The sequence below is a fragment of the Faecalimicrobium dakarense genome, from assembly GCF_000499525.1.
Lineage (GTDB): Bacteria > Bacillota > Clostridia > Peptostreptococcales > Peptostreptococcaceae > Faecalimicrobium > Faecalimicrobium dakarense.
In genome coordinates this window covers 1-55,334 of record NZ_HG529418.1, presented here as the reverse complement: position 1 = coordinate 55,334, position 55,334 = coordinate 1, and the positions used below count along the sequence as shown (strand labels likewise).

General features: G+C 28.8%; 57 protein-coding genes, 5 tRNA genes and 1 pseudogene. 49 read left to right on the top strand and 14 right to left on the bottom strand.

The window, feature by feature from the left end:
* Positions 1-82: 82 nt before the first annotated feature.
* The 11 genes from BN899_RS16035 to dnaA all read right to left on the bottom strand — a co-directional run bounded on the left by BN899_RS16035 (position 83) and on the right by dnaA (position 10,678).
* On the bottom strand, positions 83-859 hold the full coding sequence (locus BN899_RS16035) for a SigB/SigF/SigG family RNA polymerase sigma factor (protein WP_042277529.1): 777 nt from the start codon (positions 857-859) through the stop codon (positions 83-85).
* The gene (locus BN899_RS16030; protein ID WP_042277538.1) at positions 859-1,245 is read right to left on the bottom strand and encodes an ATP-binding protein; all 387 of its coding nucleotides are present in this window, start codon (positions 1,243-1,245) and stop codon (positions 859-861) included. Before BN899_RS16030 ends, BN899_RS16035 begins: the two co-directional genes overlap by 1 nt.
* Before the next feature lie 24 nt (positions 1,246-1,269).
* Positions 1,270-1,587, bottom strand: a complete 318-nt coding sequence (locus tag BN899_RS16025) for an STAS domain-containing protein (protein ID WP_042277526.1) — start codon at positions 1,585-1,587, stop codon at positions 1,270-1,272.
* Between the two features lie 23 nt (positions 1,588-1,610).
* Positions 1,611-1,868, bottom strand: coding sequence for a hypothetical protein (locus tag BN899_RS16020; RefSeq protein WP_042277524.1), 258 nt, complete (start codon positions 1,866-1,868; stop codon positions 1,611-1,613).
* On the bottom strand, positions 1,868-2,152 hold the full coding sequence (locus BN899_RS16015; RefSeq protein WP_042277522.1) for a YtxH domain-containing protein: 285 nt from the start codon (positions 2,150-2,152) through the stop codon (positions 1,868-1,870). The genes BN899_RS16020 and BN899_RS16015 overlap by 1 nt, the downstream gene beginning before the upstream one ends.
* Before the next feature lie 65 nt (positions 2,153-2,217).
* Positions 2,218-4,644: a DNA gyrase subunit A gene (gyrA, locus tag BN899_RS16010; protein WP_042277521.1), complete on the bottom strand. Its 2,427-nt coding sequence runs from the start codon at positions 4,642-4,644 to the stop codon at positions 2,218-2,220.
* A gap of 17 nt (positions 4,645-4,661) precedes the next feature.
* Positions 4,662-6,563: a DNA topoisomerase (ATP-hydrolyzing) subunit B gene (gyrB, locus tag BN899_RS16005; protein ID WP_042277518.1), complete on the bottom strand. Its 1,902-nt coding sequence runs from the start codon at positions 6,561-6,563 to the stop codon at positions 4,662-4,664.
* The gene (gene recF, locus BN899_RS16000) at positions 6,564-7,679 is read right to left on the bottom strand and encodes a DNA replication/repair protein RecF (protein WP_042277516.1); all 1,116 of its coding nucleotides are present in this window, start codon (positions 7,677-7,679) and stop codon (positions 6,564-6,566) included.
* 15 nt (positions 7,680-7,694) lie between these two features.
* Positions 7,695-7,901 carry a S4 domain-containing protein YaaA gene (gene yaaA / locus BN899_RS15995; RefSeq protein WP_042277514.1) on the bottom strand — a complete coding sequence of 69 codons (207 nt, stop codon included), beginning with the start codon at positions 7,899-7,901 and terminating at the stop codon, positions 7,695-7,697.
* A gap of 108 nt (positions 7,902-8,009) precedes the next feature.
* Positions 8,010-9,116: a DNA polymerase III subunit beta gene (gene dnaN, locus BN899_RS15990; RefSeq protein WP_042277512.1), complete on the bottom strand. Its 1,107-nt coding sequence runs from the start codon at positions 9,114-9,116 to the stop codon at positions 8,010-8,012.
* A 242-nt stretch (positions 9,117-9,358) separates the two neighbouring features.
* On the bottom strand, positions 9,359-10,678 hold the full coding sequence (gene dnaA / locus BN899_RS15985; protein ID WP_042277510.1) for a chromosomal replication initiator protein DnaA: 1,320 nt from the start codon (positions 10,676-10,678) through the stop codon (positions 9,359-9,361).
* Between the two features lie 667 nt (positions 10,679-11,345).
* Between dnaA and rpmH the strand changes: the two genes are divergently transcribed.
* From rpmH to BN899_RS15825, 32 genes are all read left to right on the top strand, one after another.
* On the top strand, positions 11,346-11,480 hold the full coding sequence (gene rpmH, locus BN899_RS15980) for a 50S ribosomal protein L34 (RefSeq protein WP_042277507.1): 135 nt from the start codon (positions 11,346-11,348) through the stop codon (positions 11,478-11,480).
* A gap of 77 nt (positions 11,481-11,557) precedes the next feature.
* Positions 11,558-11,911 carry a ribonuclease P protein component gene (rnpA, locus tag BN899_RS15975; protein ID WP_042277504.1) on the top strand — a complete coding sequence of 118 codons (354 nt, stop codon included), beginning with the start codon at positions 11,558-11,560 and terminating at the stop codon, positions 11,909-11,911.
* Between the two features lie 35 nt (positions 11,912-11,946).
* The gene (gene yidD, locus BN899_RS15970; protein ID WP_330362587.1) at positions 11,947-12,189 is read left to right on the top strand and encodes a membrane protein insertion efficiency factor YidD; all 243 of its coding nucleotides are present in this window, start codon (positions 11,947-11,949) and stop codon (positions 12,187-12,189) included.
* 31 nt (positions 12,190-12,220) lie between these two features.
* On the top strand, positions 12,221-12,922 hold the full coding sequence (locus BN899_RS15965) for a YidC/Oxa1 family membrane protein insertase (protein ID WP_042277498.1): 702 nt from the start codon (positions 12,221-12,223) through the stop codon (positions 12,920-12,922).
* Positions 12,894-13,520: an RNA-binding cell elongation regulator Jag/EloR gene (jag, locus tag BN899_RS15960; protein ID WP_042277497.1), complete on the top strand. Its 627-nt coding sequence runs from the start codon at positions 12,894-12,896 to the stop codon at positions 13,518-13,520. The genes BN899_RS15965 and jag overlap by 29 nt, the downstream gene beginning before the upstream one ends.
* Positions 13,521-13,647: 127 nt before the next feature.
* Positions 13,648-15,027 carry a tRNA uridine-5-carboxymethylaminomethyl(34) synthesis GTPase MnmE gene (gene mnmE, locus BN899_RS15955; protein WP_042277494.1) on the top strand — a complete coding sequence of 460 codons (1,380 nt, stop codon included), beginning with the start codon at positions 13,648-13,650 and terminating at the stop codon, positions 15,025-15,027.
* Positions 15,028-15,087: 60 nt separating this feature from the next.
* Positions 15,088-16,986, top strand: a complete 1,899-nt coding sequence (mnmG, locus tag BN899_RS15950; RefSeq protein WP_042277492.1) for a tRNA uridine-5-carboxymethylaminomethyl(34) synthesis enzyme MnmG — start codon at positions 15,088-15,090, stop codon at positions 16,984-16,986.
* Entirely contained in the window at positions 16,976-17,695 is a 720-nt protein-coding gene (gene rsmG / locus BN899_RS15945) for a 16S rRNA (guanine(527)-N(7))-methyltransferase RsmG (protein WP_042277490.1), read from the top strand. The genes mnmG and rsmG overlap by 11 nt, the downstream gene beginning before the upstream one ends.
* Positions 17,696-17,881: 186 nt before the next feature.
* Entirely contained in the window at positions 17,882-18,667 is a 786-nt protein-coding gene (gene noc, locus BN899_RS15940) for a nucleoid occlusion protein (protein WP_042277485.1), read from the top strand.
* 54 nt (positions 18,668-18,721) lie between these two features.
* Positions 18,722-19,495 (top strand): ParA family protein, encoded by a 774-nt coding sequence (locus tag BN899_RS15935; RefSeq protein ID WP_042277482.1) that lies wholly within the window; start codon positions 18,722-18,724, stop codon positions 19,493-19,495.
* A 1-nt stretch (position 19,496) separates the two neighbouring features.
* Positions 19,497-20,372: a ParB/RepB/Spo0J family partition protein gene (locus BN899_RS15930; RefSeq protein ID WP_042277479.1), complete on the top strand. Its 876-nt coding sequence runs from the start codon at positions 19,497-19,499 to the stop codon at positions 20,370-20,372.
* Between the two features lie 16 nt (positions 20,373-20,388).
* Positions 20,389-21,531: an aminotransferase class V-fold PLP-dependent enzyme gene (locus BN899_RS15925; RefSeq protein ID WP_042277477.1), complete on the top strand. Its 1,143-nt coding sequence runs from the start codon at positions 20,389-20,391 to the stop codon at positions 21,529-21,531.
* Between the two features lie 191 nt (positions 21,532-21,722).
* On the top strand, positions 21,723-23,015 hold the full coding sequence (locus BN899_RS15920) for a helix-turn-helix domain-containing protein (RefSeq protein ID WP_042277476.1): 1,293 nt from the start codon (positions 21,723-21,725) through the stop codon (positions 23,013-23,015).
* 152 nt (positions 23,016-23,167) lie between these two features.
* Entirely contained in the window at positions 23,168-23,758 is a 591-nt protein-coding gene (yedF, locus tag BN899_RS15915) for a sulfurtransferase-like selenium metabolism protein YedF (RefSeq protein ID WP_042277474.1), read from the top strand.
* Positions 23,759-23,850: 92 nt separating this feature from the next.
* Positions 23,851-24,114 carry a DUF3343 domain-containing protein gene (locus BN899_RS15910; protein ID WP_042277472.1) on the top strand — a complete coding sequence of 88 codons (264 nt, stop codon included), beginning with the start codon at positions 23,851-23,853 and terminating at the stop codon, positions 24,112-24,114.
* Positions 24,115-24,129: 15 nt separating this feature from the next.
* Positions 24,130-24,312, top strand: coding sequence for a DUF951 domain-containing protein (locus BN899_RS15905; RefSeq protein ID WP_042277469.1), 183 nt, complete (start codon positions 24,130-24,132; stop codon positions 24,310-24,312).
* A gap of 89 nt (positions 24,313-24,401) precedes the next feature.
* A complete protein-coding gene (locus BN899_RS15900; RefSeq protein ID WP_042277467.1) occupies positions 24,402-25,604 on the top strand; it encodes an aminotransferase-like domain-containing protein in 1,203 nt (400 codons plus the stop codon).
* Positions 25,605-26,006: 402 nt separating this feature from the next.
* Positions 26,007-26,285: a 30S ribosomal protein S6 gene (gene rpsF, locus BN899_RS15895; protein WP_042277465.1), complete on the top strand. Its 279-nt coding sequence runs from the start codon at positions 26,007-26,009 to the stop codon at positions 26,283-26,285.
* 34 nt (positions 26,286-26,319) lie between these two features.
* Positions 26,320-26,766 (top strand): single-stranded DNA-binding protein, encoded by a 447-nt coding sequence (locus BN899_RS15890; RefSeq protein ID WP_042277462.1) that lies wholly within the window; start codon positions 26,320-26,322, stop codon positions 26,764-26,766.
* 19 nt (positions 26,767-26,785) lie between these two features.
* Positions 26,786-27,013: a 30S ribosomal protein S18 gene (rpsR, locus tag BN899_RS15885; protein ID WP_042277459.1), complete on the top strand. Its 228-nt coding sequence runs from the start codon at positions 26,786-26,788 to the stop codon at positions 27,011-27,013.
* A gap of 95 nt (positions 27,014-27,108) precedes the next feature.
* Entirely contained in the window at positions 27,109-27,429 is a 321-nt protein-coding gene (locus tag BN899_RS15880; RefSeq protein ID WP_081712297.1) for a MazG-like family protein, read from the top strand.
* Positions 27,430-27,436: 7 nt separating this feature from the next.
* Positions 27,437-28,393, top strand: coding sequence for a YybS family protein (locus BN899_RS15875; RefSeq protein ID WP_042277456.1), 957 nt, complete (start codon positions 27,437-27,439; stop codon positions 28,391-28,393).
* A gap of 10 nt (positions 28,394-28,403) precedes the next feature.
* Positions 28,404-30,398, top strand: a complete 1,995-nt coding sequence (locus tag BN899_RS15870; protein WP_042277453.1) for a DHH family phosphoesterase — start codon at positions 28,404-28,406, stop codon at positions 30,396-30,398.
* Entirely contained in the window at positions 30,399-30,848 is a 450-nt protein-coding gene (rplI, locus tag BN899_RS15865) for a 50S ribosomal protein L9 (protein ID WP_042277451.1), read from the top strand.
* A 24-nt stretch (positions 30,849-30,872) separates the two neighbouring features.
* On the top strand, positions 30,873-32,201 hold the full coding sequence (gene dnaB / locus BN899_RS15860) for a replicative DNA helicase (protein ID WP_042277450.1): 1,329 nt from the start codon (positions 30,873-30,875) through the stop codon (positions 32,199-32,201).
* Positions 32,202-32,417: 216 nt separating this feature from the next.
* On the top strand, positions 32,418-32,726 hold the full coding sequence (locus BN899_RS15855) for a hypothetical protein (RefSeq protein WP_147568589.1): 309 nt from the start codon (positions 32,418-32,420) through the stop codon (positions 32,724-32,726).
* Between the two features lie 78 nt (positions 32,727-32,804).
* Positions 32,805-34,094, top strand: a complete 1,290-nt coding sequence (locus BN899_RS15850; RefSeq protein ID WP_042277448.1) for an adenylosuccinate synthase — start codon at positions 32,805-32,807, stop codon at positions 34,092-34,094.
* A 334-nt stretch (positions 34,095-34,428) separates the two neighbouring features.
* Positions 34,429-34,504 (top strand) — tRNA-Lys (locus BN899_RS15845).
* Between the two features lie 5 nt (positions 34,505-34,509).
* Positions 34,510-34,584 (top strand) — tRNA-Glu (locus BN899_RS15840).
* Between the two features lie 7 nt (positions 34,585-34,591).
* Positions 34,592-34,667, top strand: a tRNA-Val gene (locus BN899_RS15835).
* Between the two features lie 14 nt (positions 34,668-34,681).
* Positions 34,682-34,758, top strand: a tRNA-Asp gene (locus BN899_RS15830).
* A 12-nt stretch (positions 34,759-34,770) separates the two neighbouring features.
* Positions 34,771-34,845, top strand: a tRNA-Thr gene (locus BN899_RS15825).
* 21 nt (positions 34,846-34,866) lie between these two features.
* Here BN899_RS15825 and BN899_RS15820 read toward each other — a convergent pair.
* Both BN899_RS15820 and BN899_RS15815 read right to left on the bottom strand, forming a co-directional pair.
* The gene (locus BN899_RS15820) at positions 34,867-35,952 is read right to left on the bottom strand and encodes an ATP-binding protein (protein WP_071162455.1); all 1,086 of its coding nucleotides are present in this window, start codon (positions 35,950-35,952) and stop codon (positions 34,867-34,869) included.
* Positions 35,953-35,960: 8 nt separating this feature from the next.
* On the bottom strand, positions 35,961-37,028 hold the full coding sequence (locus tag BN899_RS15815; RefSeq protein ID WP_042277446.1) for a DnaD domain protein: 1,068 nt from the start codon (positions 37,026-37,028) through the stop codon (positions 35,961-35,963).
* A gap of 146 nt (positions 37,029-37,174) precedes the next feature.
* Here BN899_RS15815 and BN899_RS15810 point away from each other — a divergent pair, with 146 nt between their 5' ends.
* The 11 genes and pseudogenes from BN899_RS15810 to BN899_RS15760 all read left to right on the top strand — a co-directional run bounded on the left by BN899_RS15810 (position 37,175) and on the right by BN899_RS15760 (position 49,453).
* Positions 37,175-38,644 (top strand): M1 family metallopeptidase, encoded by a 1,470-nt coding sequence (locus BN899_RS15810; RefSeq protein WP_042277444.1) that lies wholly within the window; start codon positions 37,175-37,177, stop codon positions 38,642-38,644.
* A gap of 87 nt (positions 38,645-38,731) precedes the next feature.
* Positions 38,732-39,526 (top strand): MBL fold metallo-hydrolase, encoded by a 795-nt coding sequence (locus BN899_RS15805; protein ID WP_042277441.1) that lies wholly within the window; start codon positions 38,732-38,734, stop codon positions 39,524-39,526.
* A gap of 38 nt (positions 39,527-39,564) precedes the next feature.
* Positions 39,565-40,043, top strand: a pseudogene (rlmH, locus tag BN899_RS20865) (23S rRNA (pseudouridine(1915)-N(3))-methyltransferase RlmH).
* A 435-nt stretch (positions 40,044-40,478) separates the two neighbouring features.
* On the top strand, positions 40,479-41,651 hold the full coding sequence (locus BN899_RS15795; RefSeq protein ID WP_042277439.1) for an MFS transporter: 1,173 nt from the start codon (positions 40,479-40,481) through the stop codon (positions 41,649-41,651).
* Positions 41,652-41,914: 263 nt separating this feature from the next.
* On the top strand, positions 41,915-42,358 hold the full coding sequence (locus BN899_RS15790; RefSeq protein WP_042277437.1) for a MarR family winged helix-turn-helix transcriptional regulator: 444 nt from the start codon (positions 41,915-41,917) through the stop codon (positions 42,356-42,358).
* Between the two features lie 375 nt (positions 42,359-42,733).
* Positions 42,734-43,513, top strand: a complete 780-nt coding sequence (locus BN899_RS15785) for a helix-turn-helix domain-containing protein (RefSeq protein WP_042277436.1) — start codon at positions 42,734-42,736, stop codon at positions 43,511-43,513.
* A gap of 314 nt (positions 43,514-43,827) precedes the next feature.
* Positions 43,828-44,973, top strand: coding sequence for a 5-bromo-4-chloroindolyl phosphate hydrolysis family protein (locus BN899_RS15780; RefSeq protein ID WP_042277434.1), 1,146 nt, complete (start codon positions 43,828-43,830; stop codon positions 44,971-44,973).
* 27 nt (positions 44,974-45,000) lie between these two features.
* Positions 45,001-46,149 carry a toxic anion resistance protein gene (locus BN899_RS15775; protein WP_042277432.1) on the top strand — a complete coding sequence of 383 codons (1,149 nt, stop codon included), beginning with the start codon at positions 45,001-45,003 and terminating at the stop codon, positions 46,147-46,149.
* Positions 46,150-46,535: 386 nt separating this feature from the next.
* Positions 46,536-47,450, top strand: coding sequence for a DUF2935 domain-containing protein (locus tag BN899_RS15770; protein WP_042277430.1), 915 nt, complete (start codon positions 46,536-46,538; stop codon positions 47,448-47,450).
* A gap of 672 nt (positions 47,451-48,122) precedes the next feature.
* Positions 48,123-48,650: a putative immunity protein gene (locus BN899_RS15765; protein ID WP_042277428.1), complete on the top strand. Its 528-nt coding sequence runs from the start codon at positions 48,123-48,125 to the stop codon at positions 48,648-48,650.
* A 542-nt stretch (positions 48,651-49,192) separates the two neighbouring features.
* Positions 49,193-49,453 (top strand): hypothetical protein, encoded by a 261-nt coding sequence (locus tag BN899_RS15760; protein ID WP_330362582.1) that lies wholly within the window; start codon positions 49,193-49,195, stop codon positions 49,451-49,453.
* Positions 49,454-49,531: 78 nt separating this feature from the next.
* Here BN899_RS15760 and BN899_RS15755 read toward each other — a convergent pair whose 3' ends face one another.
* Positions 49,532-50,236, bottom strand: a complete 705-nt coding sequence (locus tag BN899_RS15755) for a DUF421 domain-containing protein (RefSeq protein ID WP_042277424.1) — start codon at positions 50,234-50,236, stop codon at positions 49,532-49,534.
* A 190-nt stretch (positions 50,237-50,426) separates the two neighbouring features.
* Between BN899_RS15755 and BN899_RS15750 the strand changes: the two genes are divergently transcribed.
* From BN899_RS15750 to BN899_RS15725, 6 genes are all read left to right on the top strand, one after another.
* Positions 50,427-51,083 (top strand): TetR/AcrR family transcriptional regulator, encoded by a 657-nt coding sequence (locus tag BN899_RS15750; protein WP_042277421.1) that lies wholly within the window; start codon positions 50,427-50,429, stop codon positions 51,081-51,083.
* Between the two features lie 139 nt (positions 51,084-51,222).
* Positions 51,223-52,497, top strand: coding sequence for an MFS transporter (locus tag BN899_RS15745; RefSeq protein WP_042277417.1), 1,275 nt, complete (start codon positions 51,223-51,225; stop codon positions 52,495-52,497).
* A complete protein-coding gene (locus BN899_RS15740) occupies positions 52,484-52,831 on the top strand; it encodes a hypothetical protein (protein ID WP_042277415.1) in 348 nt (115 codons plus the stop codon). Before BN899_RS15745 ends, BN899_RS15740 begins: the two co-directional genes overlap by 14 nt.
* A gap of 371 nt (positions 52,832-53,202) precedes the next feature.
* A complete protein-coding gene (locus BN899_RS15735; protein ID WP_042277414.1) occupies positions 53,203-53,547 on the top strand; it encodes a phage holin family protein in 345 nt (114 codons plus the stop codon).
* Between the two features lie 186 nt (positions 53,548-53,733).
* Positions 53,734-54,789 (top strand): ABC transporter substrate-binding protein, encoded by a 1,056-nt coding sequence (locus BN899_RS15730; RefSeq protein WP_042277412.1) that lies wholly within the window; start codon positions 53,734-53,736, stop codon positions 54,787-54,789.
* A 132-nt stretch (positions 54,790-54,921) separates the two neighbouring features.
* Positions 54,922-55,329, top strand: coding sequence for a bacteriohemerythrin (locus BN899_RS15725; protein WP_042277406.1), 408 nt, complete (start codon positions 54,922-54,924; stop codon positions 55,327-55,329).
* Positions 55,330-55,334 lie beyond the last annotated feature (5 nt).

Genomic DNA, 55,334 nt, shown 5'->3' with positions numbered 1-55,334 from the left:
ATTTTTATTTTGCCCTTTTCTTAAGGACAAGTAATAATATACTATATATTAAACAGTAGGTCAATACTTTTTTTAAAGTTTTTTAAATATTTTTTTCATATTCTTTTCTAAGCTTCTCTATTATCTTTCTTTCTAGCCTAGAAACAGTCATTTGAGATATTTCTAATTCTTTCGCTATTATTGACTGAGTTTTATCTAAGAAGAATCTATCTTTAAATATTTTAGTTTCTAATTCATTTAAATTCTCCATAAATTTATTTACAAAGTCTTTTTGCTCTATATTAGAGAAACTACTTTCTTCCTGACCTATCTTATCTATAAGAGTTATATCTTTATCTTCAGAATCATCATTACTTGATGAATCTAAAGATATAGGTTGGTATCCGTATGAGGCCTCCATAGCTTCTAATACATCTTCTTCACTACATCCAATATAGTTAGCGATATCCTTAACTTTAGGGTGTTTCTTATTTTGTTGTTCTAAAACAACTTTAGCTTCACTTATTTTCTTGCTTAACTCTTGTACACGTCTAGGTACTCTTAATGTCCATACTTTGTCTCTAAAGTATTTTTTTATTTCGCCTATTATAGTTGGCGTTGCAAAGCTAGAAAATTCATATCCTTTTTCTATATCATACCTATCTATAGCATATATTAGTGCCAATGAAGCAACCTGATATATATCTTCAAACTCAACACCTTTATTTATATACTTTTTCGCTAGCAAGTTTACTAAATATAGATGCCTTTCGATAAGAATGTTTCTAAGTTCTTTGTTGTTCTTATCTTTACTATATATCTTAAATAGCTCTTTCGTATCCATATTTAGGTAATCTGTAGCACTAGCTACATTTTTCATTAAATATCAACTCCTAAATATTTAGTCATCTTTACTATTGTACCTTGATTTTCTTTTGACTCTATACTTACATCATCCATTAATGTTTGTATTATAAATAGTCCTAATCCATTTTCTTTTGGATTTTCTAAATCAGGTTGAACTGAATTTTCTACATCGTAACCCTTACCATTGTCTTGAATTTCTATAGTAAGCCCATTTTCTAATCTACTAAATGTTATATTGAACACATCATCATTACTGTGCTTAATTGCATTAGTACAAGCTTCTGACACAGCTACCTTCATATCTTCTATATCATCTATTGAAAAACCTATTTTGTTAGCTATTCCTGAAGTAGTTAATCTTATAATACCTACATATTCAGGATTTGCAGTTATTTCCATTTTTATAGTTTCACAAGTCAAAGCTTATCCCTCCACTTTAAATATTTTATCTAGACCTGTTATCGTAAAAATCTTTTTAACATTACTTTTAGGATTAATTATATATATTTCTTTATCATTAGTTCTTAATTTCTTAAGTACACCTATCATTACTCCTAATCCAGTTGAATCTATGTATTCTAAACTAGAAAGGTTGATTTTCATATCTACCACTTCTTGTTCCACTAGCCCGTGTAAGTATTCTTTTAACTTATCTGCTGTAGATACATCTAGTTCACCTTCTAAATTTATATCCCAAAAACTATTTTGTGAATCTAATTTTGAATTTATATTTATCGACATTGATAAACCTCCTTAGCATCTAATTATCTTTTCATAAATTTAAATACTTTTGTTATACTCGTAACTTTACTTGCCATATCAACTATATCTTCTGTATTTTTCGCTATTGATGCTACATTTTCTATAGTATCATTTATATATCTTTCATTATAATCTACTATTCTACATGCTTTTTCAACAATTTGTGTTGCAGTTTGTAATAATTTGCTTAAATATATAGCTACTATTAATGCTGATACTCCTATTAAAACAGCCCCTATCTGCCATCCCATTGCATCCATTAATTATCTTCTCCCTCATCCTCAAAAGTTCTACTTATCACTATTTCATCTTCAGATATTTGTATATCATCTTCAGTAATACTTTCATCGATTAAAGTATTTATCTTTTCTTTTACACCATCAAAAGTTTCTTGTAGAACATCTTTTGGATTATCTTTTACTTCTTCAAATTTTTCTTTAGCTTCTCTTCTTAATTCAGAACCTTTTTTAGGAGCAAAGAATAAGCCTGCTATAAATCCTAAAAAGGCACCTAATAATAGATATTTTCCTTTTTTATTACTCATAATACATTCTCCTCTTATTTAAAATTTTTATGTATTAGATTATGCAAAAAGAATAGGATAATATCCTATTCTTCCTCCATATTTATTTTAGCAATAGAAACTACATTAACCTCGTCGTTAGTTTTCATTAACTTAACTCCGCTTGTCACTCTTCCGAATAATGAGATTTCATTTACTCTTAATCTGATAAGTACTCCATCTGAGTTTATTATCATCATCTCGTCATCTTCATTTACCATTTCTGCTCCAACAAGTTTCCCTGTTTTCTCAGCTATATTATATGTCTTTATACCTTTTCCAGCTCTTATTTGCGTTCTGTACTCAGCTATGTCTGTTCTTTTTCCAAATCCATTTTCACTAACTACTAATAAATCTGTACCTTCATCAGATAGGTTCATTGATACCACTTTATCATCTTTAGATAAGCTTACACCTTTTACTCCCATGGCAGTTCTACCCATATGTCTTATGTCATTTTCGTCAAATCTTATAGACATTCCATTTTTAGTAACTAAAAGTACATCTTTATTTCCATCTGTAATCTTAACATCTATAAGCTCATCATCTTCTCTTAATCCTATAGCTATAAGACCAGATTTATTTATATTTTTAAATTCTTCACGTTTAGTTTTCTTAACTATACCATTTCTAGTAGCTAATAGTAAGTATTGATTTGTATCATTTTCATCTATTGCTATTAACGTTGCTATCTTTTCATTAGGTCCTAATTGAAGTAAGTTTACAATAGCAGTACCTTTAGCTTGTCTCTTTCCTTCAGGAATTTCATAAGCATTTAATCTAAATACTCTACCCTTATTAGTAAAGAATAGTAATCTACTGTGAGTAGTCGTACTTACAAGATGTCTTACAAAGTCCTCTTCCCTAGTAGTAAGAGCTGCGATTCCTCTTCCACCTCTGTTTTGACTCTTATAAGTATCTGCTGGAACTCTCTTGATATACCCAAAGTGAGTAAGCGTTATAGCTATTTCTTCATCACTTATAAGGTCTCTCATATCTATTTCGCCCTCAGCATGTGTTATTTCAGTTCTTCTCTCATCGGCATAATTTTCTCTGATTATCATCATTTCTTCTTTTATTACGTTAAGAAGTAATCTTTCATTAGCTAATATTTCTTTTAATCCATTTATTTTCTTTATTAATTCTTCATATTCAGCTTCAATCTTATCTCTTTCAAGTCCAGTTAATCTTTGAAGTCTCATATCAAGTATTGCTTGTGCTTGAATTTCAGATAATTTAAATTGTTCTATTAATCCAGCTTTAGCTTCCTGTCCAGTTTTTGAACTTCTTATTAGCTTAATAACTGCATCTATATTATCAAGAGCTATTTTTAATCCTTCTAGTATATGAGCTCTTGCTTCTGCTTTATTTAATTCAAACTTAGTACGTCTAGTAACTACATCTTTTTGATGTTGTACATAATGATATAATATTTGCTTAAGATTTAATACCTTTGGTTGTCCATTTACTAATGCAAGCATTATTATACTAAATGTATCTTCCATTTGAGAGTGCTTATAAAGATTATTTAATACTATATTAGCATTTGCATCTCTCTTAAGCTCTATAACTATTCTCATACCATTTCTGTTACTTTCATCTCTAAGATCAGAAATACCCTCTAGTTTTTTCTCTTTAACTAAATCCGCTATTTTTTCAACTAATTTAGCTTTATTAACTTGATACGGTATTTCAGTTACAACTATTTGTTGTTTTCCTTTAGCTAATTCTTCTATATAAGCTCTAGCTCTAACCTTAACTTTACCTCTACCAGTTCTATAAGCTTCAGAGATATTTTCTTTTCCCATTATTATTGCTGATGTTGGGAAGTCTGGACCTTTTACAAATTGTATTAAGTCATCCACTGTAGCTTCTTCATTATCTATTAAATGAATTGTTGCATCTATAACTTCACCTAAGTTATGAGGTGGTATTGATGTTGCCATACCTACTGCTATACCATTAGATCCATTTACTAAAAGGTTTGGATATCTAGCAGGAAGTACTGAAGGTTCTTTTAAAGATTCATCAAAGTTTGGAGTAAAATCAACTGTCTCTTTATCTATATCTCTTAATAACTCTAAAGATAACTTACTCATTCTAGCCTCTGTATAACGCATTGCGGCTGGTGAATCACCATCTACAGAACCGAAGTTTCCGTGTCCATCAACTAAAAGTCCTCTAGTTGAGAAATCTTGAGCCATTCTAACCATTGCTAGATAAACTGCACTATCTCCATGTGGATGGTACTTACCTAGTACGTCCCCAACAATACGGGCAGATTTTCTGTATGGTTTATCTGGTGTTAAATTTAATTCACTCATTGAATATAATATTCTTCTATGAACCGGTTTTAGCCCATCTCTTACATCAGGAAGAGCTCTACCTGCTATAACACTCATAGAATAATCAATATATGATTTTTTCATTTCTTCCGCTATTTCAATAGGGAGTATTCTATTATTTTCTTCCATGTATATTCATCCCCTTTCTATATATCTAAGTTTCTAACAAACTTTGCATTTTCTTCTATAAATTCTCTTCTAGGAGCTACTTTATCTCCCATAAGCATAGAGAATACTTCATCTGCCATAGCTGCATCATCTATAGATACTTGAAGTAATGTTCTTGTTTCTGGATTCATAGTAGTTTCCCATAACTGCTCTGCATTCATCTCTCCAAGACCTTTGTATCTTTGAAGCTCTATACCAGTTCTTCCAATTTGCTCTAATAATTGTTCTAATTGAGCATCAGAATAAACATAATGTTCTTTCTTTTGTTTTTTTACTTTGTATAATGGTGGTTGGGCTATATACACATATCCATTATCTATAAGAGGTCTCATGTATCTAAAGAATAATGTTAATATTAATGTTCTTATATGAGCACCATCGACATCGGCATCGGTCATTATAACAATTTTATGATATCTAGCTTTTTCTAAATCAAAATCATTACCAACTCCACATCCAAATGCAGTTATCATATTTTTTATTTCATCAGAAGATAATATTTTATCTAATCTAGACTTCTCAACGTTTAATATTTTCCCTTTTAGTGGAAGTATTGCTTGTGCATGTCTATCTCTTCCTTGTTTAGCAGAACCACCGGCAGAATCCCCTTCGACTAAGAATATTTCACTCTTAACAGGATCCTTTTCAGCACAGTCAGCTAATTTCCCTGGCAATGATGTGCTTTCTAATACACTTTTTCTTCTTGTTAATTCTCTTGCTCTTTTTGCAGCTTCTCTTGCTCTTTGTGCTCTAAGACCTTTATCTACTATGATTCTAGCAGTTGTAGGGTTTTCTTCTAAGAAAGATCCTAATTCTTCTACAGTTACGCTATCTACTATACCTCTCATTACTGTATTACCTAATTTAGTTTTCGTTTGACCTTCGAATTGAGGTTCTGAAAGCTTAACTGATACTACTGCAGTAAGACCTTCTCTTATATCTTCACCTACTAAATTTGGATCACTATCTTTTAAAAGCTTATTTCTCTTAGCATAATCATTTACTGTTTTTGTAAGAGCGGCTCTAAATCCAGCTAAGTGAGTACCACCTTCGTGTGTATTTATATTATTAGCAAAAGAATATATGTTCTCTGAATAGCCGTCAGTATACTGCATTGCTAACTCTACAACGCAATCTTTCACTTTTTTATCTATATAAACTATCTCATCATGAATTCCAGTTCTAGATTTATTTAAAAATTTAACGTATTCAACTAGTCCTCCATTATAATGGAATTCTTTTTTCTTTTCTTGATCTTCTCTTTTGTCTTCAAATACTATTTTTATACCTTTATTTAAGAAAGATAATTCTCTAAGTCTATGCTCTAAAGTTTCGTATTTAAACTCAACCTCATCAAATATAGTTGCATCAGGCATAAAGCTTATTATAGTTCCTGTATTCTTAGCTTCTCCTACTATCTCAAGGTTATTTGTAGGTATACCTTTTTTATAAGATTGTCTATATATGTTTCCATCTCTATGAACTTCTGCTACTAACCAATCTGATAATGCATTAACTACAGAAACCCCAACTCCGTGAAGTCCACCAGATACCTTGTATCCTCCTCCACCAAATTTTCCTCCTGCATGAAGTACCGTTAAAACAGTTTCTAGTGTTGATTTTCCTGTTTGTGGATGTACTTCTACAGGAATACCTCTACCATCATCTGCACACGATATACTGCCATCTTTATTTATTGATACATATATTTCAGAACAATAACCTTGTAATGCTTCATCTATAGCATTGTCTACGACTTCATAAACTAAATGGTGTAAACCTCTAGGACCTGTTGAACCTATATACATACCAGGTCTTTTTCTAACGGCCTCTAACCCTTCTAGTACTTGAATCTGACTTGCACCGTATTCTTGTTTCATTTAGATTCCTCCATTCTCTATACTAATAACGCTTCCTTGCTTGATATTGAAAATAGTAGTATTAGCTTTATCAAATATATTTTTATGTGAAACTTCGGCAGTAGTTATAAACATTTGAACTACACTTAAGTTATCTACCAATAGTTTTTGCCTTGTTTCATCTAATTCACTAAATACATCATCTAAAATTAATATTGGATATTCTCCAACTTCATTATTGATTAATTCTATCTCTGATAGCTTTAAAGAAATTGAAGCAGTCCTTTGCTGACCTTGGGATCCATATAATCTTACATCTAAATCATTTATAAAAATGTTTAAATCATCTTTGTGTAATCCATATTTAGTTGTGCGTGTTTCCATATCATGTTCTCTATTAGATGAAAGTTTGTCTAAAAATTTATTATATACACTAGCTACTGTATCTTCATCATTTATGTTAATTTGATTTTTATATGTAATTGATAATTCTTCAATTCCATCAGTCAACTTATCATGCATATTTTTAGATATAATAGCTATCTTTTTTATAAAATCTCGTCTTAATATATAAATATAACTACCATATTGAACTAAACTCTCGTCATAAACATCCAGCAAAGCCTTGTCTATATACTTACTTTTTAATAACTGATTTCTTTGAAATAAAATTTTATTATAACTAGTAAGGTAATTATAATACTTCGGCATAATCTGACTAATTTCCTTGTCAATAAATAATCTTCGTTCTTTCGGTCCCTCTTTTACAAGTCTTAAATCTTCAGGTGAAAATATCACAACGTTGATGTTTCCAAGTAATTCATGGATTTTTTGAATATGAATTTTATTTACTTTAATACCTTTTTTATTTTTTCCAATAGCAACCTCTATTAAACCATTTGTATGCTGAGTTGAAAAATTTCCCCCAACATATAAATTTTCACTATTAAATTTTATAATCTCCTTGTCCTTACTAGTCCTGAATGATTTTCCAAATGCTAACATATATATAGATTCGACTATATTAGTTTTTCCTTGACCATTTCTTCCCACAAGAAGATTTACTTTTTTATTAAATTCTAAATGTAAATTATCGTAGTTTCTGTAATTAACTAATTGTAAGCTATTTAGTCGCATAAAAGGCACTCCTTTTTACACTACTTTGATTTTATTGCCTTCAACCTCTACTATATCTTGAGATCTTAGTTTTTTTCCTCTTCTAGTTTCTACTTCACCATTTACTGTAACTAAGCCTTCTTGAATTAAATACTTAGCATGTCCACCAGTTGATGCAATATCAGCTAACTTAAGAAATTGGTCTAACTTTATATATTCTGAATCTATAGCTATTTCAATCATCATTAGTTCCTCCTAATCTAAAATCTAGCACAATGTGCTAAAAGTATATTATATCACAAAATTACTTACAAAAACCCAACTTTTATTTAGTTGGGTTTGATGTCTGTACTATATATTTGATGATATTCTTACCGGAAGCAATAAATAAGTATATTTAATTTCGTCCGCAGGTTTTATTATACAAGGATTTACATTAGTCGTGAATTCTATGAATATTTCTTCACTATCTATATTTTTTAATCCCTCTATAAAATATCTAGAGTTAAAAGCTATATCTAAATAATCTCCTTCTAATTCTAAAGAAACTTCTTCATACACGTTACCTCTATCTGTATTAGAAGTTATTGCCATAGATTTATCTCTTATTGATAATTTTATTAAGTTATTCTTCTCTGATTGAGATAATAACGATGCTCTCTCAATACTATTTAAAAGTTCTTTTGTATTTAACTTAACTTTTGAATTATGTTCTCTTGGAAGTAATTTTTTATAATCAATAAAATCACCTTCAAGAAGTCTTGTTATTATTTTTGTGTCATTAATGATAAATATTGCATTTTTATCATCAAATCCTAATTTAACATCTTCATCAGAAGATAATAAACTATTTACATCTGTTAAAGTCTTTCCAGGTATTATTACTTTAGCATCATTTGTTATATTGTTCACCTTACAACTTCTAACAGCTAATCTATATCCATCTATAGCAACTAAACTTATATCTCCATTTACAATTTCTAAAAGTTCACCCATTAATACAGGTTTTGTTTGATCTTGAGATATAGCAAAAACTGTTTGTTTTATCATATTCTTTAGTAAGTCTTGAGGTATGTTATATAAATCCTCTTTATTTACTTCAGGTAATCTTGGAAATTCTTTAGCTGAATCTCCTTTTATTTTAAATCTAGAGTTCACGCAATTTATGTATACATTATTTTCAGCATCTGTTTCTATCTCAACAAATGAATCTGGTAGTTTTCTAATTATATCCCCAAAAAGTCTAGCATTTACTACGATTTCACCTTCTTGTATTACTTCAGCTTGTGTATAAGTTTCAATTCCTATCTCTAAATCATATCCAGTTAATTTTAATTGATCATCTTTAGCTGATAATAAGATACCTTTTAATAGATCTAATGTTGTTTTTCCATTAATAGCTTTTTGAGCAATACCTATTTTATTAGCTAAGAGTTTTTGATTACAAATTATTTTCAATGTGGATAACCTCCTTGTGGCATTTATATATAAAAATAAATAAAAAAATTAGTAGTAATAGTAGTAGGTGTTGTTGATAATGTGTATAAGTATATGTACCTAAATAATCGCAAAGATATCAACATGTGTATAGAATGTTAATATCTTTGTGAATGTAAATCTAATATTTTGTTAATAAAATTTAGACAAAAAAACTATAAACACGACATCAACACCATATCCACAGACAATTGTTTATAAAATTATCCTTTTAAATCTGATATCATTTTATCTATTTTAGTCTTAATTTCGTCATTTGATTGTATATCTTTAACAATCTTATCGTGGGCATGAATAACTGTTGTATGATCTCTTCCACCAAACTCTTCTCCTATTTTAGGTAGAGACAAGTCTGTAAGTTCTCTAGTTAAATACATAGCTATTTGTCTTGGATAAGCTATTGATCTAGTTCTCTTTTTTGAGTTGAAATCTTCCATTTTAAGGTTAAATACAGAAGATACTTTTTCTTTTATTCTATTTACTGTAATTTCTTCATTTTTTGATGTAGTTATAATATCTTTTAATGCTTCTGATGCAAGTTCAAAAGATATTGTTCTATTAGTAAGAGAAGAATATGCAATTACTCTAGTTAAGGCACCTTCTAATTCTCTTATATTAGATTTAATATTTTTAGCAATATAAGTAGTTACTTCATTTGGAACGTCAATGTTTTCCATTTGAGCTTTTTTTCTAAGTATTGCTATTCTTGTTTCGAAATCAGGAGCTTGTATGTCTGTTATAAGTCCCATCTCAAATCTTGATCTTAATCTATCTTCTAATGTAGGTATCTCTTTTGGAGGTCTATCACTAGAAATTATTATTTGCTTATTTGCTTCATGTAATGAATTAAATGTATGGAAAAATTCTTCTTGAGTTCTTTCCTTTCCAGCAATAAATTGAATATCATCTATTAATAAAATATCTACATTTCTGTATTTATTTCTAAATTCTTCATTTCGATCATCTTTTATTGAATTTATAAGCTCATTTGTAAATTTTTCAGAAGACACATAAACAACCTTAGGATCTTTTTTTTGTGTCATTATATGATGACCGATTGCATGCATTAAGTGAGTTTTACCTAGTCCAACGCCTCCGTATAAGAAAAGAGGATTGTACGCTCTAGCAGGAGATTCGGCAACTGCAACGCATGCAGCGTGAGCAAATCTATTACTGTTACCTATTACAAACGTATCAAATGTATATTTAGGATTTAAATTTGGATAGTTCTTTTTTATATTAGATGTCTTGTTTTCTTCACCTAATCCCTCAATGTCTTTTTCATTTAAAACAAATTTAATATTGTATTTTTTTAATGATAGCTGGTTTACTGAGCTTTCTATTAGATTTAAATACCTATCTTCTAGTATCCCTTTAGTAAAATCGTTAGGAACTAAAAGTATTAAATCGCTCATATATATTTTTAAAGGTACGATTTGCTTGAAAAAAGCATTAAAACTAGGAGGAGATAACTCTCCTTTTATTAATTGTAGTGTTTTGTCCCATAAAGAAACTATATCCATAATATAAACCTCCGAACAGAATAATTAACATTTTCCACAAAGTTATTAACAAAAATCGCAAAATTTCAGATAAATTTTACATAATAATAAAAGTTATGGATAACGATGTGGATAATATATTAATAACAAAAATTATTCCTTAAAAGTAAAAAGATATAAACAATATGTATATAAAGTTATAAATAGTATCAATATATAATAAATGTAGATTATAACTAAAGTATTATCTTATTAGTTATAAGTTATTCACATTTATATCCACAGCTTGTGTATAACCTTGATAAGTTAGTATATGTAATTAACATTTTCCACAAGTATATTAATAATATCAGAATAAATGCCAAACTTCAATATTTTATACTCAATTTATCCACAATATTAAGTGCTTGTTGATAAATTAGTACACAATAGTATTTCCTTATATATATAGCGAAAAATATCGACATAATACTAAGACTTATCGACAATTGTTTTAGGTCTTTATTTGTATAAAATATGCGTAAAAATAAATGAGATATTAATAGAAGAACTTTTGTTATTTCAACAGTCCAAAAACACGTTGACAACAAATATAAAAGCATTTATAATTGTATGTGTTATGTTTACTTTGAGGGTAAAGTTATTATTTTTAATAAACGGAAATAAAATCTGAAAGGCGGTGCAATAAATGAAAAGAACTTATCAGCCAAAGAAAAGACAAAGAAAGAAAGAACACGGATTTAGAAAAAGAATGAAAACTTCTAACGGAAGAAACGTGTTAAGAAGAAGAAGAGCTAAAGGAAGAAATAGATTAACTCATTAATAATTAAAAAAGGCCACTAAAAGTGGCCTTTTTGTGTAGGAATTTATATTAGAGGCTGTGTTTATGGAGGATTTAAGATGGACTTTAAAAATACAAAAGGTTTAAAAAAAGACTCTGATTTTAGGAAAGTGTATAAACACGGCAAGTCTTTTGCAAATAGATATTTAGTAATGTATATACTTGAAAATAAATCAGATTCTAGTAGGATAGGGATTTCGGTATCTAAAAAGGTTGGAAATGCGATCACTAGAAATAAACTAAGAAGAAGAATAAAAGAATGTTATAGACTAAATATTGATGAAAACGTTAAAGAAGGTTTTGATATAGTTTTTATAGCTAGAGTTTCAAGTAAGGACTCTGAATATAAAGATATAGAAAAATCTATAAAACATTTAGCTAAAAAGTCTAACATTATAGATATAAATAAATAAAAATGTTTTAACAGGAGGTTTTGAATTTGAAAAGGATAACTTTTATATTAGGCCAACTAAATAAATACTCTTCTAAATTATGTATTTATCTAGTTAGATTTTATCAAAAGTTTATATCTCCACTTAAAGGACCAACCTGCAGATTTTATCCAACGTGTTCACAATATTCATTAGAAGCCTTTAAAAAGTACGGTTTTTTTAAAGGTATGTTTTTAACAATAAAAAGAGTGTCAAAATGTCATCCATTTCATCCAGGAGGCTACGACCCTTTAAAATAAAATAGATAAGGTACTCTAGGAGGTAGAGAAATTGAACTTGATAAGTAATTTATTAGGAGACGTCCTAAGGATAATATTTGAATTTGTTCAACAATATGGTGTTGCAATAATATTATTTACAATATTTGTAAAGTTATTATTATTACCACTGACTATTAAGCAAACAAAGTCTACAAAAGCAATGCAAGATATGCAACCAAAGATGCAAGAAATACAAGAAAAGTATAAAAATAAGCCAGAGAAACAACAACAAGAAATAATGAATCTATACAAAGAATACAAAGTTAATCCATTAGCAGGATGTTTACCACTATTAATACAAATGCCAATATTAATAGCATTATTTAATGTATTAAAAAACCCTGTAGCTTATGGTGTATTTGCTAATCAAGCTGCATTTACAAATGCAGATGTAGGATTTTTATGGATACAAAGTTTAACTAAGCCAGATTATATATTAGCTGTACTTTCAGGGGCGAGTACGTTTGGAATGCAAATGTTAATGATGCCAAAGGATCAACAACAAGGTTCAATGAAAATCATGACATATGTTATGTCTGGGATGATGCTATTCTGGGGATTCTCTTTCCCAGCAGGTCTTACATTATACTGGACTGTAGGTAACTTATTTGCTATAGCTCAACACTACTTAATAATGAATCCTTTAAAAGCTAAACTGGCTAATTCTAAGGAGGAAGTAATAGATGAGAAGAAGCCTAGAAATAAAAAGTAAGAACCAAGAAGAAGCATTAAAAAAGGCATTAGAACAACTAAAAGTTAAAGTTGAAGATGTAGAAATTGAAGTTTTAGAAGCTCCAACAAAAGGGTTTTTAGGACTTATAGGTTCGAAAGAAGGTACATACAAATTTACAGTTATTGAAAGAGAAACTGATTTAGCACATGAATTTGTAAGTAACATACTTAAAAATGCAAATGTCGAAGCTAATGTTAATGTTAGCCAAGAAAATAATTTAATCAAAGTGAATATAGAAGGTAAAGATGCAGCATGTTTAATTGGTAGAAGAGGGGAAACTCTAGACTCTATACAATTTTTAACAGGACTTGCTCTTAACAAAATAAACAAGGATTCTAATATGAGAGTACTTGTAGATATCGAGAATTATAGATCTAAAAGAGAAGAATCTCTAGTAAGATATGCAAATAAAGTAGCTAGAGAAGTAGCTAAAACTAGAAAAACTAAAAGGCTAGACTATATGAATCCTTATGAAAGAAGAATAGTTCATTCTGCTCTTCAAAATGACAAGTATGTAACTACATATAGTGAAGGAACTGATCCATATAGAAGACTAGTAATAGAGTATAAAAGATAAAACTTAACCTCCTAGATAATAGGGGGTTTTATTTTTGTTATTTATTTTATATAATGTTAAGATTAAGGAAACAATTAAAAGTAACGAAGGATTAATTTAAAAATTTATATACTAAGAGGTGATAAATTTGTTTATAGATGATACTATAGCAGCAATTGCAACAGCACCAGGTGAAGGTGGTATAGGAATAATAAGAATTAGTGGGGAGAGATCTTTAGAGGTTGCTCAAGATATCTTTAAATCTATGTCGAATAAGTTAATAAAGGACTACAGACAAAGAACACTAATATACGGAAATATAGTTGATAATGATACAGTGATAGATGAAGTTTTACTAGCTTATATGAAAGGTCCAAACTCATATACAGCGGAAGATGTTATAGAAATAAACTGTCACGGTGGATTTATATCAGTTAAAAAAATATTAGAACTTATATTATCGAAAGATGTAAGATTGGCAGATGCTGGAGAATTTACAAAAAGAGCATTCTTAAATGGTAGAATAGACTTATCTCAAGCAGAAGCGATTATAGATGTAATAAAAGCAAAAACAGATACGGCTCATGAAGTTGCTCAAAGTCAATTAGAAGGTTCTTTATCTAAAAAGATTAGAGAACTAAGAGAAAATGTGACAGAAGTTTTAGCTCATTTAACTGTTTCAATAGATTTCTCTGAAGAAGATGTAGAAGAAATAACTTATAAAACACTTAAAGATAAAGCTGAAGATCTAAAAACTGAAATAAAGAAATTATATGATACTGCCGAAAGTGGTAAAATATTAAGAGACGGATTAAAAACAGTAATAGTAGGAAAACCAAATGTAGGTAAATCATCACTGCTTAACTCTATATTAGGCGAAAATAGAGCGATAGTTACAGATATAGCGGGTACTACAAGAGATGTTATAGAGGAATTTGTAAATATTAAAGGTATTCCTTTAAAAATAGTAGATACAGCAGGTATAAGAGAAACGGAAGATATAGTTGAGAAAATAGGTGTCGAAAAATCTAAAGAATCTATAAGTAGTGCCGATTTAGTTATAATGGTGCTAGATGCATCAAGAAAACTGTCTGAAGAAGATATAGAAATATTAGAAAATCTTAAGAGTAAAAAATCAATAGTCTTACTAAATAAGACAGATTTAGAGCAACAAATAGAAATAGATAAAATAAGAGAATATGTTGATAGTGAAAGTATAATAAAAATATCAGCACTAAAACATGAAGGAATAGAAGAATTACATGATAGAATAGAATCAATGGTTTACAAAGGAAGTGTGAAACATTCTTCTAATTTAATGATTACAAACTCTAGACACAAGGATGCATTATTAAAAGCATATGAATCTATAAATGATGCTATAAATGCGATAGATCAAAATATGCCATATGATTTCATAGAAGTTGACTTTAAAAATATATGGGATTACCTAGGGTATATAAACGGAGATACAGTTAGAGAAGATTTATTAGATACGATATTTGCTAACTTCTGTATAGGGAAGTAAGTGTAAAACAAAATAAATGTTTATCGTGAAACATTAATACTTAACGGAAAGGATACTAACATGATAAATTTCAATGCAGGAAAATATGATGTAGTAGTAGTAGGAGCTGGACATGCTGGATGTGAGGCTGCTCTTGCTACTGCAAGAATGGGACATAAAACATTAATTGTAACAATGTCTTTAGATTCAATTGCTCTTATGCCATGTAACCCATCAGTGGGTGGAACAGGAAAAGGTCAATTAGTAAAAGAAATAGATGCCTTAGGTGGACAAATGGGTATAAATGCAGATAAAACAATTATACAAAGTAGAATGTTAAATACTGCAAAAGGACCAGCGGTACACTCATTAAGAGCACAAGCAGATAAGTTTAAATACCATACAGAAATGAAAAAAACTATAGAAGATGAACCTAATTTAGATGTAGTTATGGATGAGGTAATTGATATAGTACATGAAGAAAATGTTGTTAAAGGTATTGTAACAAAACTTGGATGTATATATGAAGCAAAAGCAGTAATACTTGCAACAGGAGTTTACTTAAACTCTAAGATATATATGGGAGAAGTATCTTTCTATGAAGGGCCTAATGCATTAGGGTATGCTAAGCATTTAACTGAAGGATTAGTTAAGCTTGGATTAAACATGAGAAGATTCAAAACTGGTACTCCAGCAAGAATTCATAGAGATAGTATAGATTTTTCAGTTATGTCTATTCAAGAAGGAGATGAAAAAATAACTCCATTCTCATTCTTAACTGAAGATTTAAAAATGGACCAAGAGCCTTGTTATTTAACAAGAACAAACCTAGGGACTCATGAGATTATAATGAATAACTTAAATAGATCAGCAATGTATAGCGGAAAAGTAGACAGTACTGGAGCAAGATATTGTCCGTCTATAGAAGATAAAGTTGTAAGATTTAATGATAAAGAATCGCACCAAATATTTATAGAACCAGAAGGTATGGATACAAAAGAAATGTATATTCAAGGTATATCTACAAGTTTACCTTATGAAGTACAGTTACAAATGTATAAGAGTGTGGCAGGTCTTGAAAATGCAAAGATAATGAGACCAGCATATGCAATAGAATACGATTGTATAGATCCGACTCAATTAAAGATAAGTCTTGAAATCAAAGGTGTAGAAAACTTATTCAGTGCGGGTCAATTCAATGGTACTTCAGGATATGAAGAAGCAGCAGCTCAAGGGCTTATAGCTGGTATAAATGCTGCTCTTAAGATAGAAGGAAAAGAACCTTTTGTTTTAGATAGATCTGAAGCTTATATAGGTGTTTTAATAGATGACTTAGTTACAAAAGGAACTAATGAGCCATACAGAATGATGACTTCTAGATCTGAGTATAGATTATATTTAAGACAAGATAACGCAGATATGAGACTTACTCAAAGAGGTTATGATATAGGTTTAGTTAAGGAAGAAAGATATCAAAGATATTTAAACAAAAAAGCAGAAGTTGAAAAAGAATTAGAAAGATTAAAAACTGAAAGAGTAACTCCTAAAGAAGTAAATCACTTATTAACAGAAATGGGAGCATCTGAAATAAAAGTAGGTTTATCTTTATATGATTTCCTAAAGCGTCCAGAGGTAACATACGAACTAATCCAAACAATAGGAAAAGGTGCAGATGAAAGTGTTTCCGATGAAGTTAAAGAGCAATGTGTAATAATGACGAAATATGAAGGATATATAGATAAGCAATTAAAACAAATAGATCAGTTTAAAAAGCTTGAAAATAAAAGATTACCAGAAGAAATTGACTATCTATCAATAGATGGTCTTAGAATAGAAGCAAGACAAAAGCTTGATGCTATAAGACCTATATCTATAGGACAAGCGTCTCGTATATCGGGGGTTTCTCCTGCAGATATATCAGTACTTCTTATATACTTAGAGCAAATGAGAAGAACTAGAGGAGGAAAAAATGAGCAATAGAGACATATTAGCAAAAGGTCTTTGTGATTTAGGAATAGATGTTAATGATAAGATGTTAGATAATCTAAAAATATATAGAGATATGCTAGCAGATTGGAATCAACATATGAACCTTACAGGAATAGTAGAAGAAAAAGAAGTGTATATAAAACACTTTTTAGATTCTATATCTGCGGTGAAAAATGGATATATAAAGAACGGAATATCTTTAATAGATGTAGGAACTGGAGCAGGATTTCCAGGACTGCCTTTAAGAATATGTCTAGAAGATTTAGAGGTTACTTTACTGGATTCCTTAAATAAAAGAATAAATTTCTTACAAGAAGTTAGCAAAAGTGTAGGAATTGATAATATAGAATATATTCATGGTAGAGCTGAAGATTTTGGAAAATCTGAAGAGTACAGAGAAAAATATGATGTTGCTACTGCAAGAGCAGTAGCAGGTTTACCAGTCTTAATGGAGTTTTGTATACCATTTATTAAGGTTGGGGGGCACTTTGTATGTTTAAAAGGTCCAAATGCAAACTTAGAGCTAGAAGAGTCTAAAGCAGCTATGGATGCTTTAGGGGTTGAATTTATCGAAAAGATAGATGTCAAACTTCCTGAATCAGATTTAAATCATAATATTTTAGTTTTTAAAAAAGTAAAAAATACGCCAGAAAAATATCCTAGAAAAGCAGGGAAACCAAGCAAAAACCCTATAAAATAAAAATCTATTTAGGTCGAAATTAGTTATTTCCTGAGAAATAACTAATTTTCTACCAAAAAAGAAATAAAATAGAAGGATTATATAGGTATATGAAGAAATATTATATTCATATATCTAAATGCGTATTAATTTGTAGGGAACTACTTAAATTTTAATATATTTATATCTATATGAGAGAGGGATGTTATGGAAGAGAAAAGAGTTATGGAGATACCAATAGAACAAATAGTTCCAAATCCATATCAACCAAGAAAGGTATTTTCACAGTCGGCATTAGAAGAACTAAGTAATTCTATAAAGGTTTACGGGATACTTCAACCTATAACAGTTAGAATGAAAGATGATAAATATGAATTAATTGCAGGAGAAAGAAGGCTAAGAGCCGCTAAATTAGCAAAACTTGAAGCTGTTCCAGTTATTATAAATAATATGTCTGACGAATCTTCTGCAGTGTTAGCGTTATTAGAAAACTTACAAAGAGAAGACTTAAACTTCATAGAAGAAGCTATGGGTTATGAAAATTTAATAAGAGAACATGATTTTACACAACAACAATTAGCTGAAAAGCTTGGTAAAAATCAATCTACTATAGCTAATAAACTTAGAATATTAAGACTTTCAAGTGAGATAAAGATAAAGCTAGTAGAAAATAATTTAACAGAAAGACACGCTAGAGCCTTACTTAAGTTACCTAATGAAGAGCTAATGAAGGAAGTTCTAGATAAAGTAATAAAAAGCGAGCTAACTGTAAAGAAAACAGAAAAGTTGATAAAGGATATACTAGAAGACTTAGAAGCTCCTAGTGAAGCTGATAAAAAACAAAATGTAAAGGGTTCTATGGCTATAAGAATATATTTAAATACCATGAAACAAGCCTTTGATGCAATAATAGGTACAGGAATTGAAGCTAAGTATAATGAAATAGACAAGGGAGATTATATGGAAGTTGTTGTAAAGATTCCTAAAAAGTAAAAAGGTTACTGCATGCAGTAATCTTTTTTTAAAATAGACAGGGGGGGAAATCTTATGAGCAAAGTTATAGCAGTATTTAATCAAAAAGGTGGAGTTGGTAAAACAACTACAAATGTAAATTTAAGTGCAAGTATGGGGAAAATGGGGAAAAAAATATTAGTATTAGATTTAGACCCACAAGGAAATACAACTAGTGGATATGGAGTAGATAAAAATTCTGTTGAAAGTACTATTTATGAAGTAATGTTAGATAGTTTAGATATAAGAGAAGCTATAATAGGTACGGAATTTGATAACGTCGATATAGTTGCTGCTGCAACTGAGCTATCAGGAGCAGAAATAGAATTAACAACTATGAAAGATAGAGAATTTATATTAAAAAATGCATTAGAACCTATAAGAGAAGAATATGATTATATATTTATAGATTGTCCACCATCTTTAGGTATGCTTACTATAAATAGTCTTACTGCTGTAGATAGTGTTTTAATACCAATACAATGTGAGTATTATGCATTAGAAGGAGTTAGTCAACTGATGGAAACTATAAAGTTAGTAAAATCTAGATTAAATCCAAGTTTAGATATTCAGGGTGTAGTACTTAGTATGTTTGATGGGAGAGCAAACCTATCTATACAAGTTGTAGAAGAAGTAAAAAGATATTTTAAGGGAAGTGTTTATACAACGCTTATACCTAGAAATGTAAGATTAGCAGAAGCACCAAGTCATGGCAAACCAGTAATTTATTATGATTCTAAATGTAGAGGTACAGAAGCATACATGGAACTAGCAGAAGAATTTATAGATTTAGAGGAGGACATAATATAATATGGAAAAGAAACCAACTAAAAGAACAAATAGGCTAGGTAGAGGGCTTAGCGCATTAATACCTGATGCAAATGAAGAAATAGATCAAAAGGATATTGTAAATATTGAATTAAGTAAAGTATATCCAAATGAAGATCAACCAAGAAAAATATTTGATGAAGAAAAAGTCAAAGTATTATCTGAATCAATAAAGCATTATGGAGTATTACAACCGATAGTTGTTAAACCAGATGATAATGGGAAATATATGATTATTGCAGGTGAAAGAAGATATAGAGCATCTAAAATGGCTAAAAAGAGCGATATACCTGCAGTAATAAAAGATATACCAATGAGAGATATAATGGAAATAGCTCTTATAGAAAACTTACAAAGAGAAGACCTAAATTGTATAGAAGAGGCACTAGCATATAAAGGTTTAATAGAACACTATAATGTAACTCAAGAAGAAATATCAGAAGCTGTAGGAAAAAGTAGACCTCATATAACTAATACATTAAGATTATTAAATCTTAGTGAACCAGTCGCAGAGATGGTGGAAAGAGGATATTTAACAGCAGGTCATGGGAAAGCATTACTTAGAGTTATTGATTTAGATTCACAATTAAGCTTAGCTAATAAAGTTGTGGAAGAAGAACTTTCAGTTAGAGTTACAGAAAGTCTAGCTAAAAAAATATGTGAAAGTAGCACTGAAGAAGTTATAAAGAAAGAAAAAGAAAAAGACATATTTATAGTAGATGTAGAAGAAAGACTAAGAAATATATTTGGAACAAAAGTAAATATTTCAAAAGGAAAGAAAAAAGGTAAAATTGAAATAGAATACTATAATGATGATGACTTAAATAATATAGTATCTATGCTACTTGAAGAAGCATAGAGAAAGGAAACCTTATATGATTTATTTAGACAATGCAGCAACGACATACCCAAAGCCAGATAGGGTTTACAATGGAATAATGGATTGTATGAAAAATTATTGTGCAAATCCAGGAAGAGCAGGACATAAATTAGCTATGAAAGCTGCAAGGGAGATATATGATGCAAGAGAAAATATAGCTAAGTTGTTTAATATAGATAATCCAATGAGTATAGTATTTACTAATAATGCCACAGACTCTTTAAATTTGGCTATTAAAGGTGTAGTAGAAAGTGGAGATCATATAGTAACAACAAGTATGGAGCATAATTCTGTAATAAGACCTATAAAATCTTTAGAAAAACATGGAGTAGAAAATACTATAGTTAAATGTGATAAAGATGGATTCTTAAATATAGAAGATTTAAAAAGGGCAATAAAACCAAATACAAAATTAATAGTTACAACTCATGCATCAAATGTATGTGGAACAATAATAGATATTAAATCAGTTGGAGAAGTCGCTAAAGAAAATAATATATTATACTTAGTAGATGCATCTCAAACTGCGGGAGTATATGATATAAATGTAGCTGAGATGAATGTAGACATGATAGCTGCTCCGGGACATAAATGTTTATTAGGTCCTCAAGGAACAGGTATTTTATATATAAGAGACGGATTAGATGTAAATATCTTAAAAGAAGGTGGAACAGGAAGTAAGTCAGAAGAGCTATTCCAACCAGAATTATTACCAGACAAGTATGAATCAGGAACTCACAATACCCCAGGAATTGTAGGGTTAAATGAAGGTATAAAATTTATATTTGAAGAAGGTATAGAAAATATAAGATCTCATGAAGAAGAATTATGTCAGTATATGTTAGATAAGTTAGAAAGCATACCAAATCTAACTATATATGGACCTAAAGATAGTAAAAAGAGAGCTGCTGTTATATCTATAAATATAAATAATATAGATTCTGGAGAAATAACATTCTTACTTGATAGCGAATATGATATAGCCACAAGATCAGGTATACATTGTTCGCCTTTAGCTCATAGTACCCTTGGAACATTAGAGCAGGGTGCTGTTAGGTTTAGCTTAGGATATTTCAATACAAAAGAAGATATAGATAAAGCTATAGAAGCTTTACAAAATATATCGAATAACAATTAGATAAGAAAAATACAAAGCTATAATGGTATAATTTACCATTATAGCTTTATTTTATGTTAAACTATAGTGAAAAAGGGAATAATTTAAATAAAACAGACGAATAATGTAAAACTATTAAAAATAGTTAGTGTTTTTAAGATAAATATAAGTTATAATCATATTATAAGAAAATGTTTTCAAGGGGGAGCCATATGGATATTTTGAGTTTAGGAGAGAAGATAAAAAAATTAAGGAAAGAAAAAAATATGACTTTAAAAGAGTTAGCAGGAGACAGAATTACAGCAGCTCAAATAAGTCACATAGAAAGAGATAAATCACATACTAGCCAAGAGTTATTAGATTACTTAGCTCAAAGATTAGAGGTTAGTGTAGACTATCTTATAGAAACAAAAGAAATGCAGTCTAAGAAAATAACAGACAACCTAATACTTCAAAGTGAAGTTTATATTAAATACAATGAATTAGAAAAAGCAGAAAAACAAATAAATGGTATATTAGACATATGTAAAGAATACAATTTAACAGACAACTACGGAAAATGTAATTTATTATTAGGAAATATAAACTTAAAAAGAAAAAACTACTCTCTTGTAATAAATAATTTTGAAAAAGCTCTATATTTCTTTATAAAAAATAATGATAAAGAAAATATATTTAATTGTTATTTAAACATAGGAAATATATATATGATAGAAGAATTTTACAAGGGTGCTATAAGCCAATTTAATTTTGCAGAAGAAGTTCTAAATGAAATTCAACTTGAAGATAAAAATATACACAGAGATTTATATAGCAAAATGGCTTGTTCATATATAAAATTAAATGACCCAGCAAAATCATTAGAATATATAGAAAAAATAAATGATATAGAAAATCAAAAGAACTTAAAAGAAGAAGTAGATATGATTATCTTAAAAGCAAATAATCTTTTAAGTGTAGGAAGACATGAAGAATCAAAGGAATACTTTAAAAAGGCTTTAGAAATACTAGAAAAAGAAGAAAATAGAACGGGTCTAGCTAATGTATATTCATTGATATCTGATATATATAAAAATATGGGAGATAATCAAAAATCTCTAGAATACTCACATAAAGTTTATAGTATAAAACAACATGATGAGGATGAATATACTGTAAATAGTCTATTAAAAATAATAGAGGCTTATATAGAAAGTGAAGAATATGAGCTAGCTAAAAAATATTGTAAAATTGCTTTAGCATCAGCAATAAAATATAAGAATAAATTTAATGAATATAAAGTTCTAAAATACTATTCACAAATGTATAAAAAGCAAAATGAAAATGTAATGTCTATAGAGTACTTATCTAAGTGTATAAATATAATATCAGACTTAGGAAATGAGAAAATACTAGCAGATTTATATATAGACTTAGGACAATTATATACTGATATATCAAAAGAAAAAGAATTGGAATACTACCAAAAGGGAGTATCTATGTATAAGAATTTAGAAATAATATAAAAAGACTCTTAATTAAGAGTCTTTTTATATTATAGAAATTTATAAGATAAAAGACGAAGTGAATCTATATGGTTATAGAAATAATCTATAACAGATAAAATTATATCTATGATAGAATAAATTGAAATAAGTTTAAGGAGATGGGTAAAGTTATGTTTATAGAAGTAGATGCAAGAGGATTAGGTTGTCCTAAGCCAGTTATAAATACAAAAAGAGAACTAGATAAAATGGAGCAAGGAATAGTTGTCGCTACAGTTGATAACGAGATAGCTAAAGAAAATATATTAAAACTAGCAAATTCTTTAAACTGTGAGACGAGAATATTAAAAGACGAAAAAGATTTAATTACTATAGAGATAAAAAAGGGAGAAAATGTTATAATAGAAGAACCTAAAAAAGAAAAATTAGAAGATAAATGTATATTTATATCATCAGATAAAATGGGCCAAGGAAATGATGAATTAGGAGAAGTACTTATAAAAGGATACATATATACATTAACAGAAGCTAAGCCTTACCCAAAGCATATAATCTTTGTTAACTCAGGTATAAAGCTAACTGCACAAAATCCTAGTACTATAGAAAACCTTAAAATACTAGAATCAGCGGGGGTAGAAATTTTATCTTGTGGAACGTGCTTAGATTATTATAATTTAAAAGAAGACTTACAAGTTGGTTCTGTTACAAATATGTATACAATAGTGGATATAATGAATAATTCATCACAAACTATATCTATATAATTAATTTATAGGGCTACATAGTTTATATGTAGCCTTAATTTAAATATAATATAAAGTGACAATATAAGTAATTAAGAAAGAGGTAATAAAAAATGAACGAAATGTATATAGTATCATTTAACTCAACACATCATGCAATAAGAACAGATAAAATATTATCAGAAAATGAGGTTACATCGACTACACTTCCAACACCTAGAGAAATAACTGCTAGTTGTGGTATATCAATAAGATTTTTATATAACGACATAGATAGAGTGTCTAATATATTAAAAGATAATAATATAGAATATAAAGGAATATTCCATATAAAAAGATTAGAAGATGGTAAAAAAGAAGTTAAAAAAATAGACTAGAAGGAGTGAATATTTATGCCAATGGATCTTAAGGTAGGCAATGTTGTTGAGATGAAAAAACAGCATGCTTGTGGGTGTAAAGAATTTGAAATAACGAGAACAGGAATGGACATCAAAATAAGATGTATACAGTGTTCTAGAGTAATAATGCTAGATAGAGAGACTCTTGAAAAGAGAGTGAAAAAAATTATAAAATAAGGTCAAAAAAAGAATAAAGTTTGTATCGAAATGATATTTAATTTGCTATAATTAAATTAAGGAAAACATTCTCAGGGGGTGCCTTAATTATGGCTATTAAATTTGCAAGTAGGATGGATGGATTAAAAGGATCAGAGATTCGTGAGATTTTAAAACTTACGGAGAAACCAGGGGTTATATCTTTTGCTGGTGGATTACCAGCTCCAGAATTATTCCCGGTTGAGGAAATGAAGAAAGTATCAACTTTAGTTCTTGAAGAATCAGGAATGGAAGCATTGCAGTATACAACGACAGAAGGATTTCCACCTTTAAGAGAGCACATAGCCGACAGAATGAATAGCAAAAGCAAGACAAATATCACAAAAGACGATATATTAATAACTAATGGATCACAGCAAGGATTAGACTTTGCAGGAAAGGTATTTTTAGATGAAGGTGATGTAGTCTTGTGTGAAAGCCCATCATATTTGGGTGCTATAAATGCATTTAAATCTTATTGCCCTAAATTCATTGAAGTTCCAACAGATAATCAAGGTATGATTATGGAGGAACTAGAAAAGATACTCGACAAAACTGAAAATGTAAAAATGATTTATGTAATACCAGACTTTCAAAATCCTACAGGAAGAACATGGCCATTAGAAAGACGTAAAAAGTTTATAGAAGTAATAAATAAGTATGAAATACCAGTAATAGAAGATAATCCATATGGTGAACTAAGATTTGAAGGTGAAAGTCTACCATCTTTAAAGTCAATGGATAAAAAAGGATTAGTAATTTATCTAGGAAGTTTCTCAAAAGTATTTTGTCCAGGTTACAGAATAGGCTGGACATGTGCGTCACCTCAAATCCTAAGCAAATTTGTATTTGTAAAACAAGGAGCAGATCTACAAGCATCAACCATATCTCAAAGAGAAGTCAGTAAATTCATGGACATATATGATTTAGATAAACACGTAGAAAAATTAAAAACGGTATATAAAAAGCGTAGAGACTTAATGCTAAATACGATGAAAGAAGAATTCCCAGAAGGGCTAGAGTATACTCATCCAGAAGGTGGTCTATTTACATGGGTACAATTGCCTGAATATTTAGACTCTAGAGAAATTATGAAAGAGTGTGTAGAAAATAGCGTTGCATACGTACCAGGAGGATCATTCTTCCCTAATGGAGGAAAAGAAAATTGTTTTAGATTGAATTACTCTAATATGCCTGATGAAAGAATAGTAGAAGGTGTAAAAAGATTAGGAGTTGTTTTAAAGAAATATATGAAAGAGGAAGCAAAAGCTTAAATGCTAATATAAGGAGAATTACTTTATAAATACATATTTAAAATAATTAAAAGTAATAACTAGCATCTTATTAATTTGAGGTGCTAATTATTATGTTTTAAAAATTAATTTTATGAAATTATAATTTACTTATAATAAAAAAAGGTGGTCTAATGACCACCCTTTTTGGGAGATTGGGATGAAATATATTTAAGTTATGGGGCTATATAACTATAGTATTATCCAACATAATTAAATATATACGTATCAATTACAAAAAAAGCTGTAATAATATTAGAAGAGGTGTAAATTCAAATTGACATTTACATAAAGTGATGATAAAATGTGTAGGTATGAGATTTAAGTCTCATTTCTCTGCTCTACTTAGTAGAGCCGTTAAGTCCAAAGGGAGGTGAATTATAAATGAGAAATTATGAATTAGTTTTCGTAGTAAAGCCAAATGCTGATGAAGAAGCAAGAGAAGCTGTACTTAACAAAGTTAAGGAAGTTGTTGCTACTGAAGGTGAAGTTGTTAAAGTTGACGTATGGGGAACAAAGAAATTAGCTTACCCAATAGCTAAGTTTACTGAAGGTCACTACGTATTAGTTAACTTCAACGCTGGTGTAGAAGTACCTAAAGAAATAGATAGAAACTTAAAGATAAACGAAAACGTAATAAGACACATGATAGTTGTTGCTTAATAACTAGTTTTATTATGTAAAAGGCGGTGTTATTATGAACCATGTTGTATTAGTGGGTAGATTAACTAGGGATCCCGAGTTAAGATACATCGCGGGAAGTGGAACTCCTGTTGCTAACTTTGCAATAGCTGTTGATAGAGAATTTAGCGGTAAAGATGGGAAAAAAGAAACTGACTTTATAGATATACAAGTTTGGGGCAAATCTGCAGAGAATTGCGCTAATTATATAGGTAAAGGAAGTTTAGTAGCTGTACAAGGTTCTATAAGAATTGATAGCTACCAAAATCAAGCTGGAGAAACTAGAAGAGCTACAAGAGTTAATGCTAACAGAGTACAATTCTTAGATACTAAAAATAAATCTGAAAGTTCATATAAAGGGAATCATCAAGGATTCGAACCGAACTTCGAACCAAGCTTTGAACCAAAAGGACTAGATCCTCAAGGATTCCAAGCTATAGATGACGATGATATCCCATTCTAGAAAAGGAGGGAAATTTACTATGATAAACAAAAAGAGACGTAAAAAGAAAAGAGTTTGTCAATTCTGTGCTTCTAAAGACGCTAGAATAGACTACAAAAACACTCAAAGATTAACAAAATACGTAACTGAGAGAGGTAAAATATTACCAAGAAGAATCTCTGGAACTTGTGCTAAGCACCAAAGAGAGTTAACAGTTGCTATAAAGAGAGCTAGAAACATAGCACTTTTACCATATACATTAGACTAAGAAAAGGACGAGCCCTATGGCTCGTTTTTTTGTATATCGGGTTAAATCTTCTATGATTTATGATATAATGTTTATATATTAAGGAGGGGGCAACTTTGAGATTAGATAAAAGTTCAGATATAACCAAAAATGTTAAAATAATGGAATGGATGAAGACAGAATTAATACTAAGTTTAGGGGATTTATTTAATTTAATTTTCAAGGGTGTAAAGCCTTTAGACGAGGCACTTCAAGATACTTTAGCAAATATTATAATGATAACGTATCTTTTAGGAAAAAGATTGGGTATAAGTTTTACAGAGATAGATTATAAGGTAAAAGAAAAGATAAAAATAGGAATAGATGAGAACCATAGTGTAGAAAGTTGGTATGGGGATTTATCTAACCTAAAAAAACATATGGATAATAAGGAGTGATTCTAATTTGAGTAATAGAGTAAGGTTATCGCAAGCATCAATGATAGTTACGTTAGGAATAATATTATCTTTAGTAACAATGTATGTGCCAATGCTTGGTATATTAAGCTTAGTGATACCAGTGCCTTATGCAATAATAAGTACGCTAACGGATAATAAGTACTCTTTTCTATCATTAGTAGTTACATTTTTTGTACTTATGTTTGCAGTAAACCCTATTTATTCTGTAAATATATGTATATTGAAGGTTTTACCAGCAATAGCTATAGGTACTATAGCGAGGGAACACCTAAAACAAGGAGAAGTTAATAAATTTGAACCAATATATATGGGTATAATAGCAAATGTAGTTTGTGTCATTATTTTCTTCTTAATAGCAAACTCAGTGTTTGGAAGAAATATATTAGAAGACTTTATGACAGCTATAAAAGAGAGTATGACTATGCAATTTGAACTTTTCAAAGGAGCAGGTATTGACCTAGGAGAAGGAGTTAGTGTAAGCAGTATGGTAGATTTTACTAGAAATATGCTTCCAACTTTACTGTTTTTTATAGGAACAATATTATCTTTTATAACTTACTATGTTGAAGTATTCATTTTAAAAAGGGTAAGACTAGTGAATTTACCGTTACCTAAAATATCAGATTTTTATTTACCAGGAAATGCAGTAACAATATCATTTTTGATATATATGGTAGTTTTACTTGCGGACATTATAGGTATAAATATGCATACAGAGTTAATAATGCTTAACTTACAGTTTGTATTTAACTTTATGTTTATGATCCAGGGAATATCAGTCTGTATATACTTCTTTAGAAAATGGATTAGACAAGGTGCAGGAAGAATGATATTAACATATGGATTAATTTTAAGTTTATTTGGATTTATGGGAGTATCTTTCGTTGGAATGCTAGATAGTATAATTGACTTTAGAAAGGTAAGAAGCTACAAATCCACTTAGGAGGGTAGAAATGAGGAACAAACTAACCTTTAAAATGAATATGCCAGAAATAAATTTATATATAGTTATTATAGGTATAGCAAGTACTATACTGCTTTTTTATAACTTATATATAGGATGTTTATTTTTCTTCGGTTTTGTATATATAGTTGCTCACAATTGGAGAATAACTAATATAAGAAGGAAAGAATGGACTAATTATATTCAGAATTTATCATTAGATATAGACGAGACTACTAAAAAAGCTATATTAAACTTGCCGATACCTTTATGTATACTTGAATTTGATGGAAGTATATCTTGGTATAATAGTAAGTTTAACGATATGGTAGAATCACCAGATTTATTAGGTGTAAATATTGATAATATAGTCAAAAATCTAAATCTTAGGAAAGTCCTTAATGAAAATAAGGAAATGTATACTGATATAAAATATAAGGATAGAGAGTATACAATTGTTTATAATGTAATAAAAAATGAAAAAGAAAAAAATGCGAAATATTTAATGATGCTGTATTGGTTAGATAAAACAGATCATTTAAATCTTCAAAAACAATATGAAGATGAGCAAAATTCTATGATGTTAATCCAAATTGATGGATATGAAGAAGTATTAAAAAGCACAGACGAAGATAAAAGACCATTGATAAATGTTGAAATAGAAAAGATGTTAACATCTTTAGAAACAGAGTCAAAAGGTGCATTAAAAAGAACTTCAAAAGACAAATTTGTTCTTGTTATGAATAAAAAAGAACTAAAAAAATTAGAATGTGATAAGTTTTCTATATTAGATAAGATAAGAAAAATTGACTATGGAAACAATCTCCCGGTAACGATAAGTATGGGAATTGGAATAGATGGCGATACAGTAAATGAAAATCTAAAGCTTGCATCTGGAGCTCTTGACCTAGCATTAGGTAGAGGAGGAGATCAAGCTGTTATAAAAACTAAAGATAAATCAGTGTTCTATGGAGGAAAATCAAAAGCTATAGAAAAAACAACAAAAGTAAAATCAAGACTTATAGGTCATGCGTTAAGAGAGGTAATTTTAGAAAGCGAAAATATATATATAATGGGACATAAGTACCCTGATATGGATGCCATGGGATCTGCCGTTGGTATTTATGATATATGTAAATCGTGTAATAAATTTGCCAATATAGTGTTAGAAGAAACAAATGAATCTATTGAAGAGTTTACTAAAAGATTAAATTCAATGGACTATTATAAAAACATGTTTATAGATCAAGATACTGCTATAAAAAATTGTACAAAGAATACTTTAGTTATTGTAGTTGATACTCATAGACCTAACCACACAGAATGTGAAGAACTGCTAAATATATCAGAGAAAGTTGTTGTTATAGACCACCATAGAAGAGGTGTAGAATTTATAAATGACACTGTACTATTATTCCATGAGATATATGTATCATCTACTTGTGAGATGGTTACAGAATTAGTTCAATATATGGAAGATAATGTTAAGATAAATAAACTGACAGCAGAAGGACTGCTTGCAGGTATAAGTCTAGATACAAAGAACTTTGCATTTAAAACTGGTGTTAGAACGTTTGAAGCAGCTTCGTACCTTAAAAAGGTTGGAGCAGACACTGTAGAAGTTAAAAAGTTATTTAACTCAGATATAAAAGACTTTATAACAAAGGCAGATATAATACAAAGTAGTAAAATAATCGATAATAATATATGTTTAGCATACTCTAATGCAGAAATAGATAATATAAACATAGTTATTGCACAGGCTGCCGATGAATTACTAAACATAAGGGATGTAGAAGCATCTTTTGTTTTAGGTAAAAAAGGCAACAAGATATTTATAAGTGCAAGATCATTAGGTAAAATAAATGTACATGTCCTTATGGAAAAGCTAGGCGGAGGAGGTCATATAGATATGGCTGGCGCCCAAGTAAAGGACGTTTCACTTCAAACTGCATATAAAATGGTGCAGGATATAATAGAAGAAAACCTAAAGGAGGATAAATAGATGAAAGTTATATTATTAAAAGATGTAAAAGGAACTGGAAAAAAAGGAGAAATGAAAGAAGTAAGTGATGGATACGCAAGAAACTTTTTATTCCCTAAAAAATTAGCAGTTGTAGCTGATAATACATCAGTGAAAGAATTAAAAGAGAAAAATAAATCTCAAGAAATAAAGGCTCAAAAAGAATATGAAGCAGCAGTAGAACAAGGAAAGAAAATGGAAGAAATGAACGTAGCTATCTACTCAAAATCAGGAGAAGGCGGAAGACTATTTGGTTCAATAACTTCAAAAGATATAGCAGAACAATTAAAGAAACAACACGGAATAGAAGTAGATAAGAGAAAGATATCATTAGATGAGCCAATAAGAGTATTAGGTTCAAGAAAAGTAGATATAAAAATACATCAAAAAGTAACAACTACAGTAAGAGTTGATGTAAAAGAAAAACAATAGTCTAAACACTTGAGGTGATAAAAAATGGAGGATATGACTAGAATTCCTCCACATAGTGTGGAATCAGAACAATCTATATTAGGTTCTATATTACTTGATAAAGATGCTATGATAACAGTCAGTGAGACTATAAGGCCAGATGACTTTTATAAAGAAGCACACAAAATCATATATGAATGTATGATAAAGTTAAGTAATAAAGGTGAACCAATAGATTTAATAACATTAACAGAAGAATTAAGAAAGCAAGGTCACTTAGATGATGTTGGTGGTATAAGCTATATAACTAGTCTTTCTACCATAGTACCAACTACATCTAATGTTAAATACTATGCTGATATAGTAAAAGAAAAATCAGTGCTTAGAAAGCTTATAAAGGCTTCTAGCGATATAATAAATTTAGGATATGATGGCTCTACAAAAATAGAAGATGTATTAGATAAAGCTGAAAAGAAAATATTTGATATATCTCAAGAAAAAGCTAGTGATGACTTTAAATCTATAAATTTAGTACTAATGGATGCTTATGATATGATTGAGCATCTATATAGTTCTAAGGCTGAAATGACAGGTGTAACAACTGGATTTAGAGATTTAAATAAAAAGATAAATGGAATGCAAAGAACAGACTTACTATTAATTGCAGCGCGTCCTGCTATGGGTAAAACTGCATTTTCATTAAATCTTGTTCAAAATGCAGCCTTAAAAGGCGATGCATCAGTAGCGGTATTTAGTCTTGAGATGTCTAAAGAACAGTTAGTACAACGTATGTTATCAGCGCAATCAAATGTTGAGCTTAACAAGTTAAAAACAGGAAAGCTTAATGAAAATGATTGGCCAAGAATAATTGATGCAATGGCAGTTTTATCAAATGCTAAAATACATATAGATGATACTCCAGGTATTAAAATTTCAGAACTAAGATCAAAATGTAGAAAATTAAAAATAGAGCAAGGATTAGATTTAATATTAATAGATTACCTTCAGCTGATGGAAGGTGAAGGTAATAATGAAAGTAGACAACAAGAGATATCTAAGATTTCGAGATCTTTGAAAATCATAGCGAAAGAACTTAATTGTCCTGTAGTTGCATTATCTCAGTTATCTCGTGCACCAGAGCAAAGGGCTGATCATAGACCGATGTTATCAGACTTAAGAGAATCTGGAGCTATAGAACAGGATGCTGATATAGTAATGTTTTTATATAGAGATGAATATTATCATCCAGATTCAGAAAGAAAAAACATTGGTGAAGTTATAATAGCAAAAAACAGACATGGTGAAACTGGCTCAGTGGAACTAGTTTGGCTTGGTGAAGTTCAAAAATTTGCGGATAAATCAAGGGATATGTAGTTTCAAAAATATCAACAAATATCCACAGAACATACTTTTGACAAGCTCGAAATGTGTGGATACATGTCCTAAATTATGTATAAACATTGAAATTTAGGCAAAAAATTATCCACAATATCCACAGAACACCTGTTGATAAATGTGAATAAAATAAAAAGCAAGCTATATAGCTTGCTTTTCTTGTTTATAAATACAAAATTGTATGGGGGAAAAAATGTGTTGAATATAAATGTATTATATATATATCCAAAAATAATGGAAGTAAACAGAGAAATTAATTTATTTAGAATAATTGATAAAAATTTAAAAGAAACAGTAGTAGTTTACTGTGAAAAGTTAGATAATGAATATAAAATATATATTACTAACACTATGCATGGCCAAGTGGAAAATATTTGTAGTGTTAATAATTTAGAAGAATTAGACATTTGGATGAATAAATTTAGAGCTTTAGAAAAAGATATTATAAGTATAGATAATTTAGAAAATATAGAAAAATACATATTAAAAATTTACAAAAAGTAAAAAAGTTTGAAAACATATCGAATGTTTGATAAAATGTATTAGTAAAGTGTTCGAATATCTATGATAGAGGTGAATGAAATGAAGACAGTTGCAGTTGTAGGATCTCAATGGGGAGACGAAGGAAAAGGTAAAGTTATAGATTACCTTGCTACTCAAGCGGATGTAGTAATAAGAGGACAAGGCGGAAATAATGCTGGACATACTCTAGTGGTTGGAGGAAAGAAATTTGCTCTACGTTTAATACCATCAGGAGTTTTAAATGCTAATATAGTAAATGTAATAGGAAATGGTATAGTATTTGATCCAAAAGGCTTCTTAGAAGAAATAGAGATGCTTAATAAAGATGATATAGATACAAGAAATATAAAAATAAGTGATAGAGCTCATGTAGTGTTCCCATATCACAAAGAATTAGATGCTTTAGCTGAAGAAGCTAGAGGAGATAACAAAATAGGTACTACTAAAAAAGGTATAGGACCTTGTTATATGGATAAAACTGAGAGATCAGGAATAAGAATATGTGATTTAATGGATAAAGACATATTTGCTCAGAAGTTAAAGCCACAAATAGAAGCTAAGAATAAGTTAGCTACAAATATATATGGTAAAGAAGCTATGTTTGACTTTGAAACTATATACAATGAATACTTAGAGTATGCTGATAAAATAAGACACTACGTTGCAGATACTTCTGTAATAGTTTATGATGCAATAAAAGCAGGTAAAAAAGTGTTATTTGAAGGTGCTCAAGGTACATTATTAGATTTAGATTTAGGTACGTATCCGTACGTTACTTCTTCTCATCCAGTATCAGGTGGATTTGCTGTAGGAGCAGGTGTAGGGCCTAATATGATAAAGGATGTTGTAGGTATAGTTAAAGCTTATACTACAAGAGTAGGAGAAGGACCATTCGTTACTGAATTAGAAAATGAAATTGGTGAACAAATAAGACAACAAGGTCGTGAATTCGGAACAGTAACAGGTAGAGCAAGAAGATGTGGTTGGTTTGATGCTGTTATAGTTAAATATGCAGCTAGAGTAAACGGATTAACTAGTATATCTTTCATGTTATTAGATGTTTTAACTGGATTTGATAAGATAAACATATGTACAGCTTACAAAATGGGAGACAAAATAATAAATGATTTCCCAGCTTCATTAGAAGATTTAGCTAAATGTGAACCTATATATGAAGAATTAGATGGATGGAATGAAGATATAACAGGAGTAGAGAAGTTCGAAGATCTTCCTGAAAATGCAAAGAAATATATATCTAGAATAGAAGAATTAGTTGGTGTAAATGTTGATATGGTTTCAGTAGGACCAAATAGAACACAAACTATAATAAGAAAGAATATATTCTGTTAATAAATAAAGTATAGTGAGATATTATCTTGCTATGCTTTTTTATTTAACAAAAATTTTCCATATATTTTTACTAAATATGGTATAAAATTTCAGTGAAAATATATAAAAATTTATAAAAATGAAACTTTTTATCAAAAAAATGTTTAAAAATCCAAGTGATTAAAATGAGTATATTACTGAGGTTGAGGTGATTTGTAACTATATTTTTAAATGTTATTTGAAAAAAATAAAAAATTTTTAAAAAAGTGTTGACGAAAGTTTAATCAGATAATATAATATTATTTGTGAGCGAGAGAAATCGCGAAACAAGTCGAAAGACAACTAAGTAAAAGATGATCCATTAGCTCAGTCGGTAGAGCACCTGACTTTTAATCAGGGTGTCCCGCGTTCGAGTCGCGGATGGATCACCATTTATGGCCCATTGGTCAAGCGGTCAAGACACCGCCCTTTCACGGCGGTAACAGGGGTTCGATTCCCCTATGGGTCACCAATTTCCCGGGACTATAGCTCAGCTGGGAGAGCACCTGCCTTACAAGCAGGGGGTCACAGGTTCGAGCCCTGTTAGTCCCACCATTTTACATATATGCGGCCTGGTAGTTCAGTTGGTTAGAATGCCAGCCTGTCACGCTGGAGGTCGAGGGTTCGAGTCCCTTCCAGGTCGCCAATTACACACTTTGCTGGTGTGGCTCAACGGTAGAGCAGCTGACTTGTAATCAGCAGGTTGTAGGTTCGATTCCTATCACCAGCTCCATTTAAAACTCTTAGATTTTGTCTAAGAGTTTTTTTTATATTTAAAATTAGTACATGAAAATTTTTTCGCTTTCAGCGAAAAATAATAAAAAAAGTAGAAGATATAATATTTATCTCCTACTTTTTTTTGTTCCCATCTTAAGTCTTTACCTATAAATTTTACCATTCTAAATTTATCAAAAATTCTAGAGAATATTCTTTGTGCATAAGCTTCTCCTAACTGTAAAGGAGTTAAGTTTGTAGAAATTATTGTCTTCTTTCCGTTTAATAATCTAGTATTTAAAATATTAAACAGTTCACTATTTGTAAATGAGTTTGCTAACTCAGTACCTAAATCATCAATAATTAATAAGTCACATTCAAAAAGATTGTTATAATTATCTTTACTTATATGTTCATCAGTATTTTTAAACTTATAGTCTTCTATAATCTCAAACATTTTAAATGATGTTTGATAAATAACTAAATGACCTTTATCTAAAAGAGATTTTGCGATACAGTTACACATAAATGTCTTTCCAAGTCCTGTATCTCCATAAAATAATAAGTTTTCGTCGTTATCTTTATCAAAATCAAGAACAAATGATTCACATATAGATACTATTTCTAATATACTTTGCTGAGGAGACATATTAGCCTCTGGTATTATCTCATCAGAAAACATAGATGGATCTATAGTTGAAAAATTTTGGCTATCAAGCATTCTAGATAAATTTGACATTTTATAGGCTTCATTTATAATTTGCTGCTTAAAGCAATTACATTTGTTACCATTTTTCAAAAATCCTCTATCTTTACATAAATTACAGTCATATTGAATATCTAAATATTTCTTTGGCACCTTAAATTTATCTAGTAAATACTCTTTCTTTTCTTTGAGTTCATTAATTTTATTTTGAGCATCAATTACAATAGATTCTTTATCTTTAGGATTTAAAAGAACTAATTTTGCAAGGCTTAATCCTAATTTAGATATTTCATCATCTATTTCTTCTATTTCAGGTATTTGAGAATATACATCTTTTTTTCTCATTTCTAAATCTGATTCAGCTTTGTCTCTTTTTCTTTCATAAGATGTAAGTATATCTCTTATAGTTACTTCATTCATTTAATCACCTACTTAAATTTATCTCTTTGACTTTCTTGAAGAATTTTTTCTAGCTCATCAGGACTATACTTATTAAATGTTTGGTTTATATTATGGAACCTAGTTTTAACTGTTGGTACAGCACCCTTTTTATTGTTAGTAACAGAGCTTGATTTTTTTTCGTCGGCTTTTTTCTTATTATACTCTTCTTCGTATAATTTTAAATCATCTAGAGTCTTAACATTTTTATCGTTCCACTTTTTAATTACACCATTTATAAACGTAATAGAAGGATTTGAGACGTTTTTAGCCTTAGAACAAGCTTGAAGTATTAGCTCAATATCCATATTGAATTTATCAATCCATCTATCCATATCTTCTTTTTCAGCTCTCGATGGATTTCTAGAAAATCCTAACTCATTAAATATAGTTCTATATAACATATACCTTTCGCTTCTTACAGCAAAGGAATCTTTAACATCTTGTGGTGTGTATAAATTAGCGTCATACCAATTTCTAATTATACCCTCAATATATTTAACAGGCCTTGAAGAACCATACTTGTCCTTTACATGCTCATAAGCACAGAGTATCATATCTGGACTCATATTATATTTATCCATTATCTCCATTATACTCAGCTTTTCACCTGGCTCTAGATATCTTCCAACTATTTGATTTATAGTATTAAACATTCTTCTAATATTAGGATCACTAGAAGTATCAACAATTCTATCTGAATTAGATTTAATTGAAGGTGTATTAATTAGTATATTATCTGCATATAATTTTTTCAAATCTAAAAATTCTATTGAATAATCAAAATCTTCAAGACCTTCATTTTTATGCATTTTAACTAATCCTTTACTTTCCCAAAATTTCCAAGCAGAAATTACATCAGAAAGAGGGATATTCAAGTCTTTAGCAATTGATTCGTTATTAAATTTAGGATTAAAACCAGGGTTACACACGTTTCTATATGCTAATAAGTAAACTTGTGTGTATAACCCATTTGCCATAGGCATATATATATCTATAAAGATATTTGCAATAGAAGTTTCACCTAAGTCTACTTCACTAACTTCTTTAAAAAACATTTTATCACCTCAGATTAAATTATATCATAAATGTACAAGACTTTAATTGTAACCTACAATTATAAAATTGAATTACAAAAATCATTGCAAATTTATCTTGCAAGAAAAACTTATAAATTATTCACGAAAGATAGGAGGGAGATAATTTGGTAATAAACTTTACTAAAAAAGTGAGAAAAATATTATCAGTAGTACTTACATTAGTCCTATTGATGGGAGGGGGATTATATCTACATAGGAGCAAAAATGATGTACCAGCTCTAAAAGTAAATAATGAAAAAAGCAGAAATAGATATACAATGGATATTATTTTTAATGATGAAAGCAAGAGAATAATGTGTAATCAGAATATAGAGTATGTAAATAATACAAAAGTTACTCTAGATAAACTATATTTCCATATATACCCTAATGCATTTTCTAAAGAAGAATTTGCTCCTTTTGAGAAGGAAGAAATGAAACAAGCATACCCAAATGGATTTAATGAAGGATATATAGATATAAAAAATATTTTAAATAATGGCAAAAAATTAGAGCATGAAATTAAAGGAGAAAAAAATGATTTACTAGAAATAAAATTAGGGAAACAAATAAAACCAGGAGAAAAAATATCAATAGATATGAAGTATAACGTAAAACTTCCAAATTCTGAAGGTAGATTTGGATATGGAGAAAATACTATTAATGTTACAAATTGGTTCCCTATAGCATGTGTGAATGATGATAGAGGATGGAACCTAAAGGGGTATGAAACAGTTGGGGATCCTTTTTATAGTGAAACAAGTGACTTTTATGTTAAGATGTTACTTCCTAAAAAATATAAAATTGGTTGCACAGGAAACATAGTAAATCAAAAAGGAGACAATGACAAAACTCTTTATGAAATAGAAGCAAAAAAAGTTAGAGATTTTGCTTTCGTTTTAAGTGATAAATTTGATGTGAATAAAGATTCTTATAAAAAGACAGTGATAAATACATATAACTTAAATGCGAATCTATCTGAGGATGCAACTAAGGTAGCTAAAGATTCTATTAGAATTTTTAGCGAATTATTTGGAGAATATCCATATGATACATATTCAGTAATAGCGAGTGATTTTTTTATAGGTGGAATGGAATACCCTACATTAGTTATGATAGATCAAAGCTTATATAATGAGAAAAATAAATTCCTAATGGAATACGTAATAGCACATGAAACTGCGCATCAATGGTGGTATTCAGTAATAGGAAATGACGAAATAAGCGAACCTTGGTTAGATGAAGCACTTACAGAGTATTCTACAGTACTATACTTTGAACAAAAGTATGGAAAAGATGTTGGAAATAAACTTATAAAAACTATGGAAGTTCAGACTAAAAATCATTCTAGTGAAAATATATTTAAACCAAGTACTGAATATAGAAACTCAATAGATTATAGCTTAAATGTTTACACTAAAGGGGCATTAGCTTTTAATGAAGTTAGAAAACAAGTAGGAGATAAAGTATTTTTCGATACATTAAAAGAATATTTTAGTAAATATATGTATGAAAATGTAAATGGAGTGAAATTTGTAGAATTATGGAATGGTAAAGGTGTAGATATAGATAAAATAATAAGGGAATACAAGTAAATTTTAACTTGGGCATTAAATTTTTATTTAATGTCCTATTTTTTTGGTATAATATAATCTATGATTATGAGAAAATGAGGTGACATAATGCTAAAGTATTGTTCAATAGGAAGCGGAAGTAGTGGGAATTGTCATTATGTAGGATATAAAGATACAAATATATTAATAGATGCAGGCCTTAGTGGGAAAAGAATAAGTACAGGACTTGATGATATAAATGTAGATGCTGAAAATATAAAGGGAATATTCATAACACATGAACATTCAGATCATATAAAAGGCGCAGGTATAATATCAAGAAAATATGATATACCAATATTTGCAAATATAAAAACATGGTGTGCTATGAAAGATAAGCTTGGAGAAATAAAAGATAGTAATATGAAAGTTTTTGAAAATGATAAAAGCTATTCTTTAGGAGATATAATAATAAGACCATTTTCAATACCTCATGATGCATCAGATGCAGTTGGATATAATTTCTATGCAGAAAACGAAAAAATGTCTATAGCAACAGACATAGGATGCATAACAGATAATATAAAAAGGCATTTATATAAATCAAAATTAGTAGTATTAGAGTCTAACTATGATGAAAGTATGTTAATGATGGGGTCGTACCCATATTCTCTTAAAAGAAGGGTAAAGTCTGATAATGGGCATTTATCAAATGAAGATGCAGCTAGATTTTGTGTAGATCTTATAAATGAAGGAACGGAAAGAATATTATTAGCTCACTTAAGTAAAGAAAATAATTTTCCAGAGCTAGCTTATGAAACTTCAAAAGGGATATTAACTCAAAATAATATAATAGTTGGACAAGATGTAAAGCTAGATGTATTAGCTAGGGAAGAAATATCTGATATTTATAAAGTGAAATAGGCTATATACAATATGAACGGGACAAAAGGAGAAATTTTATGAATATAAGTGTAATAAGTGTAGGTAAGTTAAAAGAAAAATATCTTAAGCTAGGAATAGATGAATTTGCAAAAAGGCTATCTAAATATTGTAAGCTAGATATGATAGAGCTAGATGATGAAAAGTGTCCGGAAAATTTAAGTGAAAAAGATATGCTTATAGTTAAGGATAAGGAAGGGAAGAAGATACTTAATAAGGTAAAAATAATAGTTATGTTATAGCTCTTGCCATAGATGGTAAGAATTTATCTTCTGAGGAATTGGCAGATACTATGAGTAAGTTAGCAGTTAGAGGTAATAGTCATATTACGTTTATAATTGGTGGGTCTTTAGGGCTTTCTGATGAAGTTTTAAATAGAGCTGATTATAAACTATCTTTTTCTAAGATGACTTTCCCTCATCAAATGATGAGACTTATATTATTAGAGCAAGTATATAGAGCATTTAGAATAAATAACAATGAACCGTACCACAAGTAACGGAGCGTGTTTTTGATAAAGATATAGTAGCAGAAGAAGTAGATAGTTAGGGTATATCTATGATAATTTCCCTAAAGGTATTAGAAGATTATATGATGACACATAGATACAAATAAAATCAAGTAATTAAAGAAAATAAGGAAAGGCTAATAAAAAAGCCTTTCCTTATTTTTATAAAACTTAAGACAGTAGAAAAAATACTAAACTCTCTTGGAGTATTAATGATTTGGTGTGATAAATTAAATATTAAAATATATATATTTATTAATAGAATTATTGAACTTGATTTCTTTTACTTAAAACTACATATTATGCATATCTTTTAATGATTGAATGAAAAATAAATTCTTTAAAATAGTTGCAAAGGAAACTAATATATGTTAAATTAAAAATAGTTGCAAGGGAAACTAATATCGACAAAGGAGAGACACGTTCATGGAAAAAAATGTTCAAAATAATGGTTGTCTTTGGACAAAAAACTTCATTATTATAAATGTGATAAACTTATTAATATTTTTTAGTTTTCAGATGCTATTACCTACTCTTCCAATTTATGTAAAAAAGCTTGGTGGGACAAACTCCGTTATTGGATTAGTAACTGGAATTTTTGTAGTATCTTCAGTGATAATTCGTCCGATTTCAGGATTACTTCTTGATAAATTAGGACGTAAGAAGGTATTTTTAGTTGGATTAATTATATTGATCTTATCTGTATTTTCTTATTCATGGCTTCCATTTATCAGCATTATTCTTATAATACGTTTTATTCATGGTTTTGGATGGGGCGCAGTAAGTACAGCTTCTAGTACTATTGCTTCAGATAATATACCAAAGGAGCGTTTTGGGGAAGGAATGGGATATTTTAGTTTGACAAGTAGTTTAGCTATGGCTATAGCTCCTGTAATTGGATTATCTCTGATTTCAAAATATAGCTTCAATGTACTATTTTATGTATCTACTATACTAGCTGTACTTGGATTCATTACTACTTTTAAACTAAAGTATAAAAAAATCGAAAATAAAGAACACAGTAAAATAAGGGGTTCATTGTATGAAGAATCATCTATTTATCCTTCAATTATAATATTTTTTGTGACAGTAACTTATGGTGCATTAACTAGTTTTTTACCTCTTTACGCGGCAGAAAAAGGAATACAAAATATTGGAATGTTCTTTACTGTTTATGCAGCAGCTTTATTTATTTCTAGGCCATTATTTGGAAAAGTTATAGACAAGCTAGGTTTTGACTATACAATTATTCCAGGTTTGATATGTATAGTTGTAGCTATGGGACTTTTATCCAAGTCATCAAATATGTGTATGTTTTTAATTACCGCATTTATTTACGGAATAGGCTTTGGAGCTACTCAATCAAGCTTACAGACTATGTCAATGGCCGGAGTTCCTTCAGAACGTTTAGGTGCTGCAAATGCTACGTTCCTTACAGCATTTGACTGTGGGATAGGATTAGGTTCAATCATTTTAGGATTAGTTTCATCAAATGTTGGATACTCAGAAATGTATCTTTGGGCAGCTGCATCTGCTGTTATAGCATTTATCCTTTATTTCATTATTGGTAGAAAAGGAAAACTACAAATACAAGAGTAATACTTTTTAGTATTCAAAGTTAGGGGAATCTCATATAAAATCAAATAAAAACACATAAAGTTAGCTCTGCGTTTTATAGACGTCAGAGTTTTCTTTTTATACAAAAATATACAATTTAGTAAATGATACAAGTTAGATAAGTTAAAATAATAATCTATAATTTTAAAATAAGTATGTTTATATTTAATAATTGCAACTATAAATATTTAGCTATATAATTAAGATGATTTCATAGGAAACTAATATAAAGGAGATAAGTTAATATGAAGAACATTAGTAAATTCAATGCAGCAATTTATAGAAATGGTCAAAGTATAATGAATTATAAGCTTAGAGACCTAGATATTAAAAGTGGTCAACAGGATTTTTTTTACGTAATTTCAAAAAATGAAGGTATAAGTCAGAAAGAGTTAAGTGAATACCTATATGTAGGCAAATCAACTACTGCAAAAGCAGTAAAAAGTTTAGTGAAAAATAATTATGTTAAGGTAGAGCGGGATGAAAATGATAAACGTATTCACAGGTTATATTTAACACAAAAAGGAAGAGAGACTATTCCTAAGATAGAATCAGTATTTTTAGAATTAACGGATATCTTTACAAAGGATTTATCGGAGTACGAAAAAGATCAAACGCTTATAGTTCTAAAAAAGATATTAAATACGCTTTATGAAGAGAAAAATAAATTAAATTCTGATATTGATTAAAGTAATTTTAAATTGTGTTGGTATCTATTATCGATACTTATTGATGTAAAATCTTTAGGGAAGAGCGTTTATAACACATGAAAAATTAGGGATAAAACAACCTCCTTTATAGGCGTAACGGAGAACCGTATCATAAGTAAGTGATACGGTTTTATTTTTATATACAGATTATATAAAATGAACATGGATATAAATATGATAAAATTTATATAGTAATTTAATAAAAATATGGATTTTAGATTATAAAAATGAAGTTTATGTATGTAGTTGCATAATAGCAACCTATAATTTACAAGATGCAACTGTAATATGATAGCTAGAGTAAGTATGTTTTGATAGTATAAAAGTATAAATTTTATTAGGGGGATATTATATATGGAATTTGGAGAAAAACTATTAGATCTAAGAAAGAAGGAAGGAATGTCTCAAGAAGTTTTAGCTGAAAAATTAAATACAAGTAGACAAGCTATTAGTAAATGGGAAAATGGGCAAGGATTCCCAGAAACAGAAAAGTTACTTAAAATAGGTAATATATTTGATGTTTCGATTGATTATTTATTAAAGAACTCTGTAGAGAACAAAGAAGATAGAAAAGATGGTTATTATGTAAGTAGGGAAGTGGCTGAAGGATTTTTAATTAATGAAACGAAAATGGCTAAGAATGCTTTAATTGGAATTAGTACTATTGTATTTTCATATATACCATATTTAATATTTAAAGATAGGTTTGAAATTTACGTTATAATAGTTTCAATTATGGTTGCTATAGGGGTAGGATTCTTACTTAAAGGAATAATGCTTGAAGATAACTATAAAACATTAAAAAAAGAAGCTTTAATTTTTGATGAAAAGGTATTAAAGGATATAAATGAAAAGTATGACAATATAAAAAATAAGTATAATGTCTTAGCTGGAGTAGGGATTTGCTTAATATGTTCAGGTTTAGTTGTACTTTTCTTTTTGAAGAAAGATTTAATTATAGGAATAGATACAACCGGATATCAAATAATTTGTACATTTTTAATCTCAGTAGGAGTTTGTATATCTGGATATTTTATGTCTATTATTGAAGCTTATAGAATATTAATTAAAAATCAAGACTATATAAATAAAGCTAGCTTCAAGCTAATGAAAAAAATTAAGGAGAAAATTTAGTTTGAATTGCTTAATGTAATAAAAAATATATAAAACAGTGCTCTATAGAGTAAGATACGGAAAAACGTATCACAAATAAGTGAGATTTTTAGCCTCAGGTATTGATATGACTTACCTAAGGCTATTTTTATTAGCAAAGGTATTGTATCATAAGTAATAATGTATTTATAAAATATCTTTATTATATTCCTTTTAAGTTAGCAGTTACAATTAGCTAAATTATAAGATATAATAAACTTAAAATATTAACATAGCGGTATAGTATATATCTAGACTCATGTTAATTATAAGAAAAATAATCTGGAGGCAAGATAATGGATAAAAAGGATTTTTCTAATTTAGAAGATCAAATTATGTCTACAGTTAGCAATGCACTTAAAGCAATAGATTTTGCTAATTTGACAAGGGATATTAATGATAAAACTGATGACACTTTAAATCACTTTAAATCAAAGTTTAATGGATACAGTGAAAAACATATGAGTTTAAATAAAAAAGCTAAAAATGATATATCAACATATATTAGTAAAAGACCAGCTGGAAGTATATCAGGAATACTTTATATATTATTCGGCGTGAGTGGATGTTTAATTTATGGTTCTTCAGTGTTGATATCTCTAATATTTAAGCTATTATTTGATGGTGTTGCTATCATAAGTAGCAATATTATTTTTGGAGTTTCACTTGTAATCTTTGCAGTAAGTTTAGGTTTATTAGTAAGAGGAATAAAATTAAGAAAAAGATTAAGTCGTTTTAAGAAGTATGTAAGATTTATTGACGATAATAGTTATTTCTTAATTAAGGACTTAGCGAAACTTGTTAAAGAGAAAGAGAGTTTTGTTGTTAAAGACCTAAGTAAAATGATTGATTTAGGTATGTTTTTAGAAGGACATATAGATGAAGAAAAAACTTATTTTATGTTAAATGATGAAGTCTATAGTGACTATTTAAATTTAAAAAAGCAACAAATGGCCAAAGAAAGTAACAAGGAAAAATTAAATGAAAAAATAAATAATTTAGAAAAAGAAGAAATAGAATCTACTATTAGAATAGGAAGAAATTATATTGAACAAATAAAAACTGTAAGAAATGAGATTTATAAAGAAGAAATAGCTATAAAGTTAGATAAATTAGGAAACATTGCAAATCAAATCCTTAGTAATGTTGAAAAAAATCCTAAAAAGATACAAGAGGTTAATAAATTTATAAATCATTATCTTCCTATTACTATAAAATTAATTAATTCATATAAAGAGTTAAATAGTCAATTAGTTCAAGGGGATAATATAAAAAATGCTAAAAGTGAAATTGAAAAGAGTATTGATCTTATTAATAACGCTTTTGAAAATCTATTAGATGATTTATTTGAAGATGTTGTTTTAGATATTTCTACAGATATTTCTGTTCTTAAAACATTATTTAAACAAGAGGGATTGACAGAAGATGATTTTAAAAAGTAAGTTTTAAACAAAAGGGAGGCATTAAAAATGAGTGATGAATTCAAAGAAGAGTTTATTGATATAAAACCAGAATTAACATTTCAACCATTTGGGGAGGAAGTGCTTGATGTAAAAGTAAAAGAAGAAAAAGTAGAAGAAAAAATAATTGATGAAATCCAACTTACAGAAGAAGAGAAAAAAATGGTTGATCAATTTGTAGATAAAATAGAGATAACTAATTCAAATTCTATTTTACAATATGGGGTAGGTGCTCAAAAGAAAATTTCTGATTTTTCACAGTCAGCACTGAGTAATGTAAAAACTAAAGATTTAGGTGAAATTGGGGAAGTACTATCTAGTGTAGTTTATGAATTAAAGAACTTTGAAGAATCCGAAGAGAAAAAAGGAATTTTAGGTTTCTTTAAAAAAGGTAAGGATAAAATTTCTCAAATGAAAATAAAATATGAGAATGTAGAGAACAATATTGGTAAAATGTGTAACATTCTTGAATCGCATCAAATACAACTTTTAAAAGATATTGCTATGCTAGATAAGATGTATGAAATAAATAAAGTATATTTTAAAGAGCTTTCTATGTATATCTTAGCTGGAAAAAAGAAACTTCAAAAATTAGAAAAAGAAGAACTTCCTAAGTTACAAGAAAAAGCAAGAAATAGTGGGAACCCTCAGGATGCTCAAGAATTAAATGATTTTGTGGCTCTTTGCAATCGCTTTGAAAAGAAAATTCACGATTTAGAATTAACTAAAATGATTTCTTTACAAATGGCTCCTCAAATTCGTTTAATTCAAAATAATGATTCATTAATGTCTGAAAAAATACAATCTACAATTATAAATACTATTCCACTTTGGAAAAATCAAATGGTTTTAGCACTTGGAGTTGCTCACGCTGCTAATGCTGCAAAAGTTCAAAGAGAAGTAACAGATATGACAAATGAACTTTTACGTAAAAATGCAGAAATATTAAAAACTTCAACTATAGAAACTGCAAAAGAGTCTGAAAGAGGAATTGTTGATATTGAAACACTTAAAGCTACTAATGAATCATTAATTTCAACTCTTGATGAAATACTTAATATACAAACAGAAGGACGTCAAAAACGTAAGGAAGCTGAAGTAGAATTAAGAAATATTGAAGATCAATTAAAAAGTAAGCTTTTAGATTTTAAATATTAGTATATGTTTAAATAATGTATATAGAAGCCAAGAAAATGGTTAAATGAAAGAGCCTTAGAGGTGACTGAAAATATAGGTAACGTTGGGAACTACTAATTGTAAAGTAACGGCAGCTTAAGAATATATACAAAAAGTAATGTCTATGAATAGGGTAGGTCGTAAAAGAAAGAGTTGTATTTGTTAGTATATAAAACCATATCACTTACTCGTGATATGGTTTTATTATTAACGACTTAACATAAACATTCATAATTGGATTGTGATAATCCTTCATCCAAGATTATAAGAATTAAGAATAAATATTAGGTAATAATGTATTATTTTGTCACTAATAAATATCTCAATGCATATAATGCAGGGAAAACATTTTTAGGAGGTATTATATTATGATAAATGATCAAAGATATGTTATTTTATCACTTGAATTACATTTGTTTTTTGCAAGAATAATGAAGGAACACTCTTTCTTTTTAGAAGCTGGGTTTACGCCTAAAGACTCAAGTCTTGCTAATGAAGCAGAATTTTATAAAAATGAGTTTGAAAAACTACTATCAAATACAGTGGATACTAGCAACGGGATAATAAGATCAAATGTCTTAAATTCTGGGGAAATTATAACTGACTTTACGTTAGAAGCAGAGAAGCAGACTCAAAACTTCACAGGCATAAGGATAAATACAAATATAACTAGGAGAGAATTAGAACTATGTAGTGGAAGAAATCCTAATGTTAGTTCTAATCTAGTAAACTTTGTATGTCGACTTAATGCAAATGCACAGAGACTTCTTAGAGGACTTATTAATTTTAAGCAGAGAATACTAGATGATGTTTTGTCATGCAATATATTCACATTTAATTATCCGTTACTTATTGAACATATATTACGTGAAGCAAAACTATATCTTTCATTAGTAAATGACCTTGAAAATGGGGTTGATATTGATTCTAAGGATACTAGAGAAACAGAGTTATTTTGGGATCAGATTATGATGGAACATGCACAATTTATAAGAGGATTACTTGATCCTACTGAAGAAGAATTGATTGATACTGCAGATGAATTTGCTCATGAATTTAAATGCTTAAGGAAAGAAGCTCTAGCTATGACAGATGCCACAATAGATAGTGTTACAGATGAAACTTTATGTCAAACTATCCAACTGAAAAACTTTAAGCAAGCAGCTACAGAAGGAATCTCTGATTGTGAAATAAGATCAATAATACTTCCACTTCTTGCAGATCATGTGCTAAGAGAAGCTAATCATTATATTAGATTATTAGAAACTTATGAAGAAATATAATATAATTCAATAATCTTAAAAGATGAGTAAAGGGTTAACTTTAACTTTGAGATAATTAAGAAGCTTAAAATATATTAAATAATATGGAGTTAAAAAATAGGAAATTATATAATTAATAAAGGATACGGTTCACTATTTTTTACAAATAATATGTTATAATTTTGATAAAAACCTCTCAGGTTTATGTATCATATGAGAGGTTTTTAAATTTATAATAAAAATGATGTAGTGTTAAATAAAAATGTAAGAATTCATTAAAAATTTGAAATTTATCAATATTAAGCTATTTAAATAAAAAGCTTAGCAATCGCGCTCCGTAGAGTAAGGTACGTAGAACCGTACCACAAGTAAGGGAGCACGGATTTTGTAATATAAAGACACATATATCTATAAGATGGATGTGTCTTTATTATTTTATAACTGAAAGATTAATAACAGACTAGAAGATGTGCATTTTTATGCAAAATAGTTTTGGAATTATTTATATTAAAGTATAATTGTAGTGTGTAGATTTATCTGCATAAGATTATTTAGACAAAGAAACCAGAGTCTGCGGCTAAAGATGATATTGATAGTTTAGTGAGTAGATTAAGGTCAACCTTAGAGTATTGGGTTGGTATGACTGATAATATGATAAGAATTAAAAAATATATTTAAGAAAAAGGAGTTATTATGGCTAAAGTGCGAAAAATGCTTGGAAAAGCAGATTCACCATATATTGTTTCTCTTATGGGGCTAATAGAAACACAAAGTAAAAATACAATTGTAAAATGGTGTAATGAATATGCAAGGGAGCATATTCTACCTATTTATGAAAAAGATTATCCCAAGGATTCTCGTTTAAAAAATGCATTGAATGCATCTAATGAATGGCTAGAAGGAAATATAAAATTAACAGAGGCAAAGAAAATTATTAAGGAAGCTCAAATAGTTGCAAGAGAAGTAGAAGGAAATCCAGCTGCACAAGCTGCAGCTAGGGCAATTGCAGCAACAACGGCAACAATTAATACTGTAACGAGTTCTTTAGGGCTTGCATTTTACGGTGCTGCAGCTGTAGCATACTCATCTATTGGCGTGAATGAGAAGGTTGAGGTTTATGATGAAATTGCAGCAAGAGAGTGCAAAAACATGGAGAATGCTTTACGTAAAGTTGCTATAATGGATGAGCCTAATCCAGCGAAGATAAATTGGAATTGCTAAATATAATAGCTTTAATAACTTTCAAATATCATTTTTTTAGATTAAAGAATAATATAGAAAATTACACTCTGTAGAGTAAGGTACTGAGAACCGTATCACAAGTAAGGAATCTAGATTTTGATAAATAGTATAGAGCTACAAATAAATGAAGATGTAAAATAATATACTTAGTGAATGAAGGGCCGACTGAAGAATGCAAAGACCCTTCATTTTTTCATGTGATTATGATTAATTATAAGGCCTATTAAGTAATGAAATTTATTAATTAGTTTATATACAGTGTAACGAATAAAGATTTACATTAAATTTAAATTCAGATTTATAAAATTAGTTAAAATATCCAATATTCATTATGATACCAATAAAAAATCTAAAAAATAAATAGAATAGATAAATTATTTGTAGAATATTTTATAAATATTTAGCCATTAAAACTGTGTCGTTATTCTTATAGATTAATATAATGATACTAGAGAGGAGATGGTTAAAAAATGAGTATAAAAAGAAATGAGAATAACCGAGATTTACAATGCATGCATGATATGTGCAAAAGGTACATGAACTATCATACTTTGTTTACAATGAAAGATGGAAGTACATTTGATGGAATAATTGAACATGTAGATGCAGATTACGTTATCGTATTAGTTGGGGAGGATGTAATAGATCATGGTTGTGGAGATGAACATGATGAACAACGACAATTTGGTCGTCCTAGAAGATTCAGACGCTTTAGACGTAGAGTTTTTCCACTTTCATTTTTAGAAACACTATTATTATTATCTTTCCCTTTTAGAGATTAATACCTATTAAATAAAAATACCCACCAAAGAGGCTTAAACTAATCTGTACATAAATGGATATGTTTAAGCCTTAATGCATTATTTATATAAAAAAACGTTTAAAATATCTTTATTATCAAGTGTGGCAAGCAAGACATTTTTTACATCAGTTTGATATAAACTTTCCAATTTGGAAACAACCCAGTTTTCATCTTTATTAAGCCATTTTAGCTCATTGAAATTAATTTTACCTTCTTTAATAATTGTTCTTGGAAAATTAAAAGGTTCTATTTCTATATTCAAAGATGAAGGTGTAATTGGCTCGTATTTTGGATGTAAAAAAACAGAAATTTTACCATTAGGCTCCCAAGTTGCTAATGCTACCTTTTTCACATCTTCTACTTTTTCTTCACGCAATTCCTCTAATAATACATCAATTGATATTCTTGCTTTTTTTAATCCGCTATAAAGGATTTCACCATTTTGAACAATTGTAATTGGTGAATTATTAATAAGTCTTCTAAGGGACGGAAACTTAAGAATTATGAATAATCCACCAACATATAGGATAACTAATACAAGAGTTGTAATAATGGAACCTTCTAATCCAAGTTTTTCATCAGACAATGGATGGGCAATAATATTACCAATTACTAAAGTAATAGCAAAATCAAGTAGTCTTAATTGAGAAATGGAACGTTGACCTAAGAGTTTTGCAATAGCCAGCAAAAAGAAAAAAGCAATAACAGCACGGAGTACCCAGTCAATTGTGCTAAGTGTTTCCTGACTACTAAAAAAATCCATATAAAATATCTCCTTTATCTAAAATATTTAACATTTATGTTATTTTAACCAATAATTGATGAAAAAATTAGCGGAAAAACTTATCACAAGTAAGTGATACGGTTTTTTATTTTAAAGTTTTGTTGACATAGAGAAAATTAACTGCTACGCTTATTACATACCGAACGAAAGTATGTAAAGGAGAATTAAAATGGCAAGAAATAAAAATCCTGAGATTACAATAAACCGTATTCTCGATACATCAATGGATTTGTTTTTAAAAAAAGGATATGATAACACTACTATTCAGGACATAGTAGACGCTTTAGGAGATTTAAGCAAAGGAGCTATTTATCATCATTTCAAATCCAAAGAAGAAATAATAGAAGCTGTTATACCTAGACTTTATGATTCATCAGATAGTCAACTTTTAGAAATAAAAGAATCTACCTCTTACACAGGGCTAGAAAAACTTAAGCAAATGTTGTTTATTTCTTTAAAAAACCCTGGTCAAGAAAGGTTGGCTACTGCAGCGCCTAATTTAATGAAGAATCCTAGATTTTTAACTCAACAACTTTACAATACAGTAGAAAGTATTGTACCTAACCTTGTAGAGCCGATTATTAGAGAAGGTATAGAAGACGGATCTATAGCTAGTAATAATCCAAAAGAGCTTGCAGAAGCATTCATGATTTTAATGAACATATGGATAAATCCAGCTATATTCCATTGTACAGAAGAAGAATTTAAGAATAAGTTTAACTTCTTTAAAAAATTAGTATCAGATTTAGGTATTCCTGTGCTAGATGATAGTGTTCTAGAAGTATTAGAAAGATATAGAGCTATTATCGAAAGAGAAAGAAAGTAAAAATATAGCACAATTTATGTGGTTTATGCATAGGTTAAAACAATACTGCCCAAAGTGGCAGTTTAATTTTAAATTTATACATACCGAACGAATGTATTTAAATTTAAAATTATAATATTAATATATGGAGGTTGTTCAATTGAATAATAAAACAAAACTTTTTAACAAAAACTTTACTCTGATGGTAATAGGTCAAATAATTTCTCTTTTTGGAAATTCAATCTTAAGGTTTGCATTGCCACTTTATCTTTTAGATACTACAAACTCTGCAGCTTTATTTGGAGCTGTGTCTGCCTGTTCTCTAATTCCTATGATTACAGTAACTCCTTTTGGAGGAATTATTGCAGATAGAGCTAATAAAAGAAATATTATGGTGTTTTTAGATTTTTTAACAGCTTTATTAATTACTGTTTTTTTACTTTCTATTGGAAAAATAAACTTAGTATTTATGTTAATAGTTACATTAATGATTTTATATGGAATCCAAGGAGCTTATCAACCAACTGTTCAAGCCAGTATACCGCTTTTAGTAGATAGAGATAATTTATTACCAGGAAATGCCGTTATAAATCAAGTTAGTTCACTTGCAGGCTTATTAGGTCCTGTAATAGGAGGTATTTTATATGGATTTTATGGACTTATGCCTATTTTAATAGCAAGTATAATTTGCTTCTTTGTATCTGCGGTTATGGAAATATTCATAAAAATACCTTACACAAAAGAGGAAACTACATTAAGTGCCTTTTCTATTGTAAAGGAAGATTTTCTAACTAGTTTAAATTTTATATTTAAAGAGAAACCAGTACTTTTTAAAACGATTGGTATAATATCTTGTTTTAATTTATTCTTAAGCTCTTTAATAATGATTGGTATTCCGGTTATTATTACTCAAGTATTAAATATGTCTAGTCAAGCATATGGAATAACTCAAGGTATGCTAGCTTTTGGAGGACTATGTGGTGGAATTATGACAGGGGTTTTAATGAATAAAGTTAAGATTTACCACAGCCATATAATTTTATTAGTTGCTATATTAGGTCTTATTCCAATGGGTGTTGTACTTATGTTTAATGTAGATGCTATGATTTCTTATATTGTTGTTACAGCTTGTTGCTTCTTAATAATGGCAGTATCTACTTTATTTAGTATTCAAATTTTAACTTTTATCCAAAGTGAAACACCAACTCATCTTACTGGAAAAGTTATTTCATTCTGTTTGGCTATGACAATGTGTGCTACTCCTATTGGTCAAATTATATATGGATATTTATTTGAAGCACTTAAAAATGATACACATATAATTATATTCGTAGCTGCTTTAGTTTCTGGCTTAATAGCACTTATGTCTAAGAAAGTTTTTAGTAGTCTAAAAAAAATTGAGGTATGTGGAGAGGTATGTAATGATAGAGAATAAATTCATATATACCTGTGTCAATATTATTGTTGGGATGCTAAATATAATGATAGTAATGACTTTAGTGATATCTTTTGGGTTTGTGATTTTAGCATTATGTCTAGTAAACGGAGCACTTTTTCTAACAGTTATTTTTGGGGTTTTAAAAATATTTATTCCTAGTTTACCAGTAAATGTAGGAATAAATAATATTATACTTGATTTTATAATTGTATGCGTAGCAGCAATTATGAGTTATTATTTATATAAATTCTTAAGCTTATATGTTCCACAGTACCTAAGCTTTTTATCTATTTATATGAAAAAAAGCTTTGCATTTAAGTTTAATATATAAAAAATTCAATGCTCCGAGGAGTAAGGTGTGGAGAACCGCATCACAAATAAGTGATACGGTTTTTTTATGTACAAATAAAATATTATATAGAAACATTACTATTATATTTTAAGAATTATACAAAAAATCTTAATTTTAAGTTTTTTTTATATTATAGGGAATATTATCTAATATAGTGGTCAATATATAACTATAAACTAAAAATAATAAATATAGGAGAGAAATGTATATATTTATTATGGACATCCAGTTATGTAATTTCTACTGAGGTTTTATTTGTAGATCTACTATTTAATGATAAAAAGGTAATGACAATAAGTTAAAAAATTTCGTGTAAAATAAAATATTATTTTATTAAAGGAGTGGTTTATATGGGAAATGATAATAGTTTATTAAGATGGATAGGAAGATTTATACTAGTTGCAATTATTTTGATGATAACATCATTTTTAACTCCAGGATTTACAATCAATGGAATGTGGTCATATTTAATAGCAGCTGTTGTAATATCAGGATTAGATTATTTAGTAGAGGCATTTATGGGAGTTGATGCATCACCTTTTGGTAAGGGAATAAAAGGGTTTATAATTGCAGCAATAATAATATACTTAGCACAATATGTAGTTCCTAATATGGGAGTATCTATTATGGGAGCAGTATTGGCAGCTATAGTTATTGGAATTTTAGATGCAATATTTCCTGCTAGAGCTATGTAAATTTAAATATTTTATATATAACCAAAAGAAGCATAGTACTCATTTAATTTAGTGAGTATTATGCTTCTTTTACATAGGAATATAAATAATTTTAAAAAATATTTATAAGCTATAAATAAAAGTAGATTGACCTATGATAGTTTGGGGTATTAGAATATTCGTATAATACATGGAAGGAATTGTAGCATGAAAAAAATATTTAAATTATTGAGTTTATCAATTTGTATCGTAATAATGGGTGTATTCTTTGTAGGATGTAGTAAAAATTCTTCTGAAGAAATAAGCTTTTTTAACTATGGAGAAAATATAGATCAAGAAACTATAAAAGAATTTGAGAAACAATATGGTATAAAAGTTAATATTGAAACTTTTGATGATATGGAAACTATGTATCAAAAGGTTAAGAGTGGAGGCGTAAAATATGATGTTATTTTAGTGTCTGATGCTTTAATGCCAAGAATGATTAAAAAAAATCTTGTCCAAGAACTAAATAAAAATAATATACCTAATATATCTCAAATGGATGAAGAATATTTAAACCTAGAAATAGATCAAGGTAATAAGTATTCAGTACCTTATATGTTTGGAACAATAGGACTTATTTATAATAAAGATGTAGTAAAAGAAGAAGTAGATAGCTGGGATATATTATGGAATGAAAAATATAAAAATAAAATTTTTATGTTTGATACATATAGAGATACAATGGGAGCAGCTTTAAAGAAGCTTGGATATTCTTTAAATTCAACTGATCCAAAAGAAATTGAAGAAGCAAAAGAATTATTGTTAAGTCAAAGAAAACTAGTAAATCCAATATATGGTGTTGATAATGGAACTACAATGATTCCAGCAGGAGAATCTGACATAAATATGATTTGGTCTGGAGAAGGATTAAATCTTCAAGATGAAAATCCTAATTTAGTTTATGTAGTACCTAAAGAGGGAGCAAACTTCTGGATTGATAGCTTATGTATACCTAATAATGCTAAAAATGTTGAAGGCGCTGAAAAGTTCATAAACTTTGTAAGTGATAAGAAAAGTGCATTAAGAATAGCTGATGAAATAGGATATACAACTCCGAATAAAGAAGCAAGATTAGAACAACCAGATAAAGTTAGAAATAATCCTAATGCATACATGACTAAAGAAATAATGGATAGATGCGAAATCTATGCTGATTTCCCTAAAGATGTTAAAAAATTATATGATGATGCATGGATAAACATAAAATCAAGCAATTAAGAAAACAAGGAAAGGCTAATAAAAAGTCCTTTCCTTATTTTGTTAGAAAATTGACTTTATTATCATATAATGTTATAATTTCTGTTAATATTTACCAAAAAATAATACATCAATAGATTGTGGGGGACAAAAATGGCATATAAATGGTCTGATGATTTACTAACAGGCAACATGCAAATTGATACAGAACATAAAGAACTAATAAAGGCAATTAATGATTTATTAGAAGCTTGCAATAAGGGAAAGGGTAGAGCTGAATTAGAAAAAACAGTAAAATTTTTATCTTCTTATACAAAAACTCACTTTTCGCGTGAAGAAGTTTTACAAATGAAATATAAATATCCTGATTACAATAATCATAAAAAGTACCATCAACACTTTATAGATACTGTTGAAAATATACAAAAAAAACTTTTAGCTGATGGGCCAAGCATTGCTTTGGTTGGTGAAATTAATAGTAAAGTTGCTAATTGGATAATTAGTCATATAAAAAGAGAAGATGTTAAGGTAGCAGCACATATAAGAAATAATTCTAAATAATTAAA

What these genes read in the sequence shown, in the direction of transcription:
- BN899_RS16035 (WP_042277529.1), bottom strand. Translation starts at nt 859, where the DNA reads ATGAAAAATGTAGCTAGTGCTACAGATTACCTAAATATGGATACGAAA.
- BN899_RS16030 (WP_042277538.1), bottom strand. Translation starts at nt 1,245, where the DNA reads ATGGAAATAACTGCAAATCCTGAATATGTAGGTATTATAAGATTAACT.
- BN899_RS16025 (WP_042277526.1), bottom strand. Translation starts at nt 1,587, where the DNA reads ATGTCGATAAATATAAATTCAAAATTAGATTCACAAAATAGTTTTTGG.
- BN899_RS16020 (WP_042277524.1), bottom strand. Translation starts at nt 1,868, where the DNA reads ATGGATGCAATGGGATGGCAGATAGGGGCTGTTTTAATAGGAGTATCA.
- BN899_RS16015 (WP_042277522.1), bottom strand. Translation starts at nt 2,152, where the DNA reads ATGAGTAATAAAAAAGGAAAATATCTATTATTAGGTGCCTTTTTAGGA.
- gyrA (WP_042277521.1), bottom strand. Translation starts at nt 4,644, where the DNA reads ATGGAAGAAAATAATAGAATACTCCCTATTGAAATAGCGGAAGAAATG.
- gyrB (WP_042277518.1), bottom strand. Translation starts at nt 6,563, where the DNA reads ATGAAACAAGAATACGGTGCAAGTCAGATTCAAGTACTAGAAGGGTTA.
- recF (WP_042277516.1), bottom strand. Translation starts at nt 7,679, where the DNA reads ATGCGACTAAATAGCTTACAATTAGTTAATTACAGAAACTACGATAAT.
- yaaA (WP_042277514.1), bottom strand. Translation starts at nt 7,901, where the DNA reads ATGATTGAAATAGCTATAGATTCAGAATATATAAAGTTAGACCAATTT.
- dnaA (WP_042277510.1), bottom strand. Translation starts at nt 10,678, where the DNA reads ATGGATATAGTTTCTTTATGGGACAAAACACTACAATTAATAAAAGGA.
- rpmH (WP_042277507.1), top strand. Translation starts at nt 11,346, where the DNA reads ATGAAAAGAACTTATCAGCCAAAGAAAAGACAAAGAAAGAAAGAACAC.
- rnpA (WP_042277504.1), top strand. Translation starts at nt 11,558, where the DNA reads ATGGACTTTAAAAATACAAAAGGTTTAAAAAAAGACTCTGATTTTAGG.
- jag (WP_042277497.1), top strand. Translation starts at nt 12,894, where the DNA reads ATGAGAAGAAGCCTAGAAATAAAAAGTAAGAACCAAGAAGAAGCATTA.
- mnmG (WP_042277492.1), top strand. Translation starts at nt 15,088, where the DNA reads ATGATAAATTTCAATGCAGGAAAATATGATGTAGTAGTAGTAGGAGCT.
- rsmG (WP_042277490.1), top strand. Translation starts at nt 16,976, where the DNA reads ATGAGCAATAGAGACATATTAGCAAAAGGTCTTTGTGATTTAGGAATA.
- noc (WP_042277485.1), top strand. Translation starts at nt 17,882, where the DNA reads ATGGAAGAGAAAAGAGTTATGGAGATACCAATAGAACAAATAGTTCCA.
- BN899_RS15935 (WP_042277482.1), top strand. Translation starts at nt 18,722, where the DNA reads ATGAGCAAAGTTATAGCAGTATTTAATCAAAAAGGTGGAGTTGGTAAA.
- BN899_RS15930 (WP_042277479.1), top strand. Translation starts at nt 19,497, where the DNA reads ATGGAAAAGAAACCAACTAAAAGAACAAATAGGCTAGGTAGAGGGCTT.
- BN899_RS15925 (WP_042277477.1), top strand. Translation starts at nt 20,389, where the DNA reads ATGATTTATTTAGACAATGCAGCAACGACATACCCAAAGCCAGATAGG.
- BN899_RS15920 (WP_042277476.1), top strand. Translation starts at nt 21,723, where the DNA reads ATGGATATTTTGAGTTTAGGAGAGAAGATAAAAAAATTAAGGAAAGAA.
- yedF (WP_042277474.1), top strand. Translation starts at nt 23,168, where the DNA reads ATGTTTATAGAAGTAGATGCAAGAGGATTAGGTTGTCCTAAGCCAGTT.
- BN899_RS15910 (WP_042277472.1), top strand. Translation starts at nt 23,851, where the DNA reads ATGAACGAAATGTATATAGTATCATTTAACTCAACACATCATGCAATA.
- BN899_RS15905 (WP_042277469.1), top strand. Translation starts at nt 24,130, where the DNA reads ATGCCAATGGATCTTAAGGTAGGCAATGTTGTTGAGATGAAAAAACAG.
- BN899_RS15900 (WP_042277467.1), top strand. Translation starts at nt 24,402, where the DNA reads ATGGCTATTAAATTTGCAAGTAGGATGGATGGATTAAAAGGATCAGAG.
- rpsF (WP_042277465.1), top strand. Translation starts at nt 26,007, where the DNA reads ATGAGAAATTATGAATTAGTTTTCGTAGTAAAGCCAAATGCTGATGAA.
- BN899_RS15890 (WP_042277462.1), top strand. Translation starts at nt 26,320, where the DNA reads ATGAACCATGTTGTATTAGTGGGTAGATTAACTAGGGATCCCGAGTTA.
- rpsR (WP_042277459.1), top strand. Translation starts at nt 26,786, where the DNA reads ATGATAAACAAAAAGAGACGTAAAAAGAAAAGAGTTTGTCAATTCTGT.
- BN899_RS15870 (WP_042277453.1), top strand. Translation starts at nt 28,404, where the DNA reads ATGAGGAACAAACTAACCTTTAAAATGAATATGCCAGAAATAAATTTA.
- rplI (WP_042277451.1), top strand. Translation starts at nt 30,399, where the DNA reads ATGAAAGTTATATTATTAAAAGATGTAAAAGGAACTGGAAAAAAAGGA.
- dnaB (WP_042277450.1), top strand. Translation starts at nt 30,873, where the DNA reads ATGGAGGATATGACTAGAATTCCTCCACATAGTGTGGAATCAGAACAA.
- BN899_RS15850 (WP_042277448.1), top strand. Translation starts at nt 32,805, where the DNA reads ATGAAGACAGTTGCAGTTGTAGGATCTCAATGGGGAGACGAAGGAAAA.
- BN899_RS15820 (WP_071162455.1), bottom strand. Translation starts at nt 35,952, where the DNA reads ATGAATGAAGTAACTATAAGAGATATACTTACATCTTATGAAAGAAAA.
- BN899_RS15815 (WP_042277446.1), bottom strand. Translation starts at nt 37,028, where the DNA reads ATGTTTTTTAAAGAAGTTAGTGAAGTAGACTTAGGTGAAACTTCTATT.
- BN899_RS15805 (WP_042277441.1), top strand. Translation starts at nt 38,732, where the DNA reads ATGCTAAAGTATTGTTCAATAGGAAGCGGAAGTAGTGGGAATTGTCAT.
- BN899_RS15795 (WP_042277439.1), top strand. Translation starts at nt 40,479, where the DNA reads ATGGAAAAAAATGTTCAAAATAATGGTTGTCTTTGGACAAAAAACTTC.
- BN899_RS15790 (WP_042277437.1), top strand. Translation starts at nt 41,915, where the DNA reads ATGAAGAACATTAGTAAATTCAATGCAGCAATTTATAGAAATGGTCAA.
- BN899_RS15785 (WP_042277436.1), top strand. Translation starts at nt 42,734, where the DNA reads ATGGAATTTGGAGAAAAACTATTAGATCTAAGAAAGAAGGAAGGAATG.
- BN899_RS15780 (WP_042277434.1), top strand. Translation starts at nt 43,828, where the DNA reads ATGGATAAAAAGGATTTTTCTAATTTAGAAGATCAAATTATGTCTACA.
- BN899_RS15775 (WP_042277432.1), top strand. Translation starts at nt 45,001, where the DNA reads ATGAGTGATGAATTCAAAGAAGAGTTTATTGATATAAAACCAGAATTA.
- BN899_RS15770 (WP_042277430.1), top strand. Translation starts at nt 46,536, where the DNA reads ATGATAAATGATCAAAGATATGTTATTTTATCACTTGAATTACATTTG.
- BN899_RS15765 (WP_042277428.1), top strand. Translation starts at nt 48,123, where the DNA reads ATGGCTAAAGTGCGAAAAATGCTTGGAAAAGCAGATTCACCATATATT.
- BN899_RS15760 (WP_330362582.1), top strand. Translation starts at nt 49,193, where the DNA reads ATGTGCAAAAGGTACATGAACTATCATACTTTGTTTACAATGAAAGAT.
- BN899_RS15755 (WP_042277424.1), bottom strand. Translation starts at nt 50,236, where the DNA reads ATGGATTTTTTTAGTAGTCAGGAAACACTTAGCACAATTGACTGGGTA.
- BN899_RS15750 (WP_042277421.1), top strand. Translation starts at nt 50,427, where the DNA reads ATGGCAAGAAATAAAAATCCTGAGATTACAATAAACCGTATTCTCGAT.
- BN899_RS15740 (WP_042277415.1), top strand. Translation starts at nt 52,484, where the DNA reads ATGATAGAGAATAAATTCATATATACCTGTGTCAATATTATTGTTGGG.
- BN899_RS15735 (WP_042277414.1), top strand. Translation starts at nt 53,203, where the DNA reads ATGGGAAATGATAATAGTTTATTAAGATGGATAGGAAGATTTATACTA.
- BN899_RS15730 (WP_042277412.1), top strand. Translation starts at nt 53,734, where the DNA reads ATGAAAAAAATATTTAAATTATTGAGTTTATCAATTTGTATCGTAATA.
- BN899_RS15725 (WP_042277406.1), top strand. Translation starts at nt 54,922, where the DNA reads ATGGCATATAAATGGTCTGATGATTTACTAACAGGCAACATGCAAATT.